Raw genomic sequence first — 57,671 nt, forward strand, 5'->3', positions numbered from 1 at the left:
TATTCTTTCCCCGATTTCATCTCGCACCCGTTGAAATACTACCCACTTTTCCTCTTCTGTTCCCACTGCTTTTGCTGGGTCATCAAATCCCCAATGCCATCTCGTAATATGCGGAGGAGTAACCGGGCACTTATCTTTTGCATCTCCGCATAATGTAATAATTAAATCCACTTCGTGTAGTAAATCCAGATTAATTTGATCAGACGTTTGATTCGAAATGTCTACTCCGATTTCTTTCATTGCTTTTACTGCAAGTGGATTTACTCCATGCGCTTCAATTCCAGCCGAATATACGTCATATTTTTTTTGTAAATAGACTTTTCCAAAACCTTCTGCCATTTGGCTACGACAAGAGTTTCCAGTACATAAAAAATAAAGTTTCTTTTTCATGATGTTTCTCCTCGCTTATTTAAATAATGTTAGCCATATATAGAAACCTAATAATGTAAAAAACAATGTTGGGATGGTTAAGATAATCCCGACCTTAAAATAATAACCCCATGAAATTCTTACTCCTTTTGTTTGTAATACGTGAAGCCATAATAAAGTGGCCAATGAACCAATTGGCGTTATTTTCGGACCTAAATCAGACCCAATGACGTTTGCATAAATGAATGCTTCTTTCATTGTTCCAGTTACACCACTATCCGTAATAGCTAAAGCGTTAATCATAACAGTGGGCATATTATTCATAACGGAAGATAATAATGCAGCTAAGAAGCCCATACTAATCGTAGCTACAAAAAGTCCTTCATTCGCTGCTTTTTCTAACACATTTGCTAAAAGTGTCGTTAAACCTGCATTCCGCAATCCGTATACAACTACATACATACCGATAGAAAAAAAGACAATTGCCCATGGCGCGCTTTTTATAATGCTCCACGGTTGAATAATCGCACTTCTTTTTCCGAGCAATAAAAATAGTAAAGCGATTGTTCCTGCAATAAAAGAAACCGGTATTTGTAACCATTCACTTGCAAAATAACCAACCATTAATAACGTCAACACTATCCATGATAAGCGAAATAATGGCTGATCTTTAATAACTTCTTTCGGTTGTTTTACATGTTCCAAATCATATGTTTTTGGGATACTTTTCCGAAAAAATACATATAGTACAACCATACTTGCTAGTAAACTAAATAGGTTAGGAACAAACATACGAGTAGCATATTGTACGAATCCGATGTGAAAGTAATCCGCTGATACGATATTTACTAAATTACTTACAATAAGCGGTAATGATGTAGTATCCGCAATAAAACCAGAAGCCATTATAAAAGGTAAAATCATTTTTTCTTTAAATTGCAACGCTCGCACCATCGCTAACACAATCGGAGTTAAAATTAACGCAGCCCCATCATTAGCAAATAGCGCAGACACGATTGCTCCTAATAAAATAATGAAAAAAAACATACGAACGCCATTCCCATTTGCAAAACGCGCCATATGTAAAGCGGCCCATTCAAAAAAGCCAATTTCATCTAAAATTAATGAAATAATGATAAGCGCTACAAATGTTAACGTTGCGTTCCAAACAATCATCGTCACATCTATGACATCATGAAAAGAAACAATTCCAACTACTAACGCAACTAGCGCTCCTGCACAAGCGGAATATCCAATCGATAATCCTTTTGGTTGCCAAATAACAAACAAAAGTGTTGTTAAGAATAATATAATGGCTACAATCGCCATTGCTTTTCCCTCCCTTAGTCACACGTCATTTTACAATTTACTTCTTTTTTGGGTAATATACTAATTAAATGTAAAATGAGTGGATACCAAATATGCGCTTTATTCAGCGAGTAATACATCCATTTCCCTCTTTTTTCTTCTGTCACCAGTTCCACTTGCTTTAATTTTTTTAAATGCTGACTGACGGATGGTTGACTCATGTTTAACAATTGTACTAATTCACAAACGCAAAACGAATCAAGCGTTAAATAATACACAATTTTCAAGCGTGTTTCTTCTCCTAATGCTTTTAACAATTGTTCTGCTTCTAAAAAAGATACCATTTTCCCACCTCATATAATCTATTACTTATATGTAAACAACAAATAAATTATATATTTGATATGATATATAATCAATAACTAATATAAAAAAAGATGAGTATGTTGGACACACTCATCTTTTTATCATTTTATCATTTTATCTTTTTTTCTACTTGTTCAAATGTAGCTTGGATTTTTTCATTTAATTCGCTTTGTTTTTCTTGCGTGAATAAACTAACTAAAATAATGGCTATAAAACTTAACGTAAAACCTGGAATCATTTCATACATAAACTCTTTTAATGGTGTAATGTTAGACCAAATTAAAACGGTTGTAGCCCCAACGAGCATCCCTGCAAACGCTCCCCACCTTGTCATACGTTTCCAATATAAACTTAATAAAATAGCGGGACCAAATGCAGAACCAAATCCAGCCCATGCATAACCTACTAATCCTAAAATCGTATCATTTGGATTTAAGGATAAGAAAATAGCAATAATCGCTACAATTAAAACAGAAAGACGACCGATAAACACTAATTCGCGATCACGAGCAGTTCGTTTTTTGAATGTACGATAAAAGTCTTGCGTCATGGCACTAGAAGTAACTAATAATTGAGACGAAATCGTACTCATAATAGCAGCTAAAATAGCGGCATATAAAAATCCAGTAATATATGGATGAAATAATAAGTTCGCAAACATAATAAAGATTGTTTCTGGATCATCAATTGTCATATTATTTTGATGATAATAAGCAACACCAATTAATCCCGTTAACATGGCACCCGTAACACCAATAGCCATCCAACCTATTCCAATTCGACGTGCAGCTTTTAATTCTTTTACATCACTAATCGCCATAAACCGTACAATAATATGCGGTTGGCCAAAATAGCCTAATCCCCATGCTAAAAAGGATAAAATACCAATAACCGTCGTTCCTTGAAAAGCGTCTAACAATAATGGGTCGACACTTTTAATTTCATTTACAACTGTTGCTCCATCCCCGACAGATGTAAACGCAACGACAGGTACTAAGACTAACGCAATAAACATAATAATTCCTTGGAAAAAATCTGTCCAACTTACCGCTAAAAATCCACCAAATAATGTGTATATCACCACAATCCCAGCAGTAAGCAACAGACCAGTTTGATAATGTAACCCAAACGCACTTTCAAATAATCGTCCACCTGATACTAAACCTGCAGAGGCATATAATGTAAAGAAAATGAAGATAATCGTGGCAGATACGAGACGTATAAGTTTTGTTTTGTCATGAAATCGATTTTCTAAATAATCTGGAATAGTAATCGAATTGTTTGCAACTTCTGTGTACGTTCGTAGTCGAGGAGCTAAAAAGATGTAGTTTAAATAAGCACCTATAACTAATCCAACAGAAATCCACATACTAGAAAGCCCTGTTGCATACATTGCACCTGGTAAGCCCATTAGCATCCAACCACTCATATCACTAGCACCTGCTGATAGAGCTGTTACTGCTGGACCTAGCTTTCTTCCTCCGAGCATATAATCTGATAAATTCTGTGTTCGTTTATATGACCAAAATCCGATCAGTAGCATGAACACCATGTAGATAATAATCGAAACCCAAATTTGATAATTCACAAAACCTCTCCTTCGTGAGTTTTTCGACGATCCCCTTTTGCAGTTCTATCAAAAGGGATACATTTTTAACCCTATCAAAAAGACAGAACTGGTGCAACCGTCATACATGACTTTTCTATATTAGTAAAAAAAACCTTGATGACAAATCCATCAAGGTTTATTTGTTTTTTTGTAATTTTTTCACTTTTTCAATGGCAAGCTTTACTTGTTCAAAACCAGTTCCACCGGCACTATTTCGACGACTAACAACCGTTACAGGATTTAAAACATGATAAATGTCATCTTCGAAAAATTCATTTGCTTCTTTCAATTCCGCTAATGTTAAATCGACAAGGAATTTGTTTTCTTCGATACATTTTAAAACAAGTTTCCCAACCACTTCGTGTGCATCCCGGAATGGAACGCCTTTTGTCACTAAGTAATCTGCTAATTCTGTTGCATTTGAAAAATCTTGTTCTGTTGCTTTTTTCATCCGTTCTGTACGAACTTTCATCGTATCAATCATTGCTGCAAAGATTTTTAGTGATCCTTTTAATGTTGTTACAGTATCGAACATTCCTTCTTTATCTTCTTGCATATCTTTATTGTATGCAAGAGGTAACCCTTTTAATGTCGTTAACAGTCCAAAAAGGTTCCCGTAAACACGACCTGTTTTACCACGAATTAATTCAGCCATGTCCGGATTTTTCTTTTGTGGCATCATACTACTTCCAGTTGCATATGCATCGTCCATTTCAATAAATTGAAACTCTTGTGATGACCATAAAATTAATTCTTCACAAAAGCGTGACATATGCATCATTAAAATAGAAGACGCACTTAAAAATTCGAGAATAAAGTCACGATCACTAACCGCATCTAAACTATTTTCATAAATACCACTAAAGCCCATTAATTCTGCACTATAATGGCGATCAATTGGGAAAGTTGTTCCCGCGAGTGCACCGGCCCCAAGCGGTGATTTATCAATTCGAGGCAATGCATCTGTTAAACGACCGTAATCTCGTTCAAACATCCAATAATAAGCCATTAAATGATGCGCGAAAGAAACCGGTTGCGCCCGTTGTAAATGAGTATAGCCTGGTAAAATCGTTTCTACATGTGCCTCTGCTTTTTTCACTAATACATCTTGTAGATGCTTTACTTCTTCTAAAATTTCTTGCACTTGTTTTTTCAAATATAGATGCATGTCTGTTGCTACTTGGTCATTTCTACTTCGACCAGTATGTAATTTTCCACCAACAGGTCCAATTTCATCAATTAAAAACTTTTCTAAATTTAGGTGAATATCTTCATTGGCAGCTGAAAATATAAGTTCGTTCTTTTTCGCTTTTTCAAGAAGAGTAGTTAATCCTTTTTTAATTTTATCTACTTCTTCTTCCGCTAAAATACCAGTTTTTCCGAGCATCGTCACGTGCGCTAAGCTACCTTGAATATCCTCTTCTACTAATTGTTGATCAAAAGAGATGGAAGCGCCGAATTCATCGACCCATTCTTCAGCGCTTTTCGTAAAACGGCCACCCCATAGTTTTTCACTCATTTTTCCACCTTCTTATTTCTTATTTATGATGCTGTTCACTTTTGTTGGAAGACCAAAGATTTTGATGAAACCAACAGCTGCATCGTGATCAAATTCGTCATCTGTTGTATATGTTGCTAATTTTTCATCATAAAGTGAGTTAGGTGATTTACGTCCTTCTACAATAGCATGTCCTTTAAATAACTTAATCCGTACTGTACCTGTTACTACTTTTTGCGTTTCTTTAATGAATGCTACTAATGCTTCACGAAGTGGAGTAAACCATAATCCATCATAAATGATTTGAGATAACCGTTGAGATACAATTGGTTTAAAATGAGCCACGTCTTTTGTTAATGTTAAGTCTTCTAATTCTTTATGTGCTTTAATTAATGTCATTGCAGCAGGAGCTTCGTACACTTCACGTGATTTAATTCCTACAAGACGATTTTCTACGTGGTCAATACGGCCAATACCATGTTTTCCTGCTACTTCATTTAATTTTAAAACCATTGCATTTAAGTCCATTTTTTCACCATTTAATGAAACAGGTACACCTTCTACAAATTCAATTTCTACATAATCTGGCTCATCAGGTGTTTTTTCTAATGGTTGTGTTAATTCATACGCATCTTCTGGTGGAGTAGCCCAAGGGTTTTCTAAAATTCCACATTCGTTTGCACGTCCCCATAAGTTTTGGTCAATGGAATATGGGCTATCTAAATTAATTGGAATTGGGATGTTGTGTTGTTTTGCGTATTCAATTTCTTCATCACGAGACCATTTCCATTCACGAACTGGAGCTAATACTTCAAGACCTGGTGAAAGTGCTTGGATTGAAACTTCAAAACGAACTTGGTCGTTTCCTTTCCCAGTACATCCATGTGCAATCGCAGCTGCACCTTTTTCTTCTGCAATTTCTACTAATTTTTTAGAAATAAGTGGACGAGATAAAGCAGATACTAATGGGTATTTTTCTTCATAAAGAGTGTGACCTTGTAAAGAAATTAGTGCATATTCTTCTGCAAATTCTTGTTTCGCATCTACTACGATTGATTCTACAGCACCAACCTTTAATGCTTTCTCTTTAATGAAGTCAAGGTTTTTTCCTTCCCCAACATCTAAACAAACGGCAATTACTTCGTGCCCTTGGTCTTGTAACCATTTAATTGCTACAGACGTATCTAAACCACCGGAATAGGCTAAAACTACTTTTTTGTTTGACATGTTCATCGTTCCTTTCAGTCTGAATATTCATTCTAGTTAATTAATTTTTATGCATCTCATATAAAATGAAAAGGACAGTATCATCCTTGTTTTCACTTATACCTTATAAATTATTGCTTGTTCTGTTGAATACTTTACCAAGTTTCGTTATAAATTTCAATAGATATTCAAAAAATAGTATAAAGAAATCTTCCATCAGTAGGGGTTTTCACATTTCTTCCCTGATGGTTAGATGTACTATCCCACTTTTATCTTAAAAGCGGAGATAGATTAGCGGAGTTTGATTCCTACTCAACTGTTCTCAGTGTTACCTTACCATTTTGAAGTGGTAGGCTTTCCCCCATTGATGAGGAATAAAGATTAATTTTTTTATTCAAGTTTCATGACAAATGTAAAAATATTTCTTACAATAAGGACAACAGTATGAGGAGGGGTAGTAAGTATGGAATATCAATTTATTGAAGATGTACGCCTGGGCATTGCACTTCCAGAACTAAATACAGAGTGGGAGAACCTTTCTATTCAAACACAAGAACAACTTTTGGCAAAATGGGAAGACATTAGAGGATCTATCCCTGATCGTATTTTTGAGCTTGAAGTTATTATTAATAAAAAACAAGCCGAACTAGATAATGAAGAAGACTTCGAAAGCTCTTGTCGTTTAAATTGGGAGATTGCAGATCTAGCTTCCACTATTAATGATTTATGGTTATGGTTCCGTGCAAATAATAATATCTCCGTAAAAATGCATCAATAAAAAAGAAGCCAAATAATGGCTTCTTTTTTTATATCGCAACTTTTTGATGCTCCTCCATCAAACGCATTGTATCCCGCGCAATCATTACTTCTTCATTCGTTGGAATCACTAATACTTTCACTGGTGAATGTGGATAATTTAAATAAGCTTCTTGTCCATGTATCTTATTTAAATCTGGATCCCAATATACACCCATAAACTCTAATCCTTTTAAAATAAGACCACGTATTAATTCACTATTTTCTCCAATACCTGCAGTGAAAATAATCGCATCTACACCACCCATTTCCGAAGCATATAACCCGATATATTTATGAATACGGGAAGCAAAAATATTTAATGCTAAACTAGCTCTTTCATTTCCATTTTCCGCCTCTGAATGAATGTCACGTAAATCACTAGAGAAACCAGTGATTCCTAGTAGTCCACTTTTTTTGTTTAACATTTGAATAACTTCTTCCACCGTCATCCCTGTTTTGTCCATGATATACGGAATAAGTGCTGGGTCGATATTTCCTGAACGCGTTCCCATCGTAACACCAGCAAGTGGGGTGAACCCCATCGAAGTATCAATTGATTTTCCACTTTCAATAGCAGTAATACTAGAACCGTTTCCTAAATGACAGGAAATTAATCGTAACTCTTCAATTGGACGTCCTAAAATTTCCGCTGCTCGTTGGGATACAAATTTGTGAGATGTTCCGTGGAAACCGTACTTCCGAATACCATACTTTTCATAATACTCATATGGCAAACTATATAAATATGATTCTTGAGGCATCGTTTGATGAAAAGCCGTATCAAACACAGCAACTTGCTGGACATCTGGAAGTGCATCTTGAAAAGCTTGAATACCTACTACATGCGCTGGGTTATGGAGCGGTGCTAATTCTGATAATTGTTGAATCGCTTCTACTACTTCATCCGTAATCAAAACAGAATCACTAAACCGTTCTCCTCCATGAACTACCCTATGTCCAATTCCATCTATTTCACTCAAGTCCATAATAATCCCGCTAGAAATTAATCGCTCTAACAAAATGGTCACTGCTGTAAAATGATCTGGGATATGCATAATTTCTTTTGTCTTGTTTCCACTCGCTTCAATACTGAATGTTGCATCATCTAATCCAATTCGTTCAACTAATCCTTTTGAAATAACAACTTCATTTGGCATATCTAATAATTGGAATTTCAATGACGAACTTCCAGCGTTAATAGCTAAAATATTAGACATTCCTTTCGCTCCCTTCGATTTAAATCAATCATTTTTATGTATGACTATCTTGTTTCGTGTCGCTTCTCTATTTTTATTTTTATATCTATAGTGGATAAGTGAAGTTGTGAAAAATAAAAAAGAATATTTTCACATAAAGAAGAATATTAATTACTATTCTTACTTTTTACTTTAATGAATTTCTATTCAATATTCAATCTTTTTTCAACATTTTCATAATCAAAATTTTCTTTTTATTCTAGTAAAAGAAGTTTTTTACTTAGCAGAGAAGAACATAACGCCCTTTTCCCCTCACAAATATGTAAAAGATGCTATCGAAAAATAATTATTTTCGATAGCGTTTTTTTTCTAAAAACAATCTTTATTATCTTCCACCCATTTATTGATTTCTTTCATTACATTTCTAAGCTCTTCTTTATGTTGGAATGTAGGAAGAGATGCTAAAAGTGCTTGTTTCGGTTTTTTCACTTGTTCATTTTTCTTGCGTAAAAATAAAATACTTCTTGCGTTATGTTCATATTTAAATAAAGAAATAGGTAGTTGAACAACTCCATAAATAATAGCTTCTTTTTCTATCATTTTCTTTAAATTAATTGCTTGTTTACTTACAAATAAGTCATTCGGAATAAGGAAAAATGCAGATCCATCATTTTTCAAGTATCGAAGTGACTGTTCGATTAACAAATGATGAACATAGGTGTGATTATCTTCTACTTCTTTTACTTGAAATGTTTTTGCTATGTCATTATTCGGATAATAACCTACTGGTAAATCTGAACAAATAATGTCTACTGAGTCCAAGTAAAGTGGCATCACACTATCTTGATGATATAGTTCTAGTTTTTCTTCTAGTAGATTTGCTTGTACATACGCTAATCGTAATAACAACGGATCTGCATCTATACCGATTAATTCCGCTTGTGGAAGTTCCTTTTTTATATGAAACATTAAATTTCCTGTTCCTACCGCTACATCTAAAATAGTTGGTAATTTATCTTTCGGTACAACTAATTGAATCAAGTAAGCTATTAAAAGGCTGATTGCATCTGGGGTTGGTTGATAATTAAATGACGGATCATCGTTCATCCCTTTTATAACGGCAAATTGAAATGCTTTTTGTAATAATGCTTTACTCGGTTTTTGTTTATGTATACATTCATAAATACGCGCCAATTGTTGTTCCGTTTCCTCATCCAATGGTTCTTCTATTTCTTTTGTATAAATATTTTCTGTTGTTTCAATGAGCGCTTCTAAATATGATATATTTTGATATTCTGATATTAAACGTGTCGTTTCATCTAAACATTTAAATACTTTTTCTATTTGTTGCATTTCATCCATGTCTAATCCCTCCATATCCCTAAAAGTTTATTTTAGCAAAAACATAGGCCATTTTTAAACAAAAAAGAGATAGGAAACTTTTTCTCTATATTTTTAGTATTACCTAAATGATACGAGTAGAAACATTTTTTCTACAATTACTTGATATTTGTATATTTTTTTACTTTGAATATAATATTTGCATAATAGAATATTAGGGGAGATAGGGGTGCAAAAAAATGAAAAAACTCCCGATAATGATCGGGAGCTTTATTCATTATAGAGCCGCTTTCGCTGCCTCCACTGCTGCATCGTAATTTGGTTCTTCACCAGCTGCAGGCACATATTGAACATATGTAACTTTATCGTTTGCATCTACAACGAATACTGCACGAGAAAGTAAACGGAAACCTGGTACTACTACACCATAAGCTTCACCAAATGATAAGTCACGGTGGTCACTTACTGTTTTTACTTGGTCAATTCCTGCAGCACCGCACCAACGTTTTTGTGCAAATGGAAGGTCCACACTTACAGTTAAAATTTCAACATTTCCAAGTTTTGCTGCTTCTTCGTTAAATGTACGTGTTTGTTTATCACATACACCTGTATCTAAAGAAGGAACAACGCTAATAATACGTACTTTCCCTTTTGAATCCGCTAGCGTTACTTCACTTAAGTCGTTTGCTACTACTTTAAAATCAGGAGCTTGATCTCCTACTTTCATTTCTTTTCCTTGAAGTTCTAATTCTTTTCCACCAAACACAAATTTAGCCATAAATCTTCCTCCTTTATAACATCTCTATAGTGTTAATGATAACGGTACTTTCCAATGTTTGCAACTAATTTGAGTATCATTATACTTATTTTTCTACCACTTATTCATTCTTACCAACTTTTATCACTCATTAACGGGCATTTAAAAATGTTAAGGTAAGACTGAAAAACAGTCAATTAAGTGGGGGAAGTGAAAAAACTCCGACTGATAGAAGATTTCTTTTTATAGAGATAAAGAAGTTGATTAGTTCTTTTTTTATTCTAAAAGGTGAATATGTTTATCAAATTGTATCTTGCTGTCCATTCATTGGTTCTCGTTGTTTTTTTTGAAATAACTCTTTCATATTTTCTACGACTTGTGGGGCATAATCTAAAATACGGTCCAATAAGTGGGTATTTTCATCCGCATGAATCATTTTAATTTCATCTGGACGAACAACTAAGAAACCAATCGGTGTAATAGATACACCACCACCACTACCCCCAGCAAATGGAAGTCCTTGTTCTGAATGAAGTTCTTTATTGTAATATTCGCTTCCTCCAGCTACAAATCCAAATCCAACTTTGGAAACAACCATAATAATAGTTCCTTCTGGTGCCTCAATTGGATTACTAATAATCGTATTTACATCAATCATTTCTTTTAAATTTTCCATTGCCGTTTTCATTAATCCTTCAATTGGATGATTCATCATGTTGACGGTTCCTCCTTACATTTCGTTTTGCAAAACGGTATGCCACTTTTATAGCTTGACCGAACCGAATGGAAACTATACCTTCTATCATGACGGAAAACATAAAAGTAGAAAAATGTGGATGAACAGAAAAAACAGGTCGTTTTTCAACGTGACAAAATTGATAAAGAAGCGCTTGAACCGTCCCTTTTATTGTCCATAATGTCCCGGATAATAAAGCGGTCGTATAAGCATCTGCTACGCCAAACGACGTCGCCCATTCTAATTTTTTTACATGCACAGATTGTAAGAACGCATGCATAGTACGGTACACATCTTCCATTTCATGTACGAACTTTTGCATATTTTTTATCGAATTTTTTGTATTCTCTAGCGTCCATTTTTTCTTTTCTCCTTCTGTTGTTTTCATTTTCACACTTTTTAAATCATTTGAAAGAGCAACATAGGATAGTTCTTTTTTCAAACGAACAAGCCCGTATAAGAAAATAATTTGAACCATTAAGTGATCTTTCTTTTCGTGATGCTGGTATTGAAAGATGACTGTAATGCGCATACAAAAAAGCAAAATAAAGAACAAGATGAAACAAACAACGATTAGTAAACTCCACATCATATCCTCCTTTTTCCATTATGGACAAAGGCAAAAAAAAATAAACTTATCAAAAGACAAGTTTATTTTTAGCTTATTTATTCTTTTGTCTGAATCACATACGTATCTGCAAACAAATCGTGCAGGCTTTGCTTTTTAGGTGTAAACCCAGCAATAATGTATCCGACAAATCCTACTTTACTAATAATTTTTCCAATTACTTCACGGAAAATGCAATCTGTCCACGAAAGGGGTTCTCCCTCTTTATTAATCACTTTTAAACCGAGAACCATTTTTCCTAATGTTTGTTGCGCAAATTTTGTCATTAAGACAAAATAAGTATACCCAATAATAGCTGTCAATATAGCTTGCGTTGGAATCGTTCCTAAAGGATCTGGAATTAATTCAAAGGAAAAAAACGGATTAATGATAATTCGATTTAACGCTCCGATTACGAACATATCGATAAGAAAGGCCCAAAAACGCATCCAAAATCCCGCGTATCGAAACGTTTTTTCTTCTCCAACTATATCATTCGTCGACAACGTTGGTTGATTGACTTCTTCATATGTCATATCCATCCCAATTCTCCTCCTTATTCAGTATATAAATACATTAATCGTGGTGAAGATGGGGATGCTACAGATTGTAAAAATTTAGTTACAGCATCATCTTCTTTTCCTAACAGTTTATTTGCTTTTGCACTAAATAATGACGAAAAAGTAGCCGTTTGTCCATAATGAACAACTGATAATGATTCATCGCCAACATCTTTTTTCATCGCTGCTGTCACGTCTTCTAAATAGCCAAAGTCATCAATTAAGTTAATTTCTTTTGCTTGAATTCCATCATAAATACGTCCATCTGCAATTTGACGAACTTGTTCTTCAGACATCTTACGTCCTTCACTAATAACTTTTACGAATCCATCATAAGAGTTGTTAATCATGGACTGCATAATTTGTCTTTCTTCCTCTGTCATTTCGCGATTAGAAGACATAATGTCTTTATGAGGACCACTTTTAATCGTTTGATCTTTAATTCCCAATTTCTCTTGTAATCCTGCTACATTATAACCGCTCATAATAACACCTAGTGAACCTGTTAACGTTTCTTTTGTTGCAAAAATTTTATCAGCAGGAGCAGAAATATAGTATCCGCCTGATGCTGCCATCGATCCCATAGATACATAAATTGGTTTATCATATTCTTTTTTCAATTGAACAATTTTATGATGAATTTCTGCACTTTCCATCACTCCACCGCCCGGAGAATTGACACTAAGTACGACACCTTTTACAGATTCATCTTGCATCGCATCCGTTAACATCGTTAAAAACAACTGATGATTATATGATTCTTGACCAAGTAAACTAGTTGCTTTTCCACTATCTAAAATAACACCTTCAACATCTAAAACTACGATTTTATCTAAGCTATCTCCTTCTTCAATCACTGTTTCAAAGTATTCTTGTTCTGCAATGTTTGAAAATACGGACTCAAAATTTTGTGTAAATAAAGACATGGCAAAACTTACTCCCCATGAAACAAAGACAACTACAACTGCAATCACTAATGCAATCCATCTCTTTGCGTTCATAAAATTCCTCCTCTAAATTCATATAGAATGAATGCATTCTTTATACATTATACGATTGTAACGCAAAAAACGTTTCATTTCTTTCTTTTTTTCCAATCTCCTACAAAGTTATGATACATTATAATAAAGAAATCTACCATCAGTGGGGTCTTACTCCCCGTTAATAAGGGGTAAAATGAATACTTTTATCTTTCGTCTATGCAATTTGTCATGATAAGATAGGAGAAACTATTATTTTTTGGAAAAAAGGGTATGACATATGTAAGACAATCTATTTATATATAATTCGGAGGAGATTCAATTATGACCGATCGTAAAAATCTTTTTTTCTTTTACAAACAAGATCCATATTTGATGAATAAAATTGAACCGCTGATTGAATTAGCAAAAAAATATGGATTTACTATTGTAAATCACCATAAAGATGCGAATATCATCGCCAGTTTCGGAAACGATGGTTCCTTTTTACAATCTGTTCGCAAAACAGGTTTTCGTGATGATTGTCTCTATGTTGGGATTGGTACGAAACCACAAAACTTTTATTGCGATTTTCATTTAAATGATGTAGAAGGATTAGTCGAAGCACTTCAAACAGAAAAAGTGGAAGTTCGAAAATATCGTACCATCGAAACAACCATTAATAATTCTTCCTCTTTTTATTCGTTAAATGAGACATCAATTCGTTCCTCTATTATTAAAACGATTAGTATGGATGTTTTTATTGATGATCTTCATTTTGAAACGTTTCGTGGAGATGGTTTAATTATTTCTACTCCAACAGGTAGTATGGCGTATAACAAATCTGTCTTTGGTGCGGTTGTTGATCCATTGCTACCTTGTATGCAAGTGAGCGAACTTGCTTCTTTAAATAATACAAAATATCGAACACTCGGTTCACCGTTCATACTAAGCGGGGAGCGTTCTTTAACGTTACGCATCATTCCAGATGGAAATAATTATCCTGTTATCGGATTTGATAATGAAGCACTTAGCTTTAAACAAATTGAAGAAATTAACGTTCGCTTACAAGACCGTAGAATTAAAACAATTAAATTAAAAGACAATTCATTTTGGCAGAAAGTAAAACGTAGTTTTTTATCATAAAAGGGACGTCCAATCGTTGAAAAAATCAACTAATTGGACGTCCCTTTTCCCATCTCTTTATTTTAATTCTAACTCACGTTTTCTTAATTCTACACGACGAATTTTTCCGGATGTCGTTTTTGGTAACGACGATACATATTCAATTTTTCTCGGATATTTATATGGGGCTGTTAACTCTTTGACGTGTTCCTGAAGATCTGCTGTTAATGCATCACTTTGTTCAAAATTTTCGCGTAATACTACAAATGCTTTAACAATATTCCCACGAATTTCATCCGGGCTGGCAACTACTGCACATTCTTGCACTGCAGGATGTTTTACTAACGCATCTTCAACTTCAAAAGGCCCTATCGTATAACCCGAACTAATAATAATATCATCTCCACGACCTTCAAACCAAAAATACCCATCTTCATCTTTAGAAGCTTTATCTCCCGTTACATAATAATCACCACGATAAGCTGCCATTGTCCGTTCTGGATCTTTATAATATTGTTTAAATAACGCTGGTGTATCTTTATGGACGGAGATATCCCCAACTTCTCCAACTTCAACAGGATTCCCATCTTCATCGATAATTTCCACGATATTTCCTGGTGTCGGTTTCCCCATAGACCCTGGTTTTACGTCCATATTTAATAGTGTTCCGACCAGTAATGTATTTTCTGTTTGTCCATACCCATCGCGCACTCTCACTTGAAAAACACGTTCAAATGTATCGATGACTTCGCGATTTAACGGTTCTCCAGCAGACACCGCACTTCTTAAGTGGGATAAATTATATTGTTCTAAATTATCTACTTTTACCATTAATCGATATTCCGTTGGTGTACAACATAATACGTTTACTTTATACGTTTCCATTAGTTCCAAATATTTTTTAGGTTCAAAACGACCACGATAAATAAAACCTGTCGCTCCGCTTCCGAGTACTGAAACAAAAGGACTCCATATCCACTTTTGCCACCCTGGTCCCGCAGTTGCCCAAACGACATCATCTTGTTCCATCGCTAGCCAATTAGAAGCAGCTGTTTTTAAATGAGCATACCCCCAACCGTGCGTATGAACAACTCCTTTAGGTAAACCTGTCGTTCCTGATGTGTATGATAAAAATGCCATGTCATCGCGATGTGTTTTTGCTCCTTCAAACGATGCAGATTCATCATTTGCTAATTCTGATAAACCCTTCCACCCTCCTTTTGTGCCACCAACAATAAATTTATGTTTCCAACTAGCTGGATAATCTTCTACTTCATCAAATTCATGTGTATATTCAGCATAACTAATAACAGCTGATACTTCACCATGATGTAACCGATATGAAATATCTTTTGCGCGTAACATTTCCGAAGAAGGAATAACAACGATACCAGACTTTAAGCAAGCCATATAGACAGCATAAGTTTCAATAAGACGTGGCATGATAATCAGTGCTTTTTCTCCTTGCTTCATACCAGAATGCGCTAAAACATTTGCAATTTGATTTGTTCGCTCTACTAATTTAGCATACGTAATTTCTTCTTCATTTCCCTCATCGTCTTTAAAAATGAGTGCTAGTTTATTCGGATCTTGTGCATACTTTTCAAACTCACTTGTCAAATTGTACCACTCACTTGCAATTAGCTCTTCTCGATTCATACAGGTCCCCTCCTAAAATGAATTCATAACGCTTTCATTTAACAGAATAATTCGATTATTCAGTATACTTTACGAGCTCTTCTTTATAAAATAAAAGCAGTGGAATAATTATTTCTTCATTTCCACTGCTTTTTCCTTCTAAAATAAATGTTTAAATTTTTCTTCTAAAACACCCATCTCATTTATCTCTATCACTTTTGTTTGATTTACCGCTTCTTTTACTAGTTCTTCTACCGGTAAATATTGCTCAAATTTATTTGCATCTTGTCGTTTTGGTTTTGTTTTTGGAGAAGGTGGTAAAAATATCGTACAACAATCTTCGTATGGTAAGACCGAAATATCGTATGTTTCAATTTTTCGGGCCCATTTTATAATATCTACTTTATCCATGGATACTAGAGGTCGAATGATAGGTAAAGTTGTCACTTCATTAATCGTATTCATACTATAAAGCGTTTGAGAAGCTACCTGACCTAAGCTTTCTCCCGTTGCTAATGCCAAAATATTATTTTTTTTCGCAATTTCTTCTGCAATCCGAAACATCATACGACGCATAATTGTCATCGTATAGTTAGACGGCATTTCTTGATGAATCGTTTCTTGTACTTTTGTAAACGGTACGAGATGTAGTTTTATTTTCCCATTGTAAGTTGCTAATACTTTTGCTAAATCTTCTACTTTTTGCTTCGCTCGCTCGTTCGTATATGGGGGACTATAAAAATGAATTACTTCTAAGCGAACACCGCGACGCATCGTTAAAAACCCTGCTACCGGGCTATCAATTCCACCTGAAAGAAGCAATAAGATTTTCCCACTACTTCCTACCGGAAGGCCTCCGAGCCCTTCATAATGGAGGCAAGTGATAAAAGCTTCTTTGCCACGTATTTCTACTTTTACTGTCACATCAGGATGATGCACATCTACGGTAATGTTTTCTGTATAACGCAAAATAAAGCTACCAATCTCATAATTCAATTGATTACTTAGAATAGGAAACGTTTTATTAGAACGCCTCGCTGCAACTTTAAACGTTTGAATTGGTTGCTCAATCGCTTGAAACGCCTCGAGTGCTCCTTTTTGAATACTTTCAAGTTCTAACTCTGTTGTAACGACTACTTCAATAGAATAAATACCAAATACTTTTTGTAATCGTTTCACAACTGGCTGATAGTCTACTCCGTTTAATGAAATAAAAATTCGGTCAAACGATGCCTGGATGTGTACCTCTGGATAAGCATCTAGCGCTTCTCTTATATTTTGAAGTAGTTGATGAATAAATTGATTTCGATTTCGCTTCTTTAATGTTATTTCACCATAGCGTACGACTAGTTGCTCATACTTCATTTGTCGACCTCCTCTAGTTGTGTCAATAATACCGAAATCTCTTCTATACATTTTTTTGCTTCTTCTAGCGTGTTAGCATACGAAAAACTAAATCGAATCGAATGTTTTGCTCGCTCTTCCTTTTCATAGCAAGCAGCTAACACGTAGCTTTTTTGTTCTTGCTTGGAGGAACAAGCTGATTTCGTGGAAACATAAATTCCTTTTTCCTCTAAGGCGTGAACGATTGTTTCTGGTTTAAAGGAAAGAAATGAAGCATTTAAAATATGAGATGCATGGTATTCTTCCGGCGAATTAATATACACTCCTTTTAATGCTGAAAGTTCCTTTCGCAAATATTGTTCTACTTGCTTAATTTGTGTTTTCTTTTCGTTATATGTTTCAAAAGATATTCGTAAAGCCTTCACTAACGAGACAATCCCAGCTACATTTTCTGTCCCTGCCCGCAGACAAAACTCTTGTTGGCCTCCAGTAAATAACGGTTCTAATTGCACACCATTTCGTACATATAACATTCCGGTTCCTTTTAATCCATGAATTTTATGACCAGACATCGTACATAGGTCAATATGTGCTTTTTTTAAATCAAGTGGTACTTTTGCTAAACCTTGTACGTAATCGACATGAAACATAACCGTATGTCTTTGTGCTAATAATTGTCCAATTTCCTCAATAGGTTGAATGGTTCCTATTTCGTTATTTACATGCATCACCGAAACGAGAATCGTATCGTTTCTAATTGCGCATTCTAAATCAGAAAGAGATATTCGTCCTGTTTGATCCACTGGAAGATAAGTAATGTCAAACCCTTCTTCTTCTAACTGTCTACATGCTTGCAATACAGACGGATGTTCTATTTGAGTCGTAATAATATGTTTCCCACGTGCTTTATAAAAATGGGCCATTCCTTTTATGGCCAGTTGATTCCCTTCCGTACCTCCGGAAGTAAAAATAATCTCGTTTGTTTTCACGTGAAGAAGTTCCGCTGCAAATCGTCTTGCTTGCTGTAATAATCGTTCTGATTCCGCACCTTTTTTATGCAAGGAAGATGGATTTGCAAAAAAATCTCTCGCTACTACTGTATATGTTTTAAGCACCTCATCATACGGTTTCGTGGTGGCGCTATTATCAAAATAAATCATTTATTTCCTATACTCCTTATTTGAGTGTTTGCATTTTTTAATGATACCATATTTTCTTTCTCCTTTCCGAGTAAGAAGTATGAAACGATAACAAATTCCTTGCTAGTACTCTGTTTTTTTACTATATAAAAAGCCCCTTTCAATATGCAGGGAAGATGGTTAAGGTAATTTCTTATTTTTTAAAAATATTTAAATATATTAATTTTTTGAAAAATACAAAATATTAGAACTTTTTTATATACTCACTTTTTAACAATAATTTGTGATAATATGTTCTATTGTATTAACTACTATTAGGGGGAAACAACATGAACAACTCATTATCGTCAAGAGACATTCTTGCGATTGGCTTAATGGTTTTTGCTTTGTTCTTCGGTGCCGGAAATATGATATTTCCTCCTGCTCTTGGACAAGCAGCTGGGGAGGATGTTTGGATCGCCGCGCTTGGCTTTTTAACGACCGGAATTGGTCTTCCATTACTCGGAATTGCCGCTATTGCCATTTCAAATGGAGACTTAGAAACAATTGCCGGACGTGTGCATCCAAAATTCGGACTATTTTTTACAACTATCGTTTATTTAACAATTGGTCCTATTTTTGCGATTCCGCGTACAGCAACGGTATCGTATGAAATTGCAGTCGTACCTTATCTATCTAAATTTTCAGAAGATTACGAATGGGTAGCAAAAATGGTTGATCAAACTTCTTGGTTGCCTTTATTTTTGTTTGTCGTTCTTTTCTTTACGGTTACATTATTATTTGCATTAAATCCATCTAAATTAGTCGACCGAATCGGAAAAATTTTAACACCTATTCTTTTAGCAGTTATCGTTATTTTAGTTATTAAAGGAATCTTGTTCCCATTAGGTGATTTACAAAGTGCTACAGGAAACTATGCAAAAGAACCATTTTTCACAGGGTTTGTCGATGGTTACGGAACGATGGATGCACTTGCATCGCTTGTTTTTGGAATTGTTATTATTAATGCAATTAAGCAAAGAAATGTCACCAATCCAAAAATCATCGCAAAAAGTACCATTAAAGCAGGCTTTATTTCCGCTTCTTTATTAGGAGCAGTATATCTTGCACTTTCTTATATCGGGGCAACAAGTCGTGATTTAACAAAAGATGCAGATAACGGCGGAGCTATTCTTTCTATTATTGCCAAAGAATTATACGGTCCGACTGGAACTGCTATTTTAGGCGCTGCCATTTTATTCGCTTGTTTAACAACAGCAATCGGTCTTGTTTCTGCTTGTGGGGAATTTTTCTCCAAAGTAATTCCTGGCGTGACGTATAAACAAGTAGCTGTCATCACAACACTTATCGGGGCAACAATTGCGAATGTTGGATTAGCTAAATTAATTGAAATTACCATTCCGGTATTATTAATGATTTATCCAATTGCGATCGTACTAATGATTCTCACATTCTTACATCCATTCTTCAATGGATATCAAGCTGTTTATGTAGGGGCAGTTATCGGAGCACTTCTCATTAGTATTTTTGACGGATTAAATGCATTTGGTGTAAATGTTACACAAATCATTGACTTTTTCAATTCATTTTTACCTTTTTATAGCAAACAAGTTGGTTGGTTAGTTCCTTCCTTAATCGGTGGTTTAATCGGATTTGTCATTGCTATCTTAACCAAACAAGAAGAAAAACCATTACAATAAGCCAAAAAAAAAGCGATGTTACGTACGTAACATCGCTTTTACTTTTTCACTGGTAATTCTAATTGTTGGATAGAGCCTGGACTAACTCGCTCAATCGACATTGCTGCTTTTTCAAGCGCTTGTTCATATTTACATTCTCTAAATGCTTGTTCTGCTTCGTCTAGTTGACGAGACAATTCTTTAGATTTTCTTCGATACCGATTTCCATATTGGATTAATCGTTCAAATAATTGCACTTGCTCAATCATTTTATTCGTTTGGGTTTGTAGATCATTCACCATTTCTTCTGCTTCCTTCAATAAACGGTTAATGACATCCATTTGAAGTGGCTTTTCTTCCAACTGATTTTTACATTTTTCTAGTTTACCTTTTGTGCGCTCCATTAATACTTTATATTCGCTCGTCACGCCTGGTAAATGATGAATTTGTACTTTCCGACTCATTTCTAATACTTGATGTCGCATTGCTTTTAATTTTTGTTTTGCTTCATATTCATCTTTACGTAAACTTTGAAGCGTTTCGATATATTCCTCATATGCTTGATCCACTGCTTTTAATTTTTCTTCTACTTCTTTTAATGTTTGTTCTAATAATACGAAAGATTGTTTTTCTTTCGTTAACGTATCAGCCACAAGATTGTATTTTTTTGTTGCTTGTGATAGTTCGCGTTTAAAATAATGTTCATTCACAACATCGGAATCCATTAAATGATATGTTTCTTGTAAATCCAACGCTTCTTTTTCTAATTTTTGAATTTTTTCTGTTGTTCTTTTTAACCATTCTTCATAATGGGCTGATTCTACTTTCACAAATTGTCTTGCAATAACTTCTTTTTGCAATTGATCGTACATATCGTCAATTTTTTGATTCGTATCTTCTAAAGAATGTTTCACATCATCAATTTGAACTTTTATCATCTTTTCATACATGTTCGGTAATTCTTTTCTTAACAAATCAATTTGTTTTTGAATCGATAAATACGTTAAATCATATCCGTCTTCTTCCATTTCTTTTTGTCCGCGTTCTAATTCATCTAATGCATTTGGGATGTTATGTTTCAATTCACTTAGCAGCTGTGGAACTTCTCCCATTTTTTCGTCCATCTCTACGAGTTTTTCTTTTACCTCTACTAACACTTCTCGCGCTTGATAATAGTCCCCTTCATCAATAAACTGTTGGTACAATTCGTATTGTTCTTTTAATCGTTGATGCTCTTCTTCAAAATACGTAACCGTTTCACCAAAGGATAAATGATGCGCTAACATCGTTCTTCTCGTGTTAGCTAATAGGGTCTCAACTTCTTGGCAGTCTTTTTCATTATCTTCTTTATGTTGAAGTAACTCCTGCACTTCTTTAATAATGTTATTCATTTGCTCTTCTGTGTGCAGTAATCGTTCTTCCGTATCTTTCAATTTTTGTTTTACCTTTGTAAAACGGTATTTGTCTACTGCTTGTTCAGCATCAAAAATTTGTTCTTCGATTTCTGGCATATGAACAGTAATAATATCGTCCCATTCACTTCGCCATTTTTCAAAATTTTCTTCCGTTTTACCTTTTACATTTAATGCTTTGATTTTAGCGATTTCTTCTGTCATCGGTCGACTCATTAATTCCATTTTTAATGAATCTAATCGATCAATTTCCGCATAGGATTTTTTTCTAAACCATGTAGTCAAACCAAAAATAATAAATAATACAGCAAATATAGCAATAATCCAAGTCACGACAAGTTCCTCCTTACGACTGTCCGACCAAAATTTATGAAAAAATGACATCCTTTTATTGGTTTTATGAAAAGATTGCATTTATCTTTAAATTAGTCTTCCTTATGTACTTTGAACTAGTTTCTCCGTAAAGATTTTATCTTTTTCGTTTTGATAGTTACATACCATTTCAAACAGAAAAGGAGACTTATAAATGAGAGACAAAACACCGATAAAGAAATCTTCCATCAATGGGGGTTTTCACACTTCCCTCCATTGATTGTTAGATGCACTTATCCCGCTTTTACAGGCAGGTTGATCTCTCACTTAACAGTTTCGAACATTTCAACGCGTTGGTCTTACCCCACGATTGATTATTAGTCTACTAACAATAGAGTAAACGCTTTATCCGTTTGATGTGGACCTTTATTTCGTACTATCTAATTTGTTCGAACATATCTTGATATTTCTTGACAAACATTTCTTTATTATAAGTGTTACTTTTACATAATTTTATCATATCATGAAATAAATCATATCATTTTTTAGCAATTTCCTTAATATTTTCGAATACAAAGGTAAAATCGAAAGAAAATAAGACCATATAGTGACTTTTAGCAACCATTTTAAAGGTAAGCTAAAAAAGTGCCCCTTTTTCTATTATGTAGAAGGGGCACTTTTTTGTAACTTTGCTCTATTTTTTCCTGACTCTTTAATTTGATATAACGCATCGTCTGCACGTAAAAATAATTCTTTAACAGAATCCACGGACTCGTTATTCCAAAATGAAACGCCACATGAAATAGTTACAGAAGGATTTGTTTCTCTCGGTACTACTTTTACTAAACGTTCTGCAATTCTCAGTGCTACATCCGGTTTCACGTTCGGTAAATAGATTGCTAGCTCTTCTCCACCCCACCGAGCGGCAACATCAAACTTACGAGTATGTTGTTGCATAACATTAGAAACTTGAATTAACACTTCATCTCCGACTTGATGGCCATATGTATCATTAATTAGTTTAAAGTTGTCGATATCAATTAATAGAAAACTTCCGCATTTATCCTTTTCTATCGAATGTTTAATCACATCATTTAAATATTTTCTTGCATATAGACCCGTTAGATGATCTGTAATCACCATTCGTTCTAATTCCGAATGTAAAATCGCATTCGTAAATGCTAACGTAGAATGATACACAATCGCTTGTAACAACTTAAATTGGTCAAAGCTAAATTGATACGGTTTTTGATGAAAGGCAGCGATAAACCCAATAACTTTACCGTTATGTTGCATCGGAATAACTAACAAAGAACGATAAGGTAAACCGTTAAACACTTTTTCTTGAATAACATCTCCATATAATATTGATTCTTTTGTTTCTCGAATTAAAGAATCTAGTTGTTCAATAAACGTATGAATAAAATCAGCGTTGTTAAAACGATGCTTTAAAGAGTTTACAAGATCAATTTTTTCTTCATTTTGATATAACACAATTAATAAATCCTCGGCTGCGATTGCGTCTTTAATTTTTTTATCTAAATAATGACCAATTTCTTTCAAATGATAGTTTGAATTCAAATGACGCGACGTATCATTAATTAATTGTAAGTCACTAATTAATTGACGAGACTGTTGATATAATTGGGCGTTTTCTAACGCATTTCCAACGGTATTTGCTAATAGTGAAATAAATTGAATCTCTTCTTCTGGAAAAGCAAGTACCTTTGGTGCTTTTACTTCTAACACTCCATATGTCCCTTGCTTTCCTTTCAATGGTACGTAAAGAACCGAGTTTTTATCTTGTTGATCATATTGACATTGGATTTCTCCAGTAAAATATGCGACTTCTGTTAACGTTGGTGTTTGATTACTACTAAATGTTAAATATTGAACAGGAACGTCTATGGTTTTTGTTTGTTCGTGTGTTAATAACAATAAATAATCAAATGTTGGATATACTTCGTTTAGGGCACTAATGATTTCCTTTAGTATTTCATCCATCTCCATACTAGAAAATACTTTTTTAGAAATAGCATATAGCAATTGATAGCGTTGCTTATCATCAATGGCATGCTTTTGCATTAATATTCGATATAATGTTTGTTTTAACGGAAAAAATATTTTAGAAAATAACGCAACCTGTTTATCATTCCACTTTTCATCGTATTCTAAAACGAAGATACCGTATTTATCATTTTTATCTTTCAGCTTTAACATCGTATAAAAACGAGTTTCATTAAATAAATCAAGTTTTCGAGCAAAATCAGTATTACAAACAAATTCATTATTTTTAAAACATCGTTCAGATAATTGTTCGCATAGTTCCTTTGGAATGAAGTATTTTTCTTTCTTTTCGTCTAGTATGGCACCGGAAGTGTACATCATTTTATAATGATTATTCCATTTATCATAAATAAAAATTTTCGTATCAATGATATGAAAATAATGTCGTAAGATTTTTTCCATCATCTCAAAAATATTATGTAAAGCCTCTTCGTCATATTCGCTATTAGCATAATGATCAATCATTGCAAAAAAACATTCTTGAATGTTATTTATCGCAATTAATTGCTCTATTTTTGTATTCGAAACTTCAGTATTTTTATGTTGGTGGCGTTCTTCGTCCATAGTAAACATCCCTTTCTCTGTTCTCATTTACACACTTCAATGAATAAGAACAAAAAGAACTATCATCTTTCTATAAAATAAGCCTTTAATACTATATAATAACCAAAAAAAGCAAAAAAATAACTAATTTGTTTGACTTTTATACAGTCATGAGTAAAAATAGGTTCTTTTTACTTATATATTTCCATTTTATATTGTTCATCTTTAAAAAGCAAAAAAATAGTTTGTATAAAATATATTGACTTTCTCCTTTAAAAATCATACAATGTACTTTGTGTAAAATAAAGACAGCCTAGGTCAAAACCACATATGTTTCAGTTTGTTCCTCTATGATAAGAGGTGTATCGAGTAACTCTAGCTGTCTGGGCGAGGATACATGAAAACAAAATGAACATTTGTCGGATAACCAATGGTTTTTATTTTATGCAAAAATAAAAACAAAGGAGGAGTCATTCATGGCTCGTTATACAGGTCCATCTTGGAAAATTTCTCGTCGTTTAGGTCTTTCTTTAAGCGGCACAGGTAAAGAATTAGAAAAACGTCCGTACGCTCCTGGACAACATGGTCCAAACCAACGTAAAAAATTATCGGAGTATGCGTTACAATTACGCGAAAAACAAAAACTACGTCACATGTACGGTGTGAACGAACGTCAATTCGCGAATCTTTTCGTAAGAGCTGGTAAATTACCAGGTATCCATGGTGAAAACTTCATGATTCTTCTTGAATCACGTCTTGACAACTTAGTATACCGTTTAGGTTTAGCTCGTACTCGTCGTCAAGCACGTCAATTAGTTAACCACGGTCACATTTTAGTAGATGGTAGTCGCGTAGACATCCCATCTTATCAAGTAAAACCAGGTCAAACAATCGGTGTTCGTGAAAAATCACGTAACCTTGACATCATCAAAGAAGCATTAGAAGTGAACAACTTTGTTCCTGAATACTTAAACTTTGATGCAGAAAAATTAGAAGGTACATTTACTCGTTTACCTGAGCGTTCTGAGCTTTCTTCTGAAATTAACGAAAGCTTCATCGTTGAGTTCTACTCTCGTTAATAAGATCGCTTCTTAAAGAGTAACAATGAAAACCCTAGAATTTTTGATTTATCAAAAATTCTAGGGTTTTTTTTATTGATTTCATAAAGACGAACAGTAAGGTCCCCACTCCATCGTCAACGAAGGAGGGGGCTTACTTCCTAGTAATGAGGGATGATTTTTTTACAATACAATCTTTTTAAATTTACGTTTTCCGACTTGAATAATCATCCCGTCTTCAAGTGATACTTGCAATTGGACATCTTCTACTTTTTCTTGATTGATTTTGACGCCACCATTTTGAATCATGCGGCGTGCTTCCCCGTTAGAAGACTGCATTCCTAACTCTACTAATAATTTCACAATCCAAATTTCTTTATCGCCTGTCCATTTTACTTCTTCAATGTCGTCTGGAAGAGCGTGTTGTTGGAATACTGTTTTAAAATGACGAACTGCTGCTTCTGCTGCTTCTTTGCCATGATACATTTCAACAAATGTATATCCTAATTTCATTTTCGCATCCCGTGGATGAACGGTTCCGTTTTCGATGCCTTCTTTCATTGCTTGTATTTCTTCCATTGGAATTTTTGTTGCTAATTCAAAATATTTCATCATTAGTTCATCTGGAATAGACATAGATTTACCGAAAATTTCATTTGGTTCTTCGTCAATTCCGATATAGTTACCTAGTGATTTACTCATTTTCCGTTCACCGTCTAATCCTTCAAGAAGCGGTAGCGTCATCGCTACTTGTTTGTTTTTTCCGTACTCTTCTTGTAAATGGCGACCCATTAAGACGTTAAACGTTTGATCTGTTCCACCTAATTCAACATCACAATCTAAAGCTACAGAATCATACCCTTGCATTAGAGGATAGAAAAATTCATGAATAGAAATTGGTTGACCGTTTTTGTAACGGTTACTGAAATCATCTCGTTCTAACATACGAGCAACAGTTAATTTAGAAGCTAACTCAATCACTTTTGGGAATGTTAATTTTTCTAACCATTCGGAATTGTAGTAAACTTTCGCTTTGTCCATATCGATAATTTTGGAAAATTGTTCAAAGTATGTTTTCGCGTTTTCTTTTACTTGTTCATCCGTTAATGGTTTACGTGTTTCCGACTTACCAGTTGGGTCCCCAATTTTCCCTGTAAAGTCACCAATTAACAGTTGAATTTGATGGCCTAATTCTTGGAATTGACGCATTTTATGCAGCACAACCGTATGTCCAATATGAATATCTGGTGCAGATGGATCTAATCCTAGTTTTATTTTTAAAGGTGTATTTGTTGCAATAGATTGTTTTAATTTTCTTTCAAAGTCATCTGCTGGAACGATATCTACCACGCCACGTTTTAACACGTGTAATTGATGTTCAAATTCTTTTTGCTGTTCAGCTGTTACTTGTACTTGTTCTTCCATGTTGTTTTCCTCCTACAAATCATCATCTTTTTTAAACACAAAAAACCCGCCCCTACAAAAGGGACGAGTTGGTTTCTCGCGGTACCACCCTAGTTGAAGAACAAACACGTTCTCCCGCTCAGTTGCATAACGGTGCATCGCCGTCCTTTGTTTATTTCACAAAGAAAACTCAAGAGTGTACTTCACAATCTTTATATACACTGACTCGCACCAACCGTCAGCTCTCTTTTGTAGGGATAAAGATGCTACTTCATTCTTTCATCGCTTTTTCTATATTTAGCTATTATTATATCCACATATCCCCTACTATTGTCAACTAAAAAAATTATTATCGATGACATGCTACTCTTCCATTGTGGATAAATCGCCAGTTGGTAACTGTAATTCCCAATCCTTTAACACTCGTCGCATAATTTTTCCGCTCCGTGTTTTTGGTAATTTCTCTTTAAACTCAATTTCTTTCGGAGCAGCATGAGCTGATAATTCATTTTTCACAAATAACGCAAGTTCGTTTGCGAGTAATTCCGTTCCTTCAAATCCTTCTCGCAAAGAAATAAATGCTTTAATTACTTCTCCACGTACCGGATCTGGTTTTCCAATGACTCCTGCTTCGGCAACTGCTGGATGCTCTAGCAATGTACTTTCTACTTCAAACGGTCCAATCCGTTCCCCGTAAGTCATAATCACATCATCGATCCGTCCTTGGAACCAATAATATCCGTCTTCATCTACATAAGCAGAATCTCCAGACAGATACCAACCATTTTCCGTAAAATATGATTCATACCGTTCTTTTTGATTCCAAATGGCTTGCATCATTGCTGGCCATCCTTTTTTGATGGCTAAATTCCCCATTCGATTCGGTGGTAAGATTTGTCCTTGATTGTCGAGAATAGCAACTTCTACGCCAGGAACTGGTTTTCCCATCGAACCCGGACGAATGTCTAAACAAGGGTAATTGCAAATCACCTGTGCCCCAGTTTCTGTCATCCACCACGTATCATGAATTCGTTTTTGAAATACTTTTTGTCCCCAACGAATGACTTCTGGATTCAATGGTTCGCCTACACTTAAAATATGCCGTAAGTTTGGTAAGTGATAATTTTTCACGATTTCATCTCCTGCACCCATCAACATTCGAAAGGCAGTTGGAGCACTGTACCAAACAGAGACGCGATAATCTTCTAATACTTGGTACCAGTATTTTGGGCTAAAACGTCCTCCAACAACAACATTGGTCACCCCGTGTAACCACGGTCCAAAAATTCCATAAGCAGTTCCGGTCACCCAACCTGGATCCGCAGTACACCAATAAATATCATTTTCTTTTAAATCTAATACCCATAAAGCTGTCATATATTGTTGAATCATCGCTTGATGTACATGGACAATGCCTTTCGGTTTCCCTGTTGAGCCAGATGTGTAATGAAGAAGCATTGGGTCTTCTAGGTCTACCCATTCTATTTGTAACCGCTTACCAAATGTGGCAACATGTTGATGGTAATCAATCATTTGATCACTTTCCGTTACATTTTCCCCAACAATAATTACTTTTTGTAAAGAAGGTAACTCTTTTAACGGCACTCGTTTTAACAGCTCTGGTGTTGTAACAAGCACTTTTGCACCACTATCGTTTAACCGATCACATACTGCCCCTTCCATAAAGGCTTCAAATAACGGCCCTACGATAGCCCCTAACTTAATAGCACCTAATAACACAAAATATAGTTCTGGTTGCCTCGGCATAAAAATGAAAACCCGATCTCCTTTTTTCACATTCGCCATTTCTTTCAATAAATGACCCGCTTGATTGGAATGTTCCATCATTTCTTTAAACGAATACGTCGTCGAATAATCAGGATGATGATAAATAAGCGCCACCTTATTTTCATTCGGTCCCGTCCCATGTCGATCAATGGCTTCATACGCGATATTGATTTTTCCTGTTTGATGAAAAGAAAACGCCTCCTTTGCTTTTTCCCATTGAAACATTGCGTATGTTGCCTCGTAATTTTTCATGTTATAATTCCCTTTTTCCGTACGTAATTCCTCCATCTTCATTCCTATAACCCCCTCGTAAACCTTTTGTAGTGATAATTATATAATAAATTATCTGTAAATTCTAAATTTTTTAAAAAAATATCGAAATTTCTTTGAAAACCTTTTCAAATAGTTTAGTATAATAGATGATGTATACTTATCACGTTTGAAGGTGGTGGCCCCATGGAGCATAAAAAGACCTATTTTAAACAAGACTTACCGACTACTCATGGGACCTTAATCATTGAAGGTCCGGTAGATTCAGATACACTCGCTTCTTATCAGTTTCACGATGACTTAGTGGCCTTTCGCTTACCGAAAGAACAACATAAAGCGTTGATTGAAATTTCCAAATTAAAAGAAGGAAGAATTATCATTGCTAGAGAAAAAGATACTATTATCGGGTATGTCACATTTCTTCATCCTGATCCGTTAGAAAGATGGAGCCAAGCAAACATGGAAAATTTAATTGAGCTTGGGGCTATTGAAGTCATTTCTAAATATCGCGGATGCAAGGTAGGACAACATCTGTTAAAAGTGGCCATGCAAGATGAATATATGGAAAATTATATTATTATTACAACGGAATATTACTGGCATTGGGATTTAAAAGGGACCGGCTTAAATGTATGGGATTATCGTAAAATGATGGAACGAATGATGACTGTGATTGGCTTAGAATGGTATGCAACCGACGATCCAGAAATTTGTTCTCATCCTGCCAACTGTTTAATGGCCAAAATCGGAAAACACGTCGACCAACATTCGATTGAACAATTTGACCGTATTCGTTTTCAAAGTCGCTTTATGTATTAACGAAACGAACAAAAGGAGGGATAAGCATGATTGTGGAAGATATCATGAATCGAGAAGTCATTACAACAAAAGAAACGACTACCATTGCAGAAGCTATTCAATTATTAAAAAAACATCATATTAGACATTTGCTCGTCTCCAATGAACAAAAAGAATTGGTTGGGATTGTATCTGATCGTGATTTAAAAGCAGCAATGCCTTCTATTTTATTAAAAAATGGGGACGATGAGCAATTACGACAACCCGTTTCGAAAATCATGACAACTATTTGTATCACAGCTCATCCACTTGATTTCGTGGAAGATGTCGCTTCGATGTTTTATCAATTTGAAATTGGCTGTTTACCTATTTTAGAACAAAACAAAATCGTTGGCATTGTAACGGAAACAGATTTATTACACACGTTAGTCGAATTAACTGGTGCTCATCAACCAAGTTCTCAAATTGAAATTGAAGTGGAAGATATTACAGGAAAGTTAGCAGAAGTTGCTTCTTTTTTTAAAGAGCATCAAATAAAAATTATTAGCGTTCTTGTTTATCCGAGTAAAAAAGAAAATTACCGCGTCCTCGTCTTCCGTGTCCAAACGATTGATCCAGTTTCCATTGTTACGGAACTAAAAAAACGTGATTACCATATTTTATGGCCACAAATTCCGGGTGTTGACGAATGAGTGATGCCAAATTTATTTATTCTAAAGACTTATTACACTATAAGTTCAGTGATGAACACCCATTTAATCATGTACGCGTTCAATTAGCGTATGATTTATTAAAAAAGGCTAATTTATTACACGAAGAAGATATTCTCTCCCCAAGAATGGCAACAGAAGATGAAATTGCCCTTGTTCACGACCCAGAGTTTATTCAAGCGGTAAAGGCTTCACACACTGGATTATACTCCTCCGAACGTTTAGAAGGATTTGGCCTCGGCACAGAAGATACGCCTATTTTTCCAAATATGCATGAAGCAACTGCATTAATTGTCGGAGCGACGTTAACAGCGTGTGATGTAGTCATGGGTAATACTGTCTCCCACGCAGCCAACTTAGCTGGTGGATTACACCATGGGTTACGAGGAAAAGCTTCTGGGTTTTGTATTTATAACGATTGTTCTATTGCGATTGAATATATGAAGCGAAAGTACGGGGCACGCGTGCTTTATATTGATACAGATGCTCATCATGGCGACGGGATACAATGGTCATTTTATGATGACCCGGACGTTTGTACATTATCCATTCATGAAACAGGACGTTATTTATTTCCCGGAACTGGGCATGTCAATGAACGTGGTCACGGCAATGGATATGGATTTAATTTTAATATTCCACTCGATGCCTTTACAGAAGATGAGTCGTGGCAAGATATATATATAGCAGCAATGGAACAAGTATTTAATTATTTTAAACCCGACGTCGTCATTACACAAAATGGAGCAGATTCTCATTTTTACGATCCATTAACACATTTGTCTTTAACGATGGATTCTTATCGGTTGATTCCAAAAGTTGCGCATGAACTTGTTCATCATTATTGTGATGGACGTTGGATTGCTCTAGGCGGTGGTGGGTATGACATATGGAGAACCGTTCCAAGAGCTTGGGCAATGGTTTGGGCTGAAATGAGCGGTGCGTCTTCTGATGCATGTACCGGTCTACTCCCGCACGAATGGGTAACGGAATGGGTAACTAAGGCGAATGTAGAACTTCCTACTACATGGGAAGACATCGCGCCTCTTTATGCCCCTATTCCAAGAAAAGAAGAAATTACCGAAAAAAATCGCATGACAATGGAAAAATCATTGCAAATTATAGAACTAATAAAAAAGAGTAAAAGGGCATAACCTCTTTTACTCTTCTTCTTTTGTAGAAAAACGATATTCGATTCTGTGCGGTAAAATAACGGTAGATTCTTCTACTTTTTCTTTATTCATATACTTTGTTAATAAACGCATTGCAACTGCTCCGATATCATACATTGGTTGGACAACAGAAGTTAATGTCGGGCGCACCATTTCTGCCAATCGTGTATTATCAAAGCCAATGACTTCAAAATCTTGTGGAATATCATATCCATGGTCTTGTGCTGCGTGAATAACACCTAAAGCTAATTCATCCGTACAAGCAAAAATGGCCGTTGGCTTCTCTTCTGCTTGTAAAAGCTTCTCCATTGCCTTCATCCCTGCATCATACCCTTGTCCGATAGAAACGATAAACTCTTCGTTTATCGGTAATTGATGAGCTTGTAGTGCTTCTCGATATCCATTTAATTTTTTCCATTCATTGCTTGATTCATCTAATTCCGATAATACAACGGCAATTTTTTCATTTCCATGTCCAATTAAATGACTAACAGCATCAAAAGCTGCCTTTTCGTAATCAATATTCACGGAAGGGATTTGCTTTTCTTTATCCATCGTTGCCGCTAATACAATCGGCACTGGGGAACGTTTGAATTCAGCTACGTGTTCTTCACTTATTTTGCTTCCCATAAATAAAATTCCATCTACTTGTTTCGCTAATAAAGCATTCATTAAATTTAATTCTTTTTCTTTATTTTGATCGGAATTACTTAAAATAATATTGTATTTATACATCGTAGCAATGTCTTCAATTCCACGTGCTAATTCTGCAAAGAAAATATTTGAAATATCCGGGATGATGACTCCTACGGTTGTTGTTTTTTTACTCGCTAATCCGCGTGCTACCGCATTGGGACGATAATTTAATTTTTCAATTGCCTCTAACACTTTTGTTCTTGTAGATGGCTTTACGTTTGGATTCCCGTTTACAACACGTGAAACCGTTGCCATTGATACTCCCGCTTCACGCGCGACATCATAAATTGTTATATTGCTCACATTCCTCATCCTTTCCTCTTTATTCTCTAGAAGGACTATCACACCTTATCACTACTAGGAAACAGGTCGTACCATCGTTTCCTTTATTATACCAACTTTTTTTAAAAAACGGACAAAAAAACCATCTCTTTTAAAAAGAGATGGTCATTTGCGTAAACAAATGCATCCAATAGTTTTATTTGTATAGGCCTGATTTACGTAATTCGTCCATGAAGTTATTGAATGTTGGGATATCCATTTGTTGTGCATTATCACTTAACGCTACTGCTGGGTCTGGGTGAACTTCTACCATCACACAATCAGCACCAATAGCAAGCGCTGCTTTAGCAGTAGGAATTAAAAGATCTCTACGTCCTGTTGCATGCGTCACGTCTACTAAGACCGGTAAGTGTGTTTCTTGTTTTAAAATTGGAACAGCTGAAATATCTAATGTGTTACGTGTTGCCGTTTCGTACGTACGAATCCCGCGTTCACATAACATAATTTGATCGTTTCCACGAGAAATAATGTACTCTGCAGCATTAATAAATTCAGAAATAGTAGCAGATAATCCGCGTTTTAATAAAACCGGTCGTTTCACAGAACCTGCTGCTTTTAACAATTCAAAGTTTTGCATGTTTCGTGCACCAATTTGAATCACATCTACATAATCTAAAGCCATTTCAATATGAGCTGGATTTACAATTTCACTAATAACCGCCATATCTAATTCATCAGCTACTTGACGTAAAATTTTTAACCCTTCTTCCCCTAAACCTTGGAAATCATAAGGAGATGTCCGAGGCTTAAACGCCCCACCACGAAGTAGGTTAATACCTTGTGCTTTTAACGTTTGTGCCACTTCTTTTACTTGCTCGTAGCTTTCTACCGAACAAGGTCCAGCGATGAAGCGTTGTTTACCGTCACCAATTGTTTCATCTTTAATAGTAACAATTGTGTTTTCTGGTTTCTTTTTACGGGAAACCAGCAATGCTTTTCGATGATCGTCTTCTTGTAATTCAAGACTTGCTTTAAAAATTTCTTTAAATATATGTTGAAGAGTCGACGTTTCAAACGGACCTTTATTATTTTCTGAGATTAAATTAAGCATTTTACGTTCGCGAACGGGATCAAAGCGTGGAACACCTAACGCTTTTTTTACTCGACCAATTTCTTTGGCTAATGTAGCACGTTCATTAATTTTTTCAAGTAATTCTAAGTTTACTTGATCTAACTTTTCTCTTAATTGTTCTAATTCCACATTGCTCATTACTCTCATCCCTTCTACAATTAGTTTAATAGACCGTCATTTTGTGGTACATTTCTTATGGATTGTTGTTATTATATATTAATTTTTCAAAATTGTCACTAAAAAATCTTTAATAATTTGACGCTTTTATGTACTAAAATATTTTCGCTACTTTTTTTCACCTTAAAAGGAGGTTTAAAAATGGACCAAAAGCATGATTATTTATTTGCTTTAGATATCGGTACTAGGTCCGTTATCGGAGTGATTTTCGAAAAGAAAGGGAAAGAATATTCCGTTTTAGATATTGTCATGAAAGAGCATCATGAACGTTCAATGCTCGACGGACAAATTCACGATACAATTCTCGTTAGTGAAGTCATTACGGCGATAAAAAAAGAGTTAGAACAAAAATATGGACCGTTAACGAGCGTTTATGTCGCTGCTGCTGGACGAGCATTAAAAACAGCAAGGGGAAAATCAGAAAAAAATATTACCATTGCCCCTTTAACAACTCGTGAAGAAATCGCCCATCTCGAGCTAAGTGCAGTTCAACAAGCGCTCCATACATTAGCGGAAGAAAAAAATGAACAGACGTATGATTATTATTGCGTTGGTTACTCGGTTGTTCATTACGAACTTGACCAACAAAAAATCGGAAATTTAATGGATCAACGAGGCGATATTGCCAAAGCAGAAGTGATTGCTACCTTTCTTCCACGAATTGTCGTTGAATCCCTGCTTGCAGCCTTAAAACGAGCTGGATTAGAAATGGCGGCACTTACACTAGAACCGATTGCTGCAATTAATGTACTTGTTCCCTCTTCAATGCGTCGCTTAAACATCGCCCTTGTCGATATCGGAGCAGGAACGAGTGATATTGCTATTACGAAAGAACAAACTATTATCGCCTACGGGATGGTTCCGGTTGCTGGAGATGAAATTACAGAAGCCATTTGTGATGCTTGTTTACTAGATTTTAACCAAGCAGAAGAAGTAAAACGCTCTCTAACAAAACAAGCTTCCATTACATACAATGATATTTTAGGTTTTGAACAAGAAAAAAGTACGGATGAATTGATTCAAGAAATGGACCCTGCTATCGAATTATTAGCAGAAAAAATAAGCAACGAAATACTATCATTAAACAAAACACCTCCGCAAGCGGTGATGCTTATCGGTGGCGGTAGCTTAACTCCAGGATTATCTAAAAGGCTTGCGAAAAAATTAACGTTACCTGAAAATCGTGTCGCAATCCGTGGTTCAGAAGCAATCAAAACAGTCAAACAAACAAATTCATCGATGCAAGGTCCTTTATTTATTACACCAATTGGTATTGGGATTTCTGCATTAGAACACCCTATTACGTATATGACCGTTCATGTAAATGAACAAGAAATTCGTTTATTTGACTTTAACCATTTAACAATAGGGGATGCGCTTATTGCTAGAGGGATTGATATTCAAAAACTATACGGTAAACCAGGCATGGGAATCACATTTGAGTGGAACAATACGATTAAAACAATCCCTGGGCGTCTCGGAGGAATGCCTAAGATCTTAAAAAACAAGAAAGAAGCTTCTTTGCTTGATCCAATTAAACATCATGATGTTATTGTTGTATCAGGGGGAAAAGATGGACAAGATGCAAGCATTACAGTAGCTGATTTAAAAAAACAAGTAGGAAAAAAAAGTGTGACCGTTAATAACCATACGTATACTTTCTATCCAGACATTTTCGTGAATCAAAAAAGAGTAGATGATGAAACAGTCATTACGTCCAAAGACAATCTGCAAATAAACATCCCAACAACCATTCATGATGTGTTAGAAGATGGAAAAATAAAACCAATTCAATCATCCTTTTCTTTATCTATTAATGGCCAACCTTTTTCTTTCACCCCATCCGAAAAAGAGCAACAATTATTCCGAAATGGGATTCCTTGTTCGCAAGATGAAATTATCTATGACGGGGATAGCATTGATTGGGTGACCCAGGGGTTCATTACAACAAAAGAATTAAAATATGCTTTACGTCAATCTACTATGAATCCCATGACGATTCAAGTAAGCTTTAATAACCAAAGCCTTCTTCTTGGAAAAAACGACATTTCTTTAAAAAGGAATGACCAACTTTTACAAGACGGAGAGTTTATTGAAAATCATGATGTGATATTCGTTTCAAGTCTAGAAGAACAAACCTTTATTTTTCAAGATATATTTCGATATATTGACCTTGATTTGACAAATACTTCTGGGAAACGATTTGTTCTTCTCGTGAATGGGGAAGAAGCAAATTTTTACACTCCTATTCAACATGGTGATCAACTAGAATTAAAATGGATATAAAAAATGCTGTACGACAGTTTTTGTCGTACAGCGTTTTTAGTTATTCCAAGCAGATTCTAATGCACTTTTTGTAATGGAAAAATGGGAGGCATGCCATACTACTTTTGCCTCTCGAAATAATAAACATTGCGGTGATTCATGACGAATATCAAATGTCTTCATTATTTCCGTAGAAAGCGGTCTTGATTCTTGAACCGTTAAGTATACAAAAGGAACATCGGGATGTTCTTTCGCAAAACTTTCACATTCAAAAAAACCTTCTTGACTAATAGGACAAGTAAGACTATGTTTTAACACAAAGATTTTCGGATATTGTTGTAGTAACGTTTGTAGTTCTTCCAAAGAAAAAATTTGCTTCATTTTATTTCTCCTTTATTCAATAGGTATCATTTTACGATTATCTTCGTCGACTGCTGGAAGTGGCTCTTCTTCTTCCAAGTCTTCTTGCCATGAGTCGTGAATTTCTTCTTCTTTTCCTTTTTTAAGATGTTTTACTTTATTCGCAATTTCCTCTGATTGTTCTGAAACGTATTGTTTTAAATTCGTCGATTTCTCTTTTGCTGTAGAAGCTAATTCCATGCTTTTATCTTTTAAATTTTCTACTTGGCTTCCTACATCGTCACGTAAATCTTTTCCTGATTTAGGTGCAAGTAATAACGCAACTGTTGCTCCAACAACACTCCCAATCACTGTTCCTAAAATAAAATTTCTTGTTTCATTTGCCATTTTATTGTCCTCCTATCTCTTTCTGTTTACGTTTGTTTTTCCATTTACTCCACAATGTAATCGCAGCACTTCCCCATTCTACCGCTTGAACAACTTGTTCATTTTGTTGATCTGCTGCTTTTGCTACACTGGTACTAACACGCTTTATAGAGTCATTCACCGTTTGCAGTGAATCGCCCATTTCTTTCACAGCATCGAACGCTGTATTTAATGAATTAGACTTTTGTTCTATATCTTCTGCTAAACGATTCGTTTTGATTAATAAATCTTCTGTTTCTTTTGAAATACCCCGCATTTGTTTTTCTACATTTATTAGCGTATGCGAAACAGCATCTAATGTGACTTTCACTGATGCTAATGTCTTCGCTAAATAAACAACTAATACGGTAAAAGCAATTGCAATTAAGGCAACACTTAAATATAAAATAAGTTGCATCCTACGACCCCCTTTTTTTAAATAATACCCTTATTATAAAATGAAAAAACGTTATTTGCCAAAAGGAAACGGTTTCTTTTCTATTTTCATTATTGTACAATAATTTTTAGAGGAACTTCCAATCATTAGAACAAAAAACTTTTTTATATTTTGGTAAAAATAAGCATAAGAAAGGATGTTATTCGTATGAAAGATCCACGGATTGAACAATTAGCTCGTCAACTCATTCGTTATTCTTGTAATTTAAAAGAAGGTGAAAAAATTTTAATTGAAAACTTTGGACTTCGTCGTGAACTAGTAGAAGCATTAGTAAAAGAAGCATATGCCGTTTCTGCTTATCCTTTTGTTTCTTTAAAAGATTATCGCGTCAATCGTGCACTAATTAGTGGTGGTACGGAAGAACAAATGGAAACCATCGCTCAATTTGAAGCAAATGTGATGAGAGAGATGGATGCGTATATCGGACTACGAGCAACGGATAATATTGCAGAATTAAGCGATGTACCATCAGATAAAATGGCCTTATTCGAAAAAACAGTTGGCACAAAAGTGCATAGTGAAATTCGTGTTCCTAAAACAAAATGGTGTGTATTGCGCTATCCAAATGAAGCAATGGCTCAATTAGCAAATATGAGTACAGAAGCATTTGAAGATTTTTATTTCAATGTATGTAATCTAGATTACAACAAAATGAGTCAATCAATGGAACCGTTAGTAGATCTTATGAACAAAACGAAAGAAGTGCATATTAAAGGCACCGGCACTGATTTACGTTTTTCTATTGAAGGTATTCCTGCAATTAAATGCGATGGACACTATAACATTCCAGATGGAGAAGTGTTTACAGCACCTGTCCGAGATTCAGTCAATGGAACCATTACCCATAATACACCGACACCCTACCAAGGTTTTACCTTCGAACAAGTGTCTTTAACATTTAAAAATGGAAAAATCGTAGATGCAAAAGCAAATGATACAGAACGAATTAATCGTATTTTAGATACAGATGAAGGGGCACGTTATATCGGTGAATTCGCAATTGGATTTAATCCATATATCCTTCATCCAATGAAAGATATTTTATTTGATGAAAAAATTGCAGGCAGTTTCCACTTTACACCTGGACAATGTTATGAAGAAGCACCTAATGGTAACCAATCCGCTATTCATTGGGATATGGTGACAATCCAACGTCCTGAATATGGTGGTGGAGAGATTTATTTTGATGGAAAACTAATTCGAAAAGATGGTTTATTTGTTCTTCCTGAATTAGAAGGGTTAAACCCAGAACGTTTAAAATAAAAAAATGGCATCGATAATCGATGCCATTTTTTTATTTTACTAACGCTTCATACGCTTGTTCGTATTTTTGGATATCACCAGCACCCATGAATAATAAAACAGCCTGTTCATGAGTCTGTAAAGATGATAACGACTCTTCATTCAATAAGAAAGAACCTGGAATCTTTTCTTGTAAATCTTGAATCGTTAATGCTCCGTCATGTTCACGTGCAGAACTAAAAATGTCACATAAATAAACCGCATCTGCTTGCTGTAAACTTGTTGCAAACTCATCTAAAAATGTCTTTGTTCGTGTAAAAGTATGTGGTTGAAAAATAGCAACAATCTCTTTCTCCGGATACTTATTTCTTGCCGCTTCAATTGTTGCTGTAATTTCTACTGGATGGTGCGCATAATCATCGATCAACACTTGATTCTTGACTACTTTTTCATTAAAGCGACGTTTTACACCGGTAAATGTTTGTAACCGTTCTTTTAACACATCTACTGAAAGTTGTTCATATTGTGCTAAAGCAATGACGGCTAAAGCATTTAATACGTTATGTTTTCCGAATCCTGTAATTTGAAAAGCACCATAAAAAGTATTTCGAACAAATACATCAAAGGTCGTTCCATAAGAATGATGTTGAATATTTTTTGCTTGAAAATCATTATCGTCATTAAATCCGTAATAAACGACCGGTACGTTCGCTTGAATTTTCTGTAAAAAAAGATCGTCACCGCAAGCAATAATACCTTTTTTTACTTGCATTGCCATTTCTTGAAACGCGTCAAACACGTCATCAATATTATCAAAATAATCTGGATGATCGAAATCAATGTTCGTCATGATGCAATAATCCGGCTTATACGCAAGAAAATGACGTTGGTATTCACAAGCTTCAAAAGCAAAATATTGGCTATCTTCTTGACCAAATCCAGTACCGTCTCCAATTAAAAAGCTTGTTTTACATGCACCTAATAAAACATGAGATAAAAGACCTGTCGTCGACGTCTTACCATGTGACCCTGTTACAGCAATACTTTTAAACTGTTGGGCAAGTTCCCCTAAAAAATCATGATACCAAAAGATTGGAAGCCCTAATTCTTTTGCCTTTTGCACTTCTATATGATCTGCTTTATATGCATTTCCTACAATAATTGTTAAATCAGTGTGAATATTATCCGCATCAAATGGAAAAATCGGAATTCCGCTTTTTTTTAGCCCATCTTCTGTAAAAAAGTGTTTTTCTATATCAGACCCTTGTACTTCATATCCCATATCATGTAAAAGTCGAGCTAAAGAGCTCATTCCTGTTCCTTTAATACCTACTAAATGATAGCACGTCATGTTTTAACCTCCAAAGTCTTATACAGGCAAAGCTTAGACAGCACTTTTACCTTATGTATCGTTCTCTTGGTTGTTGAATTACGATTTTTTATAATTAAAAATAAATCGTTGCTTCCGTAATAAAAATAGGTGTTTCTTTATACATATTCCAACCAATTAGACATTATTCATCATTTATTTTTTTATTCATTTTTTCATTATAACAAAAATCAGATGTAAGAAAAATATAATCTCAAACATTTTCATGTTATTCTCTATCCAATCTTTCTTTTCTCCCTTTACTTGTCATGTTTTAACATTTTTAAATGTAGCAAGACAGATGCTTTATAATAAGAGTGGATGGTTGCTTTCGGATGTTTTCGAAAAAATTGTTGCTGTCTTTTTTGTAAGGAATAAAGTATTAATTCCTTTTTTGAAGTAGGTACCGTCATCATTGGTCCAATGGATACGCAATGGAATGCTGATTTGGCAATACGCATCCAAAGGAGTTCCCCGCGCTGAAAAAGGGTGTTATCTTTCCCAGGCAATAAAACATTCTTTTTTACACCCGAATCAATCGATTGAACGATTATTTCTTGTTCGGAAAGATTCTCTACATATTCATACGGTTGAAAAAGTAACGCTAATAAAAGGCCGAGCATATGCCGCTCATACTCTTTAACAGCAACAATTTTTTTCTTTGTATATTGTTGAAATAATGTTGTCCCAATGACATTCACATAATCAAAAATAAACCAATGATCAAAATGATTTCGCCAGTTACGTTCAATTTCCTCTTGTTGTTCAAGATTCATTTCTAATTGAAAAATGTGACGTGCTCTTACTTTTTCACGAATCGAAGGAAATGTTTGAAAATCATTCATCATGGCATCATAAAACTGTAACAACGCTTCATCGGATCCCTTTTGTTTTTCTTTTCGTAGTGTGGTGAAATTAATAAAATCAGATTGCGTCATTTTTCTTCTCACCTTTACTCTTCATCGATAAAAAATTCATCATAGGCCATTAAAACATCTCGTGGTTTACTACCATTTTGCCCAGAAACAAGCCCTCTTGCTTCCATCATATCGATTAACCGAGCTGCTCGGTTAAATCCAATATGAAAACGTCGTTGTAAACTAGAAGAAGACGCACTTCCTTGTTGAAGGACAAATTCGCACGCTTCTGTAAATAACTCATCTTCTCCGTAATCTATATCCTCTTTTTTTAGTAATTCCTCTTTTTCAAATAAATAAGAAATCGAGCCACTTTTTCGAATATCATCCGTAATTCGTTCAATTTCTTCATCCGATACGTAATTCCCTTGTAAACGGACAGGCTTTCCTGAGCCATTCGCTATAAATAACATATCGCCGCTTCCTAATAATTTTTCCGCTCCGGAAAAATCAATAATCGTTCTAGAATCTACTTGAGAAGAAACACTAAATGCGATACGTGTAGGGATATTTGCTTTAATTAAACCAGTAATGACATCCACTGATGGACGCTGTGTGGCAACAATTAAATGAATACCACAAGCACGAGCTTTTTGCGCAATCCGGCAAATAGAGTCTTCCACATCATGCGGAGCAACCATCATTAAATCAGCTAATTCATCAATCACCACAACGATATAAGGTAATTTATCTGCTGGATTTTTTTGATTATATTTTTCAATATCACGGACCATTAAGGTAGCAAATTTTTGATATCGTGCTTCCATTTCATCCACAGCCCATTTTAACGCTAATGTTGCTTCTTTTACGTCTGTAATAACTGGACAAGCTAAATGTGGCAAATGATGATAGGGAGCAAGTTCCACCATTTTTGGATCAATTAAAAGTAGTCGAACGTCTTGTGGTGTTGCTTTATACAATAAACTTACTAGCATTGCATTAATACAAACACTTTTTCCGCTTCCTGTTGCCCCAGCGATTAATCCGTGTGGCATCTTTTTAATATCTGTTACAATAGGTTCTCCTTCAATGTCTTTTCCTAGCGCAATTGCGAGTGGCGATGGATGTTTTGTAAAAGCATGAGAGCGTACTACTTCCCTAAGCAAAACGGGCATTCGTTTTTTATTCGGCACTTCAATTCCAACCGTTGATTTCCCAGGTATGGGCGCTTCAATCCGAATATCTTCCGCTGCTAAACTTAATTTTAAATCATCCGTTAAATTCGTAATTTTACTTACCTTTACTCCTTTTTCTGGTTGCACTTCAAAACGTGTAACTGTCGGACCTTTTGTGATTGCCACAACATGTGCTTGTACATTAAAATGCACAAACGTTTCATTTAACAATTGTTTTTGCTCTTGTAGCCACGTTTCATCATCCTCTTCTACTCGCTTTGGAATATCTAGTAACGTAATTGATGGAAAATCATGAGACTTTTTTTGTGCTAACTTTTTACGATCTTTTTCTAACATTAATACGTTAATAGGTAAAGTCGTAGAAGCTGAAGACACTTTTTTCACTGGCGCATGTTGTACCGCTACCTCTTCTTGTGTCGTTTCCACCATCGTCGTTTGTTTCGTGCTATGGATCAATGTTTCTTCGTTTTTTGTCTCCTCTTTGTGCCATCCTAAATCGTCTGTCTCTTCAACATGGATTTCTTTTTCTTCTTCCGCCCTTTCTTCCGTGGCACCCACTTCTTCTTGCTGTTCCTCATTTTGTTGCCAACTTTCCGTTTCTAGCATATCGCTACTTTCATCCACAACTAATGATGTTGCTTCTTTTGTTTCTGTCCCTACTTGTTTCTCTTCTTGTTGTACCCCAAACTCTCTTTCTTCTTGTTCGGTGTTTCCTTCAGGGATTGTTTCCGTAACAGCATGAAGCAAAATCTCTGGCTCTTCTTTTTGTTTTTGAAATCCATAAATAGGAGAAGGAACATCTTGTGGCTTAAATGGACCATTGGAATATTTTTTTATTGGTTTTGGTCGTTCTTTCGTCGGTTGTTCGAAAGGTGGTGTCATGTTTTCTACAGGACGTTGGACACTTTCTTCTCGTCGTACTTGTTCTACAATTTCCTCCCCAATCGGTTCTGTATCAGAAATAATAGGAAAACGAAATGGTATTTTTCCTGGATATTGATACGTCATTCGAGCACCGGACGTTTGTTTTCGTTGAATAGGAGTCGGTCCAGATGGGCGTTTATATTTCCTTATATGATCTTGTTGCATCTCTTGTTGTCTTTTTTTCCTTCTACCAGGAGAAGAAATTAAAATTTCTGGTTCTTCTTCGACTGGTTGTTCCTTCCGTTTCTTTACAGTTTGCGGTGGTGTTTTTTCGTCCATTTCTTCATCATCAAAACTCGCAAACAACATTTTCCACCATTTCACGAATATATTTTCACTCATCATTTATCACCTCAATAAAAAGACGAATAACCACTAGAGAATCTAGTGGTTATTTTGTAAATGGTTCTCCAACAACAGCTGACTCATCTAAAACAAGAATACCTTTTTCTTGCGGTGCATTCGGAAGTGCTAATTCACGTGCAGAACAAATCATTCCCGCCGAGTCTACGCCGCGAAGATTCGCTGGTTTAATAATTAGTCCACTAGGCATTACTGCTCCAACTTTGGCAACTACTACTTTTTGCTGTGCCTCTACATTTGGTGCTCCGCATACAATTTGTAATACTTCTGTTCCTACATTAACTTTACAAATCGATAATTTATCAGCATTTGGATGTTTTTCTTTTTCTTCTACATATCCAACTACAAATTTAGGAGAAAAGTCTACTTCTAACGTATAGTCGACTCCATTTTTTTGGAAGATGGTTTCTATGAATTGTACAAATGCTTCATCTACTTTTACTTGACCATTTGCATCGATTTTTCCATAACTAGAAGCGTTTAAAATATTGTATCCAATGACTTCACCATTTGTATCGTCTTTCAAGCAAACAACGTCTCCGCACGCTTCTGCCTTCACGTTGTACCGATCAATTTCCTTTACTATAATAATTAACGTATCCCCGATTCCTACTGGATTATAAAATGCATTCATTTGCTATCCCTCTCAATCATTTACTGGTTTTTTCTTCGCTAAAATAAAAATTGGTTCTAAATGTTTTTCTTCATATAAAAGCGGTAATGCTGTAATAGGATTTCTTCCATTCATAAAAAATTGAAATGTCATTTGTCCTAACACATCATATCCTTGATTATTTTTAATATCCGCAATAATTAAAACATCTTGATGCGGAACTGCTAGTGCCATTTTTCCTTCTATCTCTTTTTCTATTTTACTTAAAAATGTTTCATTTAAAATGCGGCTCGCATCGTATCCATCATTTGTATTCACGAAATAAAAAGAATTTCCTGCTACTTCATCTTTTTTTATCGTCGTTTTTAATCGATGCAAATTCCAATTTGCCCATTCTCTTATTTGTTCTTTTGAAATTTTTTCTTTTTCTAAAAATGCTTCATCTAGCAATTGATACGTCTTTCCGTAATCAATGGCATAATAAATAACTGTTTCACTCGTATGTTCATCAAAAACTAATTTTTTCCCATCTTCCGTTTCTTTCGGAAACGACGTAGACCGGATCACAGGAAAAATCATCGATTGGATTTGACTAACAACAGGTTCTTTTTCCATCGTTGTTAACGTTTCTCTTATATAATAAAGCACTTCTTCGTAAGCAGCTTCATGTTGCTTATTGATTTTACTAAGAAGTGACGATAAATTCAAGGTTACCCCTTTTTGCACACGTTTACTTTCAATCCGAACAGATTCTTGTTCACGATTATACGAAAAAAGCCATTGCTCTTTTTCACATTCTTCTCGTAAACGCTCCACTAGTTGTCTAGAATTCATTACATCCCCTCCTCTTGTTCATTGTACCATTATCCCGATTCTTAGAAAAATGAAAGGGGTTATTTCTATTCGTCGAAAGAAAAAGAAGATAACCATCTTTGATTATCTTCTTTTTCTTGACTCGTTTCGTTCTTTTACAAACCTTCAATAAAAGCTTCGATTTGTGCTTGCGTTTTACGATCCTTATTAACAAAACGTCCAATTTCTTGTCCATTTTCAAAAGCGATAAAGCTTGGAATACCGAAAATATCTAAACTTGTGATCAAGTCAATATTTTCATCCCGTTCTACTAAATAAAAACGATATTCGCTATACTTTTTCTCCACATCCGGCATAAAAGGACGAATAAATACACAATCTGGGCACCAATCAGCAGAAAAAACAACAATTGTTTTCCCTTCACTAATTACTTGTTCAAACTGGCTTTGTGAAGTAATTTTTTCCATCTCACCATCTCCTCGTCTAATTTCTTTCTTTTTATATTATCAATCCTTCTTCTCTTCGTCTATTCATTTCCGCTTTTATCGGTATACTGTTGATGCTCTTCTAATGTTTCGGAAAAATAATGAGCATTTGTGCCGTCCTTTTTCGTGACAAAAAAGAAATACGAATGTTTCTCGGGATTACTAGCGGCGAAAAATGCTTGCTTTCCTGCATTTCCGATAGCTCCTACTGGTAATCCTTTATATCGGTACGTATTATAAGGTGTCTCTATTTGTAAATCTTCTAGTAACAATTGTTGCTTTCTTTCTGGCAATGCATATTGAATCGTAGCACAAGATTCTAATTTCCATCCTTCTTTCATCCGATTATAAAATACACCACTAATCGCTTTTTGTTCCGACACAAGTGCTGCTTCTTTTTCGATAATTGAAGCAAGAATGACCCATTCTGCCATTGATATATGTTTCGGTTTTTCTATCGTATTTATGACTTGTACAAATCGCTGAAACAAAGTAGCTATCACTTGTCCCCCCGTCATCTTTTCATGTAGCCAATACGTATCGGGATATAAATATCCTTCAAAAACATACGATACCTCTTGTTTTTGTGGAAACCAATCCTCATATTCTTTTGGAATAAGTGCTGCATTATTCGCGGCTTTTAAAAAATCTTCTTTCTCCACTATGTTATGTTTTGCTAAACGATCTGCTATTGCTTCAACAGTAAATCCTTCTGGAATCACTACTTTGACAGAAGTAATCGATTCCTGTGGGTTCGTAATCGTATTTAACACCATATGGTACGGGGTGCTTGTTTCAAGCAGAAATGTTCCCGGCTGAATAGCTGTATCTTTTCCTTGTAATGTTGCATATGCGACAAATAAAAAAGGAAATTGAATCACCTTTTGTTCTTTTAATTGGTTCGCAACCGTCATCAGCGATTCCTCTTGTTGAATCGTCACACGAACAGAAGAAACATTTGAATCCATTCCTTTTAAAAAAAAGAATAAACAAATACTAACGAACAACGCTATAAATAACTTCGAATTTCGCATTGTTTCCTCCTTTTCTATTTTCAGTATATCCTCTCCAACAAAATAACTTTCATCTGAAAATAAAAAAAGCGGAGGGAGGCTTGCTCAGCGACAGAGCTATAAGGCGAAGACCGGAAGAAGTGCTTTTGGCTTCTGGAGGGCTTTGACTTATAGCGGAAGTCGTTAGCCTCCCGGAGCTAGATTATAAAAAAAGCGGAGGGGGGCTTGCTCAGCGACAGGCATGAGATAAAAAAAGTGGTAGCCCTTCATGGAAGAGCTACCACCTTTTTTATTTTACAAGCGTAATTGGAACGTTACATAAAGAAATAACCTTTGTACTAACTGAACCTAAAACAATATTTTTTACTTTTCCTAATCCGCGTGTTCCCATAATAATGGAATCACATTTTTCCTCATCGGCTACTTGACAAATAGTTTCGGCAATTGGTCCAACTTTTTTCATTTCGCTTGCTTGTTGATTTTTTTCTTGTAAAAAAGCACGTGCTGATTTAAGCGCTATTTCTGATTCATCATTATAATAAATTGCTAAATCATGTTCGTTAACGAAAAGACGACCATGATTTAAATGAATCGGAGCTTGAACATTAATCATCACAATTTCTAACGATGGAAAGTGAGTAGATCTTAAATCAAGCGCATATTCAAGAGCACGAATGGCATTTTCTGAGCCATCGATTGGGACGAGTACTTTTTTCATGTTTACCTATCTCCTTTTATTGATGATTTAAAATAGTAGCAAGTGTCGATTTGTCTGTCGTTTTTACTAACTGAATAATTAATTCTTTTGCTGCTAAATAATCATCTACGTGAATAATAGATGCAGATGTGTGAATATATCGAGAACAAATACCAATAACAGCAGATGGTACTCCTTCATTTGTTAAATGAACACGTCCTGCATCTGTACCACCTGGTGAAACAAAGTATTGATAAGGAATGTTATGCGTTTCTGCTGTATCTAATATAAATTCCCTTAATGATTTATTTGTAACCATCGTACGGTCAAAAATTCGTAACAGCGTACCTTTTCCTAATTGTCCAAACGCTTGCTTATCCCCTGATGCATCGTTGGCAGGAGATGCATCTAACGCGTAAAAGATATCTGGTTGAATCATATTGGCTGCTGTTTGTGCTCCGCGAAGTCCAACTTCTTCTTGAACAGTTGCTCCTGAAAATAAGGTGTTTGGCAATGTTTCATCTTTCAATTCTTTTAATAGTTCAATACTAAGCCCACATCCGTAACGATTATCCCATGCTTTCGCCATAATTTTTTTAGGATTTTTCATCACGGTAAATGGACAAATTGGAACAACAAATTGCCCTGGACGTACTCCCATGTTTTGGGCATCTTCTTTATCATCTGCTCCGATATCGATTAACATATTTTCCATTTTCATCGGTTTGTTTCGTAAACTTTCGTCTAATAAATGTGGAGGAATAGAAGCAATCACTCCTGGAATAGGACCATCCTTTGTCATCACTTGCACACGTTGAGCGAGTAAAACTTGACTCCACCAACCTCCTAGTGGTTGAAATCGTAACAATCCTTTATCAGTAATTTGAGTGACTAAAAAACCAACTTCATCCATGTGACCAGCAACCATTACTTTAGGACCTTGTTCTGGTCCTTCTTTCACTCCAAAAATACTGCCTAATCGATCTTGAATAATTCGATCACTATATTTTTCTAATTCGGTTTTCATAAAAGCGCGAACCCCATGCTCAAATCCTGACGCTCCTGGAAGTTCTGTTAGCGTTTTAAATAGCTGTAATGTATCTTTTTCCATAAATAAAGACTCCTTTTGTTTAATCCTTTCTTCCTTTTCTCTCCTTACCATGTAAAGAGAGAGGATTGAAAAGGGCGCATATGCATCATCATACGCTTTTCTTTTATTATTTTAGCTAATGACAAAAAAAGATGCCACTCTCACCGATAACTAGTAGTATTCATTTCATTTTTGTTCACTATCTATTATACTTAAATTTAACTATGTACGTTTTAGGAGGAGTTAAAATGAGTAAACGAAATGTCCTTTTATCACTTGGAATCGGAGTTCTTGCAGGGTATGTACTAAACAAAAAGGTAAAAGAATCAACAATGATTACACCAGAGCAAGCACTAAAAGTAGCAAAAGCAAAATTTGCAGTAAATGGTGAGATTGAAGGGTCTTGGATTCATACAAAACAAGAGAATTTCCGTAAAAATGGGCTTTCTTATACCGTCTATCAAGGTGGGCTGACATTAAATGAACAAGGAGAAATCCATCATTACGAATTTCTCGTAGACGCAGATACAGGTACGATTTTAAGTGCTACAAAACAATAACAGTTATATTTTATGTAATCCCACATCATTTATCTCTTTTTCTATAATAAAAAACCTCCTACTAGCTAGGAGGTTTTTTATTCACTATACTCATACGTTTTTACGCTTAGCGATAGCTAGCGTCATTTCCATACAGGTTGTTTGCATTTTTCCACGTTGTTGTAGAATATTGACGACTTCCCCATACGTACATTAAATATGCTGGCACGATAAGAACTAATGATAATAATAACATCATTGGCCAAATGTTTAATGTTTTAACAGGGATACCTTTGTGATCTGCACGGTATTGCTCTACATTTTTATCACCGGCAACTTCTTGGTATGTAATCGCCTTTTGTTTATCTGTGTCAAAATAAACAAAGTCTTCGTTGTGGAAATAGAAAATGCCATCGCGATACGTGCTAAATTCAGCAATTCCAATTTTAACTTCTTTAATGCCACTGTCTGTTGGTTTTGCTAATTTAACAGTTTCAACGTTACGAAGTGTTACAGAGTCTTTTTTATAGTCATAATGAAGACCTGCTAATTGTTCGTTGACTGCATCTTTCATTTTATCTGCTGCTTGGGCTGTCCCTGCGAAGCCAAACGCCGCCACAACTACAACCATCGCCAATAATGCTTGGAGCCACTTCTTCATCATAATCCCCCTTTTTCTTAAAGTATGAAATAGATTACACCATAATCATTTTAACAGTTTTCCTATATAATTGTGAACTATTTTTTACTTTTTGTCATCTGTCACTTCTTTTTTAAATTAATTGATACTCTTTTGCCACATCTAACCAGTCACTTCTTTTTTTACATTTTAATTTTTTAGAAATATTACGACGGTGATTTTCGACTGTTTTAATCGCAATTCCTAATTGTTCCGCGATTTCCTTTTGGGAATATCCACGAACCGTTAAAATAAATATTTCTTTTTCGCGTGCTGTAATTGGTAATTCAAACTGCTCTTTCATATCGACTTCTTTTTCTTCAAAAAAGTGCAAAGCAGAAAAAACTTTTTTTCCGTTCAAAATGTCGCTAAACTGCTCCATTAATTCATTCCCATTTGCGCGCTTAACTAAATAACCGTCCGCCCCTTTATCTGCTGCTTCTTTTTGAAAATGAATATCTTCATACATCGAAAACATAATAATTTTTGCTTTTTGATGCAATATACGTAACTGTTCTAACGTTTCAAATCCCGTTAATCCACCCTCAGGAAGTGATACATCTAATATAATAACGTCTAGCTCCACCTTGCGAGACTTTTCTATTGCTTCTCTACCGTCTGACGCGTGGATAATATATTCTATTTCACATAAATCCTTTAATAGTACAGAAAGACCTTCGCGAACAATCGCATGGTCATCCACAATCATCACTTTCACCTTACGTATCTCTCCTTTATTTTTTACAGAGGAATCCATCCTGTGACGACTGTCCCTTGCTTTTCCATTGATTGAATCCCGACAGATCCTCCCCATTTTTCCGCTCTTTCTTTCATATGATAACTCCCTAAACCACTTTTTGTTTTTGTTGCTTGAAATCCTTCTCCGTCATCTTGAATAACAAAATAAAAACGTCCATCTGTTTTATACGTATGAATCATAATGGTTTCTCCGTTACTATGGCGCATTGCGTTCATCACGGCTTCTTTTATGATGAAAATAACATCAGCCGTCATAATCGGTTGAATCTCCTCACCAGTAGCATGTTTTTTCCACATTACGTGAAAAGACGACCAGTCATTCCATTTTTTTATTTCTTCTTCTAATTGTTGCGCAAAAGAATGATTGGCTGTTTCGTTACGAATTTCTCGCGAAAGCCCTCTTACTTTTTCTAACATTTCTTCTATTATGTTTTCCATCACTTCAAAATCAATGCCAGATGCATTTTTTTGTTTCTTTTTACATGATTGAACGTACAAAAATAATGAAAATAATGATTGCGCAATATCATCATGTAAAATACGAGCCCACTGTTTTTGCGTTTGCTCTATTATTGTTTCATTTTTCTCTCCCTCTATTATTATCATTTCATATTTAGTGTGATTTTCAAGAAAAATTACTCGCTTCGTCTCATAATCATTTAACTTTTGGACTGTTTTTTCGTTTATAGGAACATTTTTAAAGATGATTTCCTTATCATTTCTTAGAACTAAAATCGGATATGGAAAGTGCTCAACCATCAATTCAAAAAGATTTTTTTCCATTTTCGTTTCCTCCCTTTGTTAACAATTCGATAACAATTCCGACAATGATTGTTCAAAAATATAGGGTTAAAATCTATTTTATAGGGGAATTACCTTATAGGGAAAGCGCTTTTTTCTTTTTACAATGTTTAGTAACAGCATGATTTTGTATTACTTATTTCTTTTTTAGCTTTTTGGATTTATAGTATCATGACTTTCATTCTACTAGTTTAAAGGAGGATTTACTCATGGGTGATGTATTATTACTTAGTCGCCTTCAATTCGGGATTACAATTGCTTATCACTTCCTTTTCGTTCCACTAACAATTGGACTCGTAATCCTGGTTGCGGTAATGGAAACATTACATGCGAAAACCAAAAACCCACTATACCGTCGAATGGCAGACTTTTGGGGAAAACTCTTTACAATTAACTTCGTACTCGGAGTTGTTACCGGTATTACGATGGAGTTCCAGTTTGGTACGAACTGGTCTGAATACTCTAAGTACATGGGTGATATTTTCGGATCACCACTTGCAATTGAAGCATTAGTTGCTTTCTTCCTTGAATCAACGTTTATTGGTTTATGGATTTTTGGTAAAGATAAAATTTCACCAAAAATGCGCGCATTCTCTATGTGGATGGTTGCACTCGGTACAAACATCTCAGCTTTATGGATTATTACAGCTAACGGATTTATGCAACACCCAGTTGGTTATAAAATCAACGAAGAGTTAAACCGTGTAGAACTTGCAAACTTTGGTGAATTATTAACAAACCCATATACATGGTTCATGTTAGTTCACACAGTGATTGGCTGTTATATCGTAGGTTCTTTCTTCGTAATGGGGGTAAGTGCTTATCACCTATTACGTAAAAATGAAGTGGAATTTTTCACTAAATCATTTAAAATTGCTTTAGTAATGGCTGTTCTTGCAGCTACTGCAACACCATTTATCGGTCACCAACATGGTATTTATTCTGCTCAAGCAAACCCTGCAAAAGGTGCTGCTTTAGAAGCCGTTTGGGAAACTGAAAAAGGAGCTCCATTCCATATTATTCAGATTCCTGATGAAAAAAATGAACGAAACAAAGTAGAAGCATTATCAATTCCAGGACTTGGTAGTATGTTCTATACAAACAGTTTTGATGGTGAAATCAAAGGATTTAACGAAATTCCAAAAGACGAAAGACCACCAGTTGCTATCGTATTCTATAGTTTCCGTGGAATGGTTGCATTAGGAACTTATTTCTTAGCATTAGCTTGGATCGGTTTCTACTTATTCAAAAAAGGAAAAATCCAACAATCACGTCGCTATTTAAAAACTGTTTTATGGTCTATGTTATTACCTTATGTCGCGATTAACTTAGGTTGGGTTGTTGCTGAAGTAGGACGCCAACCTTGGACAGTATATGGTTTAATGAGAACTGCTGATTCTGTATCACCAATATCAACAAGTCAAATTTGGTTCTCACTTATCGGTTTAATTTTATTCTATACTATTTTAATTATCGCTGACGTCTTCTTATTGAAGAAATATGCAAAAGCTGGTCCTGCAAAAGAGGACGATCGTACTGACACAAAACAAGTGGTTGCTGGATAAGGAGGGATTTGGAACATGTCTCACGAAACATTAGCCATTATATGGTTCGTTCTTTGGGGCGTTATTTGGGCAATGTATTTTATGCTTGACGCTTATGGTTTAGGTACTGGGATGCTCTTCCCATTCGTAACAAAAAATGATCAAGATCAAAAACAATTACAACAAACAATTGGTCCTTTCTGGGGCGGTAATGAAGTTTGGTTAATTACAGCAGGTGGTGCAACATTTGCAGCCTTCCCGCTTACGTACGCTTTAATGTTTAGTTTTTTATACACACCATTAATGATTATTTTATTTGCATTATTCTTCCGCGCAGCTGGATTAGAATTTATGCATAAACACAGTACAGAAAAATGGAAAAATGCTTGGAAATGGGCATTCTTCACTGGTAGTTTTATTATTCCTTTATTCTTCGGTGTAGCATTTGCGAACCTTTTCGATGGACTTTTAATTCGTCAAAACGGTCCATTAGATTATGTGTATGAAGGTTCTTTAATCAGTCTATTAACACCATACGGATTATTAGGTGGACTACTATTTGTTACATTATTCTTAGTTTCAGGTGCAACATGGATCGGTGTAAAAAATGAAGGTCCAGTGGTAGAACGTTCTTGGAAAATTGCAAATATCGTTTGGCCAATTTCATTAATCTTGCTACTTATTTTCTTTGTAGCAACAAACAACCAAACACCTTTATTAGACAAATTTGCTGATTATCCAATCCTTTATGTATTACCTTTATTATCTGTTGTATTTTTAATTTTAGTAAAACCATTTTTAAAGAAAAAACAATTTGGTAAAGCTTTTGGTATGATTACAGCATCAATCGCAACATTTATGGCTACAGGATTTGCCGGAATGTTCCCTAACATGTTACCAAGTAAAATTGATGCTGCTTACAGCATTCAAATCATGGACGCTGCAGGTAGTGCATTAAACTTAAAAATTATGTTTATCGTTGCATTAATCTTTGTACCTATCGTATTAGCTTATCAATTGACAATGTACCGTGTTTTCCGTAAAAAAATCACACCAGAAAACGCTACAGGATACGATCATTAATCAAAAAAAGAAATCTCCTTGTTTTAATAACAAGGAGATTTCTTTTTATATATTCCGTTTTATTTCTTTCGTTACTTCTCCGTTTTTGTTAAATTTAATCGCGCGTGTAAAGGCATCATGATAAAACAATAACCACGCTTCATTTTCATATATCTCTTTCAGAAGCGCTTGCTTTGCAAAAATAGAGTCCATAGGATAATCATCATATGCCATTACCCAAAGCGGATTCGCATGCGCTGTGGTCGCATATATATCTGCTAAATGATAGAGATGTTCTCCATTATGTTCGATGTGAATAATAGCATGTCCATCGCTATGGCCACCAGTATGCATCATCTTTAATCCCGGTAAAACTTCTATTTCTTTTTCAAATGTACGAATTTGTCCCTCAATTGCTTCCCAGTTTTCTTTCCAATACGTATTTTTCGAACGAATATTAGGATTTCTCATTTCATTCCATTCTGTTTCCGTCGTATAAATGATAGCGTTCTCAAAAACAGATGTATAAGTGTCTCCGTTTGGAGCTGTTAACCCACAAGCATGATCAAAATGAAGATGAGTCATTAAAATAATATCAATATCACTCGGTTTTAATCCAAGTCCCGCTAAATCTTCTTCGACAAATGACTCTTCTAATACCCCAAAATTTCGCTTCATTTTATCGTTCATTTTCCCATTTCCAATACCTGATTCCACTAAAATTTTTTTTCCTTGGAATGTAATGAGCATCGGGTCTGTACGAAGTGGAATTTGATTGTTATCGTTAACCGAATAATGTCTGCTCCATAATGGCTTCGGTACCACACCAAACATTGCCCCACCATCTAGATGGGTAATTCCTCCACGCAACCACGTAATTGTTAATTCCCCATTTTTCCATTGTTCCATAATATCTCCTCCACCAGTAAAAAATAGATGATTACATTTTCATCATACCATAAGGAAGTTAAAAAAAAGAACTAGTTTTATAGTGAACTAGTTCCTAAATGCTGCTTCACATCGATATATTCTCATTCCCTGAGATGAAAATTTTTCTTCATACTCTGTCATAATGTTACCTTCGAATGTACTTTTGTGTAAATCTAAACTAATATTTTTAAGCAACATATTGTATGCTGAAAAACTTTCCAATGAAAACTCAAATAAATGTTGATTATCAGTTTTAAAATGTACTTCTCCTTTTTCATCCGTTATTTCATTATACATTTCTAAAAAGCTTCGATACGTTAATCGTCGTTTCGCGTGTCGTTGTTTTGGCCATGGATCTGAGAAGTTTAAGTAGACACGTTCTAACTCATTTGGTGCAAAAATGGTTAAAAGATCCGCTGCATCCACATTTAATAATTTAACATTCGGGACATCTGCTAAAATTGCTTTATCTAAAGCAGTGACAATCACGCTTTTATATACTTCAATTCCGATATAATTAACTGTAGGATTTGCTTTTGCCATTCCAGTTACGAATTGACCTTTCCCTGTTCCTACTTCAATATGAATCGGATTTTCATTTTTAAAAATTAATTCTTTCCATTTTCCTTTGGATGCTGTAGGATTAGCAATCACAATGTCTGGATGATTGGCAAGTTTCTCCGCTGCCCACGGTTTATTTCTAAGGCGCATTTTTTCACTTCCTAATCTGAAAATATTTCTTCTCTCTGTAACATTAACACGAAAAAATTCGAAAGAAAAGAGAAACTATCGAACGGGTTTTTTTCTTTGCTTAAACGGGTAACATGGCAATAGAGATGAAAGGAATGAACAAGAATGATTGTGCTGGAAAATGAAACACATTATTTATTAATTGATCAACATGAACATGCATTATTATCTGGTTGTTTTGCGCATTACTTACACCCTAAATATCCAGAACATCACTATGAACTTTCGCTAGCAACTGCTTTACATGATACGAGTTGGATTGATTTAGACTATGACTTACCTTGGGACGAGATTAACAGAAAACCATATGATTTCATCACATTACCTATCTCCATTCGATTACCGATGTATCAAAAAGGAATCGATAAGCTAGAAAAAATGACAAAATATGGTGCTTATTTAACATCTCTTCATTACTGTTCATTTTTTAAAAAGAATGCGACTGATACACAAGTGGTCACTTTTTTACAAACAGAAAAAGAACGAAGAGAACGACTAAAGAAAAGTTTTAAATATCCAAAAACAGATACTGATTTTTTCTGGCTACAATTTTTTGATGATTTATCCCTTTATACTTGTTTAAATCCCCCAGGAGTAAGCAAAGAAAATGAACATCCATGGTATAAAAATGGTATTTTCAATAAATCCTTAAATCTTAACGTACAAGTAAAGTGGTTAAATGAACGCACGATATTAGTCGAACCTTTTATGTTTGTCGAATCATTTCAAGCAAAAATTCATTATCGCAAATGCCGCAAATCACTAGGCCATTTAGATCCTGATTTACATACTATTTACTCCAAAACGATAACCTTTATTTCTGAAGAATCCCTTTATACAGGTATCTAAAAAAACAAGAGCAACTAATTATCTATACTAGTTGCTCTTGTTACTTTTTAGGAAGCCATGAAGCTAAATGATGATACCATTTTTGTACTTCTGTCACTTCGCTTCTTACATTATGCCAAAACATCATGTACATCGCTTCTGCTACGGCATACCATTGCATTCGTTTTTTCAAGTCATCAGTTAACGGACAACCGTATGCTTCAAGCCATGTTTCCCACTCTGTTTCATCAATATACCAATATAAAAGTAATCCTAAATCTAGCGCTGGATCTGCGACCATCGCTCCGTCCCAATCAATTAAATAAAGGGAACCATCTATTCCTTGTATCCAATTATTATGATTCACATCGCAATGACAAACGACCATTTCCTTTGTATCAATACTTTTCATTTCTCTCTCTAAAAAAGCAATCGCCTGGGTAAACAGGGCATCTGATAAGCCGCTTTTTACTTGCCATTGTTTTAATTTTTCAAGTATCGTCACTGGTGACAAAGGAGCTTTTCCTAATCGTTTTAACATTTCTAACAGTTCTTTCGAATGATGAATCCGACTTAGTAATTCCGCTATCATCGGTTGGTTCATCTCGCTTGCTTTCAGTTCTCGGCCTTTTACCCATCGCTGCGCAGTAATGACATCGCCATTCTCTAATCGTTTCGTCCAAAGCAATTTTGGCACGATTCCTTCTACAGAAAGCACAGCTAAAAAAGGGGAAGAATTTCGCTTTAAAAATAACTGTTTTGCTCCACTAGATGCAAAATAAGCTTCTCCTGTTGCTCCCCCAGCCGAAGAAACTTCCCATTCTTGACCTAAAATATTTTTCAAAGCTGAAATATGTATTTTTTCTTTTTGTTGTCCACATTCATTTGGAAATATTATCATAATTTATCACGCACTTTTAAATTTTAGCATATTCTAAAATTTTATCATATATCGCGAAAAATAAACATCATTTTATGTAATCTTTTTTTGTGCTTGATACCAAATCATCTTTTATTCTTCTTTCCGCTTTACGCTTACCGTTTTACAATAATCTAACATCACACGTGCTACCTTTAGTTGTTGTAATTTTAACGGAGATGGTTGATGAACAAGTTGTGTATGCCATTCTTTAAAATTTCTTCGATCGACTATTTGTAACGATAACGGGACATTTGGATATTCAATAAAAGATTGTTGAGAAACTAAGACTTGACGAACTGGAAAATCTTCCATTCCATGTTCTCGTAATATTGATTTAATAATATTGGCAGTTCGATTCAATGAAATTAAAGGGCTTAATACTTTTTGTTCGTAATCACTATCTACTTCTTTCCAAAACTTCTCCGAAGATCCTAAAAAAACAGAAAAGTTTATTCCTTCCACAAAACGAACGGATAACACTTCTACCGGTGATAAAATAATAATGTCTAATTCAACTGGTGCTTTTTTAATACGAAATACTGGTTCATAAAATATTAAATATTGATCCGGTAATTGCTCTAATAAAAATCGTAGACGAGCATCTCGCATATATTGTCGATCAATATACGACTTTTGTTGTCTCGTAGAACTT

Annotated in this window: 54 protein-coding genes and 1 other annotated feature (2 of these 55 cut by a window edge); of the genes, 13 read left to right on the forward strand and 41 right to left on the reverse strand. The window is 35.1% G+C overall.

Annotated features, from left to right (window positions below; translation table 11 throughout):
- The 6 genes from arsC to BN1372_RS10340 form a co-directional block, all read right to left on the reverse strand.
- On the reverse strand, nucleotides 1-390 hold the 5' portion of the coding sequence (gene arsC / locus BN1372_RS10315) for an arsenate reductase (thioredoxin) (protein WP_062199184.1). Its footprint begins 27 nt before the window's first position; the window shows 390 of its 417 coding nt (coding positions 1-390); it begins with the start codon at nucleotides 388-390; its stop codon lies beyond the left edge, outside the window.
- 15 nt (nucleotides 391-405) lie between these two features.
- Entirely contained in the window at nucleotides 406-1,698 is a 1,293-nt protein-coding gene (locus tag BN1372_RS10320; protein WP_062199186.1) for an arsenic transporter, read from the reverse strand.
- 14 nt (nucleotides 1,699-1,712) lie between these two features.
- Nucleotides 1,713-2,021, reverse strand: a complete 309-nt coding sequence (locus BN1372_RS10325; RefSeq protein ID WP_062199188.1) for an ArsR/SmtB family transcription factor — start codon at nucleotides 2,019-2,021, stop codon at nucleotides 1,713-1,715.
- A gap of 131 nt (nucleotides 2,022-2,152) precedes the next feature.
- Nucleotides 2,153-3,595, reverse strand: a complete 1,443-nt coding sequence (gene putP / locus BN1372_RS10330) for a sodium/proline symporter PutP (RefSeq protein ID WP_062201285.1) — start codon at nucleotides 3,593-3,595, stop codon at nucleotides 2,153-2,155.
- A gap of 193 nt (nucleotides 3,596-3,788) precedes the next feature.
- On the reverse strand, nucleotides 3,789-5,171 hold the full coding sequence (gene argH, locus BN1372_RS10335) for an argininosuccinate lyase (RefSeq protein WP_062199190.1): 1,383 nt from the start codon (nucleotides 5,169-5,171) through the stop codon (nucleotides 3,789-3,791).
- Nucleotides 5,172-5,183: 12 nt separating this feature from the next.
- Complete coding sequence (locus BN1372_RS10340) at nucleotides 5,184-6,377, reverse strand: argininosuccinate synthase (RefSeq protein WP_062199192.1); 1,194 nt, start codon at nucleotides 6,375-6,377, stop codon at nucleotides 5,184-5,186.
- Nucleotides 6,378-6,819: 442 nt separating this feature from the next.
- On the opposite strand from BN1372_RS10340, the gene BN1372_RS10345 reads away from it, so the two are divergent.
- The gene (locus tag BN1372_RS10345) at nucleotides 6,820-7,134 is read left to right on the forward strand and encodes a hypothetical protein (protein ID WP_062199194.1); all 315 of its coding nucleotides are present in this window, start codon (nucleotides 6,820-6,822) and stop codon (nucleotides 7,132-7,134) included.
- A 28-nt stretch (nucleotides 7,135-7,162) separates the two neighbouring features.
- On the opposite strand, the gene BN1372_RS10350 is transcribed toward BN1372_RS10345, so the two are convergent.
- The 7 genes from BN1372_RS10350 to sppA form a co-directional block, all read right to left on the reverse strand.
- Nucleotides 7,163-8,371: an acetate kinase gene (locus BN1372_RS10350; protein ID WP_062199195.1), complete on the reverse strand. Its 1,209-nt coding sequence runs from the start codon at nucleotides 8,369-8,371 to the stop codon at nucleotides 7,163-7,165.
- A 348-nt stretch (nucleotides 8,372-8,719) separates the two neighbouring features.
- On the reverse strand, nucleotides 8,720-9,712 hold the full coding sequence (locus tag BN1372_RS10355; RefSeq protein ID WP_062199197.1) for a class I SAM-dependent methyltransferase: 993 nt from the start codon (nucleotides 9,710-9,712) through the stop codon (nucleotides 8,720-8,722).
- Between the two features lie 256 nt (nucleotides 9,713-9,968).
- Nucleotides 9,969-10,469: a thiol peroxidase gene (gene tpx / locus BN1372_RS10360; RefSeq protein WP_062199199.1), complete on the reverse strand. Its 501-nt coding sequence runs from the start codon at nucleotides 10,467-10,469 to the stop codon at nucleotides 9,969-9,971.
- 280 nt (nucleotides 10,470-10,749) lie between these two features.
- On the reverse strand, nucleotides 10,750-11,163 hold the full coding sequence (gene ytfJ, locus BN1372_RS10365; protein ID WP_062199201.1) for a GerW family sporulation protein: 414 nt from the start codon (nucleotides 11,161-11,163) through the stop codon (nucleotides 10,750-10,752).
- Nucleotides 11,144-11,773, reverse strand: coding sequence for a DUF2953 domain-containing protein (locus tag BN1372_RS10370; protein WP_062199203.1), 630 nt, complete (start codon nucleotides 11,771-11,773; stop codon nucleotides 11,144-11,146). Before BN1372_RS10370 ends, ytfJ begins: the two co-directional genes overlap by 20 nt.
- A 77-nt stretch (nucleotides 11,774-11,850) precedes the next feature.
- Nucleotides 11,851-12,333 (reverse strand): RDD family protein, encoded by a 483-nt coding sequence (locus BN1372_RS10375; protein WP_082419020.1) that lies wholly within the window; start codon nucleotides 12,331-12,333, stop codon nucleotides 11,851-11,853.
- Between the two features lie 14 nt (nucleotides 12,334-12,347).
- Complete coding sequence (gene sppA / locus BN1372_RS10380; RefSeq protein ID WP_062199207.1) at nucleotides 12,348-13,352, reverse strand: signal peptide peptidase SppA; 1,005 nt, start codon at nucleotides 13,350-13,352, stop codon at nucleotides 12,348-12,350.
- Nucleotides 13,353-13,655: 303 nt separating this feature from the next.
- Here sppA and BN1372_RS10385 point away from each other — a divergent pair, with 303 nt between their 5' ends.
- Nucleotides 13,656-14,456 carry an NAD kinase gene (locus BN1372_RS10385; protein WP_062199209.1) on the forward strand — a complete coding sequence of 267 codons (801 nt, stop codon included), beginning with the start codon at nucleotides 13,656-13,658 and terminating at the stop codon, nucleotides 14,454-14,456.
- 57 nt (nucleotides 14,457-14,513) lie between these two features.
- Here the strand turns inward: BN1372_RS10385 and mbcS are convergent, their stop codons facing one another.
- The 3 genes from mbcS to BN1372_RS10400 form a co-directional block, all read right to left on the reverse strand.
- Entirely contained in the window at nucleotides 14,514-16,094 is a 1,581-nt protein-coding gene (gene mbcS, locus BN1372_RS10390) for an acyl-CoA synthetase MbcS (RefSeq protein WP_062199211.1), read from the reverse strand.
- 138 nt (nucleotides 16,095-16,232) lie between these two features.
- Nucleotides 16,233-17,438 (reverse strand): tRNA uracil 4-sulfurtransferase ThiI, encoded by a 1,206-nt coding sequence (gene thiI / locus BN1372_RS10395; protein WP_062199213.1) that lies wholly within the window; start codon nucleotides 17,436-17,438, stop codon nucleotides 16,233-16,235.
- Nucleotides 17,435-18,577: a cysteine desulfurase family protein gene (locus tag BN1372_RS10400; protein WP_062199215.1), complete on the reverse strand. Its 1,143-nt coding sequence runs from the start codon at nucleotides 18,575-18,577 to the stop codon at nucleotides 17,435-17,437. Before BN1372_RS10400 ends, thiI begins: the two co-directional genes overlap by 4 nt.
- A gap of 308 nt (nucleotides 18,578-18,885) precedes the next feature.
- Between BN1372_RS10400 and brnQ the strand changes: the two genes are divergently transcribed.
- The gene (brnQ, locus tag BN1372_RS10405) at nucleotides 18,886-20,256 is read left to right on the forward strand and encodes a branched-chain amino acid transport system II carrier protein (protein ID WP_062199217.1); all 1,371 of its coding nucleotides are present in this window, start codon (nucleotides 18,886-18,888) and stop codon (nucleotides 20,254-20,256) included.
- Nucleotides 20,257-20,294: 38 nt separating this feature from the next.
- Here the strand turns inward: brnQ and BN1372_RS10410 are convergent, their stop codons facing one another.
- Complete coding sequence (locus tag BN1372_RS10410; RefSeq protein WP_062199219.1) at nucleotides 20,295-21,980, reverse strand: septation ring formation regulator EzrA; 1,686 nt, start codon at nucleotides 21,978-21,980, stop codon at nucleotides 20,295-20,297.
- A gap of 639 nt (nucleotides 21,981-22,619) precedes the next feature.
- Nucleotides 22,620-24,590, reverse strand: coding sequence for a sensor domain-containing diguanylate cyclase (locus BN1372_RS10415; protein ID WP_062199221.1), 1,971 nt, complete (start codon nucleotides 24,588-24,590; stop codon nucleotides 22,620-22,622).
- A 455-nt stretch (nucleotides 24,591-25,045) separates the two neighbouring features.
- On the opposite strand from BN1372_RS10415, the gene rpsD reads away from it, so the two are divergent.
- Complete coding sequence (gene rpsD / locus BN1372_RS10420) at nucleotides 25,046-25,648, forward strand: 30S ribosomal protein S4 (protein ID WP_062199223.1); 603 nt, start codon at nucleotides 25,046-25,048, stop codon at nucleotides 25,646-25,648.
- A 162-nt stretch (nucleotides 25,649-25,810) separates the two neighbouring features.
- Here rpsD and tyrS read toward each other — a convergent pair whose 3' ends face one another.
- Entirely contained in the window at nucleotides 25,811-27,052 is a 1,242-nt protein-coding gene (gene tyrS / locus BN1372_RS10425; RefSeq protein WP_062199225.1) for a tyrosine--tRNA ligase, read from the reverse strand.
- Between the two features lie 56 nt (nucleotides 27,053-27,108).
- Nucleotides 27,109-27,323 (reverse strand) — a binding site (T-box leader).
- A gap of 71 nt (nucleotides 27,324-27,394) precedes the next feature.
- Nucleotides 27,395-29,113, reverse strand: a complete 1,719-nt coding sequence (acsA, locus tag BN1372_RS10430) for an acetate--CoA ligase (protein WP_062199228.1) — start codon at nucleotides 29,111-29,113, stop codon at nucleotides 27,395-27,397.
- Between the two features lie 162 nt (nucleotides 29,114-29,275).
- On the opposite strand from acsA, the gene BN1372_RS10435 reads away from it, so the two are divergent.
- Genes BN1372_RS10435 through BN1372_RS10445 form a run of 3 tightly spaced genes read left to right on the forward strand, consistent with a single transcriptional unit; the run spans nucleotide 29,276 to nucleotide 31,751 of the window.
- Nucleotides 29,276-29,908: a GNAT family N-acetyltransferase gene (locus BN1372_RS10435; protein ID WP_062199230.1), complete on the forward strand. Its 633-nt coding sequence runs from the start codon at nucleotides 29,276-29,278 to the stop codon at nucleotides 29,906-29,908.
- 26 nt (nucleotides 29,909-29,934) lie between these two features.
- Nucleotides 29,935-30,579: an acetoin utilization AcuB family protein gene (locus BN1372_RS10440; protein ID WP_062199232.1), complete on the forward strand. Its 645-nt coding sequence runs from the start codon at nucleotides 29,935-29,937 to the stop codon at nucleotides 30,577-30,579.
- Nucleotides 30,576-31,751 carry an acetoin utilization protein AcuC gene (locus BN1372_RS10445; protein ID WP_062199234.1) on the forward strand — a complete coding sequence of 392 codons (1,176 nt, stop codon included), beginning with the start codon at nucleotides 30,576-30,578 and terminating at the stop codon, nucleotides 31,749-31,751. The genes BN1372_RS10440 and BN1372_RS10445 overlap by 4 nt, the downstream gene beginning before the upstream one ends.
- A gap of 6 nt (nucleotides 31,752-31,757) precedes the next feature.
- On the opposite strand, the gene ccpA is transcribed toward BN1372_RS10445, so the two are convergent.
- On the reverse strand, nucleotides 31,758-32,768 hold the full coding sequence (gene ccpA, locus BN1372_RS10450) for a catabolite control protein A (protein ID WP_267902260.1): 1,011 nt from the start codon (nucleotides 32,766-32,768) through the stop codon (nucleotides 31,758-31,760).
- A gap of 175 nt (nucleotides 32,769-32,943) precedes the next feature.
- A complete protein-coding gene (locus tag BN1372_RS10455) occupies nucleotides 32,944-34,017 on the reverse strand; it encodes a bifunctional 3-deoxy-7-phosphoheptulonate synthase/chorismate mutase (protein WP_062199237.1) in 1,074 nt (357 codons plus the stop codon).
- A 180-nt stretch (nucleotides 34,018-34,197) separates the two neighbouring features.
- On the opposite strand from BN1372_RS10455, the gene BN1372_RS10460 reads away from it, so the two are divergent.
- Nucleotides 34,198-36,342: a cell division FtsA domain-containing protein gene (locus BN1372_RS10460; protein ID WP_062199239.1), complete on the forward strand. Its 2,145-nt coding sequence runs from the start codon at nucleotides 34,198-34,200 to the stop codon at nucleotides 36,340-36,342.
- Between the two features lie 36 nt (nucleotides 36,343-36,378).
- On the opposite strand, the gene ytxJ is transcribed toward BN1372_RS10460, so the two are convergent.
- From ytxJ to BN1372_RS10475, 3 genes are read right to left on the reverse strand one after another with little or no spacing between them, the layout of a single operon-like run.
- Nucleotides 36,379-36,702 carry a bacillithiol system redox-active protein YtxJ gene (gene ytxJ, locus BN1372_RS10465; protein ID WP_062199241.1) on the reverse strand — a complete coding sequence of 108 codons (324 nt, stop codon included), beginning with the start codon at nucleotides 36,700-36,702 and terminating at the stop codon, nucleotides 36,379-36,381.
- A gap of 12 nt (nucleotides 36,703-36,714) precedes the next feature.
- Entirely contained in the window at nucleotides 36,715-37,068 is a 354-nt protein-coding gene (locus tag BN1372_RS10470; RefSeq protein ID WP_062199244.1) for a YtxH domain-containing protein, read from the reverse strand.
- A 1-nt stretch (nucleotide 37,069) separates the two neighbouring features.
- On the reverse strand, nucleotides 37,070-37,504 hold the full coding sequence (locus BN1372_RS10475) for a DUF948 domain-containing protein (RefSeq protein WP_062199245.1): 435 nt from the start codon (nucleotides 37,502-37,504) through the stop codon (nucleotides 37,070-37,072).
- Between the two features lie 186 nt (nucleotides 37,505-37,690).
- Here BN1372_RS10475 and BN1372_RS10480 point away from each other — a divergent pair, with 186 nt between their 5' ends.
- The gene (locus BN1372_RS10480) at nucleotides 37,691-38,806 is read left to right on the forward strand and encodes an aminopeptidase (RefSeq protein WP_062199247.1); all 1,116 of its coding nucleotides are present in this window, start codon (nucleotides 37,691-37,693) and stop codon (nucleotides 38,804-38,806) included.
- Between the two features lie 31 nt (nucleotides 38,807-38,837).
- Here the strand turns inward: BN1372_RS10480 and murC are convergent, their stop codons facing one another.
- From murC to BN1372_RS10525, 9 genes are all read right to left on the reverse strand, one after another.
- Nucleotides 38,838-40,136, reverse strand: coding sequence for a UDP-N-acetylmuramate--L-alanine ligase (murC, locus tag BN1372_RS10485; RefSeq protein WP_062199249.1), 1,299 nt, complete (start codon nucleotides 40,134-40,136; stop codon nucleotides 38,838-38,840).
- Nucleotides 40,137-40,414: 278 nt separating this feature from the next.
- Nucleotides 40,415-41,092, reverse strand: a complete 678-nt coding sequence (locus BN1372_RS10490; RefSeq protein ID WP_062199251.1) for a hypothetical protein — start codon at nucleotides 41,090-41,092, stop codon at nucleotides 40,415-40,417.
- Nucleotides 41,093-41,106: 14 nt separating this feature from the next.
- The gene (locus tag BN1372_RS10495) at nucleotides 41,107-43,455 is read right to left on the reverse strand and encodes a DNA translocase FtsK (RefSeq protein WP_407656475.1); all 2,349 of its coding nucleotides are present in this window, start codon (nucleotides 43,453-43,455) and stop codon (nucleotides 41,107-41,109) included.
- Between the two features lie 67 nt (nucleotides 43,456-43,522).
- Nucleotides 43,523-44,128, reverse strand: coding sequence for a YtpR family tRNA-binding protein (ytpR, locus tag BN1372_RS10500; protein WP_062199253.1), 606 nt, complete (start codon nucleotides 44,126-44,128; stop codon nucleotides 43,523-43,525).
- Between the two features lie 12 nt (nucleotides 44,129-44,140).
- Complete coding sequence (locus BN1372_RS10505; RefSeq protein ID WP_062199255.1) at nucleotides 44,141-44,941, reverse strand: DUF1444 family protein; 801 nt, start codon at nucleotides 44,939-44,941, stop codon at nucleotides 44,141-44,143.
- Between the two features lie 134 nt (nucleotides 44,942-45,075).
- Nucleotides 45,076-45,408: a thioredoxin family protein gene (locus BN1372_RS10510; protein WP_325062698.1), complete on the reverse strand. Its 333-nt coding sequence runs from the start codon at nucleotides 45,406-45,408 to the stop codon at nucleotides 45,076-45,078.
- Between the two features lie 38 nt (nucleotides 45,409-45,446).
- Nucleotides 45,447-46,439 (reverse strand): endolytic transglycosylase MltG, encoded by a 993-nt coding sequence (gene mltG / locus BN1372_RS10515; RefSeq protein WP_062199258.1) that lies wholly within the window; start codon nucleotides 46,437-46,439, stop codon nucleotides 45,447-45,449.
- Nucleotides 46,440-46,707: 268 nt separating this feature from the next.
- Nucleotides 46,708-47,136 (reverse strand): universal stress protein, encoded by a 429-nt coding sequence (locus tag BN1372_RS10520; RefSeq protein WP_062199260.1) that lies wholly within the window; start codon nucleotides 47,134-47,136, stop codon nucleotides 46,708-46,710.
- Nucleotides 47,137-47,152: 16 nt separating this feature from the next.
- The gene (locus tag BN1372_RS10525) at nucleotides 47,153-48,226 is read right to left on the reverse strand and encodes a M42 family metallopeptidase (RefSeq protein ID WP_062199263.1); all 1,074 of its coding nucleotides are present in this window, start codon (nucleotides 48,224-48,226) and stop codon (nucleotides 47,153-47,155) included.
- Between the two features lie 227 nt (nucleotides 48,227-48,453).
- On the opposite strand from BN1372_RS10525, the gene BN1372_RS10530 reads away from it, so the two are divergent.
- Nucleotides 48,454-48,765: a PepSY domain-containing protein gene (locus tag BN1372_RS10530; protein WP_062199264.1), complete on the forward strand. Its 312-nt coding sequence runs from the start codon at nucleotides 48,454-48,456 to the stop codon at nucleotides 48,763-48,765.
- 106 nt (nucleotides 48,766-48,871) lie between these two features.
- Here the strand turns inward: BN1372_RS10530 and BN1372_RS10535 are convergent, their stop codons facing one another.
- The 3 genes from BN1372_RS10535 to BN1372_RS10545 all read right to left on the reverse strand — a co-directional run bounded on the left by BN1372_RS10535 (nucleotide 48,872) and on the right by BN1372_RS10545 (nucleotide 50,965).
- The gene (locus BN1372_RS10535; RefSeq protein WP_062199267.1) at nucleotides 48,872-49,405 is read right to left on the reverse strand and encodes a hypothetical protein; all 534 of its coding nucleotides are present in this window, start codon (nucleotides 49,403-49,405) and stop codon (nucleotides 48,872-48,874) included.
- A gap of 112 nt (nucleotides 49,406-49,517) precedes the next feature.
- Nucleotides 49,518-50,132 carry a response regulator transcription factor gene (locus tag BN1372_RS10540; protein ID WP_230198849.1) on the reverse strand — a complete coding sequence of 205 codons (615 nt, stop codon included), beginning with the start codon at nucleotides 50,130-50,132 and terminating at the stop codon, nucleotides 49,518-49,520.
- A 32-nt stretch (nucleotides 50,133-50,164) separates the two neighbouring features.
- Nucleotides 50,165-50,965 (reverse strand): sensor histidine kinase, encoded by an 801-nt coding sequence (locus BN1372_RS10545; RefSeq protein ID WP_062199271.1) that lies wholly within the window; start codon nucleotides 50,963-50,965, stop codon nucleotides 50,165-50,167.
- A 227-nt stretch (nucleotides 50,966-51,192) separates the two neighbouring features.
- Between BN1372_RS10545 and BN1372_RS10550 the strand changes: the two genes are divergently transcribed.
- Nucleotides 51,193-52,548 (forward strand): cytochrome ubiquinol oxidase subunit I, encoded by a 1,356-nt coding sequence (locus BN1372_RS10550; RefSeq protein ID WP_062199273.1) that lies wholly within the window; start codon nucleotides 51,193-51,195, stop codon nucleotides 52,546-52,548.
- A gap of 15 nt (nucleotides 52,549-52,563) precedes the next feature.
- Complete coding sequence (gene cydB / locus BN1372_RS10555; RefSeq protein WP_062199275.1) at nucleotides 52,564-53,610, forward strand: cytochrome d ubiquinol oxidase subunit II; 1,047 nt, start codon at nucleotides 52,564-52,566, stop codon at nucleotides 53,608-53,610.
- Nucleotides 53,611-53,655: 45 nt separating this feature from the next.
- On the opposite strand, the gene BN1372_RS10560 is transcribed toward cydB, so the two are convergent.
- Both BN1372_RS10560 and trmB read right to left on the reverse strand, forming a co-directional pair.
- Nucleotides 53,656-54,498 carry a YtnP family quorum-quenching lactonase gene (locus tag BN1372_RS10560; RefSeq protein ID WP_062199277.1) on the reverse strand — a complete coding sequence of 281 codons (843 nt, stop codon included), beginning with the start codon at nucleotides 54,496-54,498 and terminating at the stop codon, nucleotides 53,656-53,658.
- 87 nt (nucleotides 54,499-54,585) lie between these two features.
- Complete coding sequence (gene trmB / locus BN1372_RS10565) at nucleotides 54,586-55,230, reverse strand: tRNA (guanosine(46)-N7)-methyltransferase TrmB (protein WP_062199278.1); 645 nt, start codon at nucleotides 55,228-55,230, stop codon at nucleotides 54,586-54,588.
- A 144-nt stretch (nucleotides 55,231-55,374) separates the two neighbouring features.
- Between trmB and BN1372_RS10570 the strand changes: the two genes are divergently transcribed.
- A complete protein-coding gene (locus BN1372_RS10570; RefSeq protein ID WP_062199280.1) occupies nucleotides 55,375-56,118 on the forward strand; it encodes a DUF3891 family protein in 744 nt (247 codons plus the stop codon).
- Between the two features lie 40 nt (nucleotides 56,119-56,158).
- On the opposite strand, the gene BN1372_RS10575 is transcribed toward BN1372_RS10570, so the two are convergent.
- A complete protein-coding gene (locus BN1372_RS10575; protein WP_407656460.1) occupies nucleotides 56,159-56,998 on the reverse strand; it encodes a phosphotransferase family protein in 840 nt (279 codons plus the stop codon).
- Between the two features lie 111 nt (nucleotides 56,999-57,109).
- Nucleotides 57,110-57,671: the 3' portion of a nuclease-related domain-containing protein gene (locus BN1372_RS10580; RefSeq protein WP_062199282.1), read on the reverse strand. It continues 347 nt past the right edge of the window; only the last 562 of its 909 coding nucleotides appear in the window; the start codon falls outside the window, past its right edge; the stop codon is at nucleotides 57,110-57,112.

Source organism: Massilibacterium senegalense (genome assembly GCF_001375675.1).
In the GTDB taxonomy this organism is placed as follows: Bacteria; Bacillota; Bacilli; order Bacillales; family Massilibacteriaceae; genus Massilibacterium; species Massilibacterium senegalense.

Excerpts from the sequence above, each read along its gene's own strand:
- BN1372_RS10320 (WP_062199186.1), bottom strand. The coding sequence starts at position 1,698 with ATGGCGATTGTAGCCATTATATTATTCTTAACAACACTTTTGTTTGTT.
- BN1372_RS10480 (WP_062199247.1), top strand. The coding sequence starts at position 37,691 with ATGAAAGATCCACGGATTGAACAATTAGCTCGTCAACTCATTCGTTAT.
- BN1372_RS10530 (WP_062199264.1), top strand. The coding sequence starts at position 48,454 with ATGAGTAAACGAAATGTCCTTTTATCACTTGGAATCGGAGTTCTTGCA.
- BN1372_RS10545 (WP_062199271.1), bottom strand. The coding sequence starts at position 50,965 with ATGGAAAAAAATCTTTTTGAATTGATGGTTGAGCACTTTCCATATCCG.
- ytpR (WP_062199253.1), bottom strand. The coding sequence starts at position 44,128 with ATGAATGCATTTTATAATCCAGTAGGAATCGGGGATACGTTAATTATT.
- BN1372_RS10460 (WP_062199239.1), top strand. The coding sequence starts at position 34,198 with ATGGACCAAAAGCATGATTATTTATTTGCTTTAGATATCGGTACTAGG.
- tyrS (WP_062199225.1), bottom strand. The coding sequence starts at position 27,052 with ATGGAAGAACAAGTACAAGTAACAGCTGAACAGCAAAAAGAATTTGAA.
- sppA (WP_062199207.1), bottom strand. The coding sequence starts at position 13,352 with ATGAACGCAAAGAGATGGATTGCATTAGTGATTGCAGTTGTAGTTGTC.
- mltG (WP_062199258.1), bottom strand. The coding sequence starts at position 46,439 with ATGCGAAATTCGAAGTTATTTATAGCGTTGTTCGTTAGTATTTGTTTA.
- BN1372_RS10375 (WP_082419020.1), bottom strand. The coding sequence starts at position 12,333 with ATGGATATGACATATGAAGAAGTCAATCAACCAACGTTGTCGACGAAT.
- BN1372_RS10445 (WP_062199234.1), top strand. The coding sequence starts at position 30,576 with ATGAGTGATGCCAAATTTATTTATTCTAAAGACTTATTACACTATAAG.
- BN1372_RS10455 (WP_062199237.1), bottom strand. The coding sequence starts at position 34,017 with ATGAGCAATGTGGAATTAGAACAATTAAGAGAAAAGTTAGATCAAGTA.
- BN1372_RS10475 (WP_062199245.1), bottom strand. The coding sequence starts at position 37,504 with ATGCAACTTATTTTATATTTAAGTGTTGCCTTAATTGCAATTGCTTTT.
- BN1372_RS10520 (WP_062199260.1), bottom strand. The coding sequence starts at position 47,136 with ATGAAAAAAGTACTCGTCCCAATCGATGGCTCAGAAAATGCCATTCGT.
- BN1372_RS10535 (WP_062199267.1), bottom strand. The coding sequence starts at position 49,405 with ATGAAGAAGTGGCTCCAAGCATTATTGGCGATGGTTGTAGTTGTGGCG.
- BN1372_RS10550 (WP_062199273.1), top strand. The coding sequence starts at position 51,193 with ATGGGTGATGTATTATTACTTAGTCGCCTTCAATTCGGGATTACAATT.
- BN1372_RS10470 (WP_062199244.1), bottom strand. The coding sequence starts at position 37,068 with ATGGCAAATGAAACAAGAAATTTTATTTTAGGAACAGTGATTGGGAGT.
- BN1372_RS10440 (WP_062199232.1), top strand. The coding sequence starts at position 29,935 with ATGATTGTGGAAGATATCATGAATCGAGAAGTCATTACAACAAAAGAA.
- tpx (WP_062199199.1), bottom strand. The coding sequence starts at position 10,469 with ATGGCTAAATTTGTGTTTGGTGGAAAAGAATTAGAACTTCAAGGAAAA.
- BN1372_RS10355 (WP_062199197.1), bottom strand. The coding sequence starts at position 9,712 with ATGGATGAAATGCAACAAATAGAAAAAGTATTTAAATGTTTAGATGAA.
- BN1372_RS10435 (WP_062199230.1), top strand. The coding sequence starts at position 29,276 with ATGGAGCATAAAAAGACCTATTTTAAACAAGACTTACCGACTACTCAT.
- murC (WP_062199249.1), bottom strand. The coding sequence starts at position 40,136 with ATGACGTGCTATCATTTAGTAGGTATTAAAGGAACAGGAATGAGCTCT.
- ytfJ (WP_062199201.1), bottom strand. The coding sequence starts at position 11,163 with ATGATGAATCATCCAATTGAAGGATTAATGAAAACGGCAATGGAAAAT.
- BN1372_RS10415 (WP_062199221.1), bottom strand. The coding sequence starts at position 24,590 with ATGGACGAAGAACGCCACCAACATAAAAATACTGAAGTTTCGAATACA.
- BN1372_RS10400 (WP_062199215.1), bottom strand. The coding sequence starts at position 18,577 with ATGATTTATTTTGATAATAGCGCCACCACGAAACCGTATGATGAGGTG.
- trmB (WP_062199278.1), bottom strand. The coding sequence starts at position 55,230 with ATGCGCCTTAGAAATAAACCGTGGGCAGCGGAGAAACTTGCCAATCAT.
- BN1372_RS10350 (WP_062199195.1), bottom strand. The coding sequence starts at position 8,371 with ATGTCTAATATTTTAGCTATTAACGCTGGAAGTTCGTCATTGAAATTC.
- BN1372_RS10505 (WP_062199255.1), bottom strand. The coding sequence starts at position 44,941 with ATGAATTCTAGACAACTAGTGGAGCGTTTACGAGAAGAATGTGAAAAA.
- thiI (WP_062199213.1), bottom strand. The coding sequence starts at position 17,438 with ATGAAGTATGAGCAACTAGTCGTACGCTATGGTGAAATAACATTAAAG.
- BN1372_RS10570 (WP_062199280.1), top strand. The coding sequence starts at position 55,375 with ATGATTGTGCTGGAAAATGAAACACATTATTTATTAATTGATCAACAT.
- cydB (WP_062199275.1), top strand. The coding sequence starts at position 52,564 with ATGTCTCACGAAACATTAGCCATTATATGGTTCGTTCTTTGGGGCGTT.
- argH (WP_062199190.1), bottom strand. The coding sequence starts at position 5,171 with ATGAGTGAAAAACTATGGGGTGGCCGTTTTACGAAAAGCGCTGAAGAA.
- BN1372_RS10490 (WP_062199251.1), bottom strand. The coding sequence starts at position 41,092 with ATGACGCAATCTGATTTTATTAATTTCACCACACTACGAAAAGAAAAA.
- BN1372_RS10560 (WP_062199277.1), bottom strand. The coding sequence starts at position 54,498 with ATGGAACAATGGAAAAATGGGGAATTAACAATTACGTGGTTGCGTGGA.
- acsA (WP_062199228.1), bottom strand. The coding sequence starts at position 29,113 with ATGAAGATGGAGGAATTACGTACGGAAAAAGGGAATTATAACATGAAA.
- brnQ (WP_062199217.1), top strand. The coding sequence starts at position 18,886 with ATGAACAACTCATTATCGTCAAGAGACATTCTTGCGATTGGCTTAATG.
- rpsD (WP_062199223.1), top strand. The coding sequence starts at position 25,046 with ATGGCTCGTTATACAGGTCCATCTTGGAAAATTTCTCGTCGTTTAGGT.
- mbcS (WP_062199211.1), bottom strand. The coding sequence starts at position 16,094 with ATGAATCGAGAAGAGCTAATTGCAAGTGAGTGGTACAATTTGACAAGT.
- putP (WP_062201285.1), bottom strand. The coding sequence starts at position 3,595 with ATGGTGTTCATGCTACTGATCGGATTTTGGTCATATAAACGAACACAG.
- BN1372_RS10575 (WP_407656460.1), bottom strand. The coding sequence starts at position 56,998 with ATGATAATATTTCCAAATGAATGTGGACAACAAAAAGAAAAAATACAT.
- BN1372_RS10325 (WP_062199188.1), bottom strand. The coding sequence starts at position 2,021 with ATGGTATCTTTTTTAGAAGCAGAACAATTGTTAAAAGCATTAGGAGAA.
- ytxJ (WP_062199241.1), bottom strand. The coding sequence starts at position 36,702 with ATGAAGCAAATTTTTTCTTTGGAAGAACTACAAACGTTACTACAACAA.
- BN1372_RS10525 (WP_062199263.1), bottom strand. The coding sequence starts at position 48,226 with ATGGAAAAAGATACATTACAGCTATTTAAAACGCTAACAGAACTTCCA.
- BN1372_RS10345 (WP_062199194.1), top strand. The coding sequence starts at position 6,820 with ATGGAATATCAATTTATTGAAGATGTACGCCTGGGCATTGCACTTCCA.
- BN1372_RS10370 (WP_062199203.1), bottom strand. The coding sequence starts at position 11,773 with ATGTGGAGTTTACTAATCGTTGTTTGTTTCATCTTGTTCTTTATTTTG.
- BN1372_RS10340 (WP_062199192.1), bottom strand. The coding sequence starts at position 6,377 with ATGTCAAACAAAAAAGTAGTTTTAGCCTATTCCGGTGGTTTAGATACG.
- BN1372_RS10540 (WP_230198849.1), bottom strand. The coding sequence starts at position 50,132 with ATGATTGTGGATGACCATGCGATTGTTCGCGAAGGTCTTTCTGTACTA.
- BN1372_RS10385 (WP_062199209.1), top strand. The coding sequence starts at position 13,656 with ATGACCGATCGTAAAAATCTTTTTTTCTTTTACAAACAAGATCCATAT.